53 protein-coding genes, 2 tRNA genes and 1 rRNA gene (1 of these 56 running past the window's edge) are annotated in these 57,671 nt (G+C 31.6%); 30 read left to right on the top strand and 26 right to left on the bottom strand.

Annotated elements, in window-relative coordinates:
- A protein-coding gene (gene ccsA, locus HNP35_RS19345; RefSeq protein ID WP_184166450.1) for a cytochrome c biogenesis protein CcsA crosses the window boundary here: on the bottom strand, positions 1–1,937 show its 5' portion. The gene continues 1,279 nt to the left of window position 1, outside the view; only the first 1,937 of its 3,216 coding nucleotides appear in the window; its start codon is at positions 1,935–1,937; its stop codon lies off the left edge, out of view.
- Between the two features lie 299 nt (positions 1,938–2,236).
- On the opposite strand from ccsA, the gene HNP35_RS19340 reads away from it, so the two are divergent.
- The 5 genes from HNP35_RS19340 (at position 2,237) to HNP35_RS19320 (ending at position 5,637) form a co-directional block, all read left to right on the top strand.
- Complete coding sequence (locus HNP35_RS19340) at positions 2,237–2,998, top strand: Rossmann-like and DUF2520 domain-containing protein (RefSeq protein WP_184166453.1); 762 nt, start codon at positions 2,237–2,239, stop codon at positions 2,996–2,998.
- A complete protein-coding gene (locus HNP35_RS19335) occupies positions 2,982–3,509 on the top strand; it encodes a KdsC family phosphatase (RefSeq protein ID WP_184166456.1) in 528 nt (175 codons plus the stop codon). Before HNP35_RS19340 ends, HNP35_RS19335 begins: the two co-directional genes overlap by 17 nt.
- Positions 3,510–3,591: 82 nt before the next feature.
- Positions 3,592–4,518, top strand: coding sequence for a geranylgeranylglycerol-phosphate geranylgeranyltransferase (locus HNP35_RS19330; protein WP_184166459.1), 927 nt, complete (start codon positions 3,592–3,594; stop codon positions 4,516–4,518).
- Positions 4,511–5,095, top strand: coding sequence for a Maf-like protein (locus tag HNP35_RS19325; RefSeq protein WP_184166462.1), 585 nt, complete (start codon positions 4,511–4,513; stop codon positions 5,093–5,095). Before HNP35_RS19330 ends, HNP35_RS19325 begins: the two co-directional genes overlap by 8 nt.
- Before the next feature lie 11 nt (positions 5,096–5,106).
- Positions 5,107–5,637 carry a mechanosensitive ion channel domain-containing protein gene (locus tag HNP35_RS19320; RefSeq protein WP_184166465.1) on the top strand — a complete coding sequence of 177 codons (531 nt, stop codon included), beginning with the start codon at positions 5,107–5,109 and terminating at the stop codon, positions 5,635–5,637.
- A gap of 130 nt (positions 5,638–5,767) precedes the next feature.
- On the opposite strand, the gene HNP35_RS23975 is transcribed toward HNP35_RS19320, so the two are convergent.
- Positions 5,768–5,890: a hypothetical protein gene (locus HNP35_RS23975; RefSeq protein WP_317618027.1), complete on the bottom strand. Its 123-nt coding sequence runs from the start codon at positions 5,888–5,890 to the stop codon at positions 5,768–5,770.
- Between HNP35_RS23975 and HNP35_RS19315 the strand changes: the two genes are divergently transcribed.
- From HNP35_RS19315 to HNP35_RS19275, 9 genes are all read left to right on the top strand, one after another.
- Positions 5,838–6,842, top strand: coding sequence for an AI-2E family transporter (locus HNP35_RS19315; RefSeq protein ID WP_317618026.1), 1,005 nt, complete (start codon positions 5,838–5,840; stop codon positions 6,840–6,842). The genes HNP35_RS23975 and HNP35_RS19315 overlap by 53 nt on opposite strands.
- A 252-nt stretch (positions 6,843–7,094) precedes the next feature.
- Positions 7,095–8,750 carry a hypothetical protein gene (locus HNP35_RS19310; protein ID WP_317618025.1) on the top strand — a complete coding sequence of 552 codons (1,656 nt, stop codon included), beginning with the start codon at positions 7,095–7,097 and terminating at the stop codon, positions 8,748–8,750.
- A gap of 179 nt (positions 8,751–8,929) precedes the next feature.
- Entirely contained in the window at positions 8,930–9,433 is a 504-nt protein-coding gene (locus HNP35_RS19305; protein ID WP_184166474.1) for a hypothetical protein, read from the top strand.
- 216 nt (positions 9,434–9,649) lie between these two features.
- A complete protein-coding gene (locus HNP35_RS19300; RefSeq protein ID WP_184166476.1) occupies positions 9,650–11,272 on the top strand; it encodes a hypothetical protein in 1,623 nt (540 codons plus the stop codon).
- 179 nt (positions 11,273–11,451) lie between these two features.
- Positions 11,452–13,983 carry a PIG-L family deacetylase gene (locus HNP35_RS19295; RefSeq protein ID WP_184166479.1) on the top strand — a complete coding sequence of 844 codons (2,532 nt, stop codon included), beginning with the start codon at positions 11,452–11,454 and terminating at the stop codon, positions 13,981–13,983.
- Positions 13,984–14,097: 114 nt separating this feature from the next.
- Positions 14,098–15,822, top strand: coding sequence for a sodium:solute symporter (locus HNP35_RS19290; RefSeq protein WP_184166482.1), 1,725 nt, complete (start codon positions 14,098–14,100; stop codon positions 15,820–15,822).
- A 4-nt stretch (positions 15,823–15,826) separates the two neighbouring features.
- Positions 15,827–16,312 carry a hypothetical protein gene (locus HNP35_RS19285; RefSeq protein WP_184166485.1) on the top strand — a complete coding sequence of 162 codons (486 nt, stop codon included), beginning with the start codon at positions 15,827–15,829 and terminating at the stop codon, positions 16,310–16,312.
- 233 nt (positions 16,313–16,545) lie between these two features.
- Positions 16,546–17,148, top strand: a complete 603-nt coding sequence (locus tag HNP35_RS19280; RefSeq protein ID WP_184166488.1) for a hypothetical protein — start codon at positions 16,546–16,548, stop codon at positions 17,146–17,148.
- A gap of 69 nt (positions 17,149–17,217) precedes the next feature.
- Positions 17,218–17,844 carry an MCP four helix bundle domain-containing protein gene (locus tag HNP35_RS19275; protein ID WP_184166491.1) on the top strand — a complete coding sequence of 209 codons (627 nt, stop codon included), beginning with the start codon at positions 17,218–17,220 and terminating at the stop codon, positions 17,842–17,844.
- Positions 17,845–18,021: 177 nt separating this feature from the next.
- Here HNP35_RS19275 and HNP35_RS19270 read toward each other — a convergent pair whose 3' ends face one another.
- From HNP35_RS19270 to HNP35_RS19250, 5 genes are all read right to left on the bottom strand, one after another.
- A complete protein-coding gene (locus tag HNP35_RS19270) occupies positions 18,022–18,864 on the bottom strand; it encodes a DUF2911 domain-containing protein (RefSeq protein WP_184166494.1) in 843 nt (280 codons plus the stop codon).
- Between the two features lie 71 nt (positions 18,865–18,935).
- Positions 18,936–19,598: an HAD family hydrolase gene (locus tag HNP35_RS19265; RefSeq protein WP_184166497.1), complete on the bottom strand. Its 663-nt coding sequence runs from the start codon at positions 19,596–19,598 to the stop codon at positions 18,936–18,938.
- A 76-nt stretch (positions 19,599–19,674) separates the two neighbouring features.
- The gene (locus HNP35_RS19260) at positions 19,675–20,394 is read right to left on the bottom strand and encodes a tRNA threonylcarbamoyladenosine dehydratase (protein ID WP_184166500.1); all 720 of its coding nucleotides are present in this window, start codon (positions 20,392–20,394) and stop codon (positions 19,675–19,677) included.
- 147 nt (positions 20,395–20,541) lie between these two features.
- The gene (locus HNP35_RS19255; RefSeq protein ID WP_184166502.1) at positions 20,542–21,189 is read right to left on the bottom strand and encodes a TatD family hydrolase; all 648 of its coding nucleotides are present in this window, start codon (positions 21,187–21,189) and stop codon (positions 20,542–20,544) included.
- Entirely contained in the window at positions 21,189–21,788 is a 600-nt protein-coding gene (locus tag HNP35_RS19250; protein ID WP_184166505.1) for a DUF1684 domain-containing protein, read from the bottom strand. The genes HNP35_RS19255 and HNP35_RS19250 overlap by 1 nt, the downstream gene beginning before the upstream one ends.
- A gap of 99 nt (positions 21,789–21,887) precedes the next feature.
- Here HNP35_RS19250 and HNP35_RS19245 point away from each other — a divergent pair, with 99 nt between their 5' ends.
- From HNP35_RS19245 to HNP35_RS19210, 8 genes are all read left to right on the top strand, one after another.
- Positions 21,888–23,105 (top strand): MDR family MFS transporter, encoded by a 1,218-nt coding sequence (locus HNP35_RS19245; protein WP_184166508.1) that lies wholly within the window; start codon positions 21,888–21,890, stop codon positions 23,103–23,105.
- Between the two features lie 165 nt (positions 23,106–23,270).
- On the top strand, positions 23,271–23,639 hold the full coding sequence (locus tag HNP35_RS19240) for a BlaI/MecI/CopY family transcriptional regulator (protein WP_057119772.1): 369 nt from the start codon (positions 23,271–23,273) through the stop codon (positions 23,637–23,639).
- An 8-nt stretch (positions 23,640–23,647) separates the two neighbouring features.
- A complete protein-coding gene (locus HNP35_RS19235; protein WP_184166511.1) occupies positions 23,648–25,228 on the top strand; it encodes a M56 family metallopeptidase in 1,581 nt (526 codons plus the stop codon).
- Between the two features lie 193 nt (positions 25,229–25,421).
- Positions 25,422–25,790, top strand: a complete 369-nt coding sequence (locus HNP35_RS19230) for a BlaI/MecI/CopY family transcriptional regulator (RefSeq protein WP_184166514.1) — start codon at positions 25,422–25,424, stop codon at positions 25,788–25,790.
- A 6-nt stretch (positions 25,791–25,796) separates the two neighbouring features.
- The gene (locus tag HNP35_RS19225) at positions 25,797–27,671 is read left to right on the top strand and encodes a M56 family metallopeptidase (protein WP_184166517.1); all 1,875 of its coding nucleotides are present in this window, start codon (positions 25,797–25,799) and stop codon (positions 27,669–27,671) included.
- A gap of 87 nt (positions 27,672–27,758) precedes the next feature.
- A complete protein-coding gene (locus HNP35_RS19220) occupies positions 27,759–29,192 on the top strand; it encodes a serine hydrolase (RefSeq protein WP_184166520.1) in 1,434 nt (477 codons plus the stop codon).
- A gap of 80 nt (positions 29,193–29,272) precedes the next feature.
- Entirely contained in the window at positions 29,273–29,416 is a 144-nt protein-coding gene (locus HNP35_RS19215) for an SsrA-binding protein (protein WP_144212513.1), read from the top strand.
- Positions 29,417–29,461: 45 nt separating this feature from the next.
- Positions 29,462–30,307, top strand: a complete 846-nt coding sequence (locus HNP35_RS19210) for an EamA family transporter (RefSeq protein WP_184166523.1) — start codon at positions 29,462–29,464, stop codon at positions 30,305–30,307.
- A gap of 57 nt (positions 30,308–30,364) precedes the next feature.
- On the opposite strand, the gene HNP35_RS19205 is transcribed toward HNP35_RS19210, so the two are convergent.
- Positions 30,365–30,919, bottom strand: a complete 555-nt coding sequence (locus tag HNP35_RS19205) for a fasciclin domain-containing protein (RefSeq protein ID WP_184166526.1) — start codon at positions 30,917–30,919, stop codon at positions 30,365–30,367.
- A 211-nt stretch (positions 30,920–31,130) separates the two neighbouring features.
- Between HNP35_RS19205 and HNP35_RS19200 the strand changes: the two genes are divergently transcribed.
- The gene (locus HNP35_RS19200) at positions 31,131–31,664 is read left to right on the top strand and encodes an ExbD/TolR family protein (RefSeq protein ID WP_184166528.1); all 534 of its coding nucleotides are present in this window, start codon (positions 31,131–31,133) and stop codon (positions 31,662–31,664) included.
- A gap of 14 nt (positions 31,665–31,678) precedes the next feature.
- On the top strand, positions 31,679–32,203 hold the full coding sequence (locus HNP35_RS19195; RefSeq protein ID WP_184166531.1) for an ExbD/TolR family protein: 525 nt from the start codon (positions 31,679–31,681) through the stop codon (positions 32,201–32,203).
- 116 nt (positions 32,204–32,319) lie between these two features.
- Here the strand turns inward: HNP35_RS19195 and rpsA are convergent, their stop codons facing one another.
- The 7 genes from rpsA to lon all read right to left on the bottom strand — a co-directional run bounded on the left by rpsA (position 32,320) and on the right by lon (position 41,795).
- On the bottom strand, positions 32,320–34,095 hold the full coding sequence (rpsA, locus tag HNP35_RS19190) for a 30S ribosomal protein S1 (protein ID WP_184166535.1): 1,776 nt from the start codon (positions 34,093–34,095) through the stop codon (positions 32,320–32,322).
- A 335-nt stretch (positions 34,096–34,430) separates the two neighbouring features.
- Positions 34,431–35,174 (bottom strand): hypothetical protein, encoded by a 744-nt coding sequence (locus tag HNP35_RS19185; RefSeq protein ID WP_184166538.1) that lies wholly within the window; start codon positions 35,172–35,174, stop codon positions 34,431–34,433.
- A gap of 96 nt (positions 35,175–35,270) precedes the next feature.
- Positions 35,271–36,647 carry a nucleoside permease gene (locus HNP35_RS19180; RefSeq protein WP_184166541.1) on the bottom strand — a complete coding sequence of 459 codons (1,377 nt, stop codon included), beginning with the start codon at positions 36,645–36,647 and terminating at the stop codon, positions 35,271–35,273.
- 69 nt (positions 36,648–36,716) lie between these two features.
- Positions 36,717–37,409 (bottom strand): (d)CMP kinase, encoded by a 693-nt coding sequence (cmk, locus tag HNP35_RS19175; RefSeq protein WP_184166544.1) that lies wholly within the window; start codon positions 37,407–37,409, stop codon positions 36,717–36,719.
- 42 nt (positions 37,410–37,451) lie between these two features.
- Positions 37,452–38,063: a murein L,D-transpeptidase catalytic domain-containing protein gene (locus HNP35_RS19170; RefSeq protein WP_184166547.1), complete on the bottom strand. Its 612-nt coding sequence runs from the start codon at positions 38,061–38,063 to the stop codon at positions 37,452–37,454.
- A gap of 58 nt (positions 38,064–38,121) precedes the next feature.
- A complete protein-coding gene (porQ, locus tag HNP35_RS19165) occupies positions 38,122–39,141 on the bottom strand; it encodes a type IX secretion system protein PorQ (RefSeq protein ID WP_184166550.1) in 1,020 nt (339 codons plus the stop codon).
- 200 nt (positions 39,142–39,341) lie between these two features.
- Positions 39,342–41,795: an endopeptidase La gene (gene lon / locus HNP35_RS19160; protein WP_184166553.1), complete on the bottom strand. Its 2,454-nt coding sequence runs from the start codon at positions 41,793–41,795 to the stop codon at positions 39,342–39,344.
- 274 nt (positions 41,796–42,069) lie between these two features.
- Here lon and HNP35_RS19155 point away from each other — a divergent pair, with 274 nt between their 5' ends.
- From HNP35_RS19155 to HNP35_RS19140, 4 genes are read left to right on the top strand one after another with little or no spacing between them, the layout of a single operon-like run.
- A complete protein-coding gene (locus tag HNP35_RS19155) occupies positions 42,070–42,624 on the top strand; it encodes an RNA polymerase sigma factor (protein WP_184166556.1) in 555 nt (184 codons plus the stop codon).
- A 13-nt stretch (positions 42,625–42,637) separates the two neighbouring features.
- A complete protein-coding gene (locus HNP35_RS19150; RefSeq protein WP_184166559.1) occupies positions 42,638–43,171 on the top strand; it encodes an anti-sigma factor in 534 nt (177 codons plus the stop codon).
- The gene (locus HNP35_RS19145) at positions 43,155–44,213 is read left to right on the top strand and encodes a hypothetical protein (protein ID WP_184166562.1); all 1,059 of its coding nucleotides are present in this window, start codon (positions 43,155–43,157) and stop codon (positions 44,211–44,213) included. Before HNP35_RS19150 ends, HNP35_RS19145 begins: the two co-directional genes overlap by 17 nt.
- A gap of 18 nt (positions 44,214–44,231) precedes the next feature.
- Entirely contained in the window at positions 44,232–44,957 is a 726-nt protein-coding gene (locus tag HNP35_RS19140) for a head GIN domain-containing protein (protein ID WP_184166565.1), read from the top strand.
- Positions 44,958–45,050: 93 nt separating this feature from the next.
- Here HNP35_RS19140 and HNP35_RS19135 read toward each other — a convergent pair whose 3' ends face one another.
- The 6 genes from HNP35_RS19135 to HNP35_RS19110 all read right to left on the bottom strand — a co-directional run bounded on the left by HNP35_RS19135 (position 45,051) and on the right by HNP35_RS19110 (position 54,692).
- On the bottom strand, positions 45,051–46,376 hold the full coding sequence (locus HNP35_RS19135; RefSeq protein ID WP_184166568.1) for an MFS transporter: 1,326 nt from the start codon (positions 46,374–46,376) through the stop codon (positions 45,051–45,053).
- Between the two features lie 160 nt (positions 46,377–46,536).
- Entirely contained in the window at positions 46,537–47,346 is an 810-nt protein-coding gene (locus HNP35_RS19130; protein ID WP_184166571.1) for a M48 family metallopeptidase, read from the bottom strand.
- Positions 47,347–47,430: 84 nt separating this feature from the next.
- Positions 47,431–49,830 (bottom strand): glycoside hydrolase family 31 protein, encoded by a 2,400-nt coding sequence (locus HNP35_RS19125; RefSeq protein ID WP_184166574.1) that lies wholly within the window; start codon positions 49,828–49,830, stop codon positions 47,431–47,433.
- A 200-nt stretch (positions 49,831–50,030) separates the two neighbouring features.
- A complete protein-coding gene (gene glgB, locus HNP35_RS19120; RefSeq protein WP_184166577.1) occupies positions 50,031–51,938 on the bottom strand; it encodes a 1,4-alpha-glucan branching protein GlgB in 1,908 nt (635 codons plus the stop codon).
- A 55-nt stretch (positions 51,939–51,993) separates the two neighbouring features.
- Positions 51,994–53,274: a glucose-1-phosphate adenylyltransferase gene (locus HNP35_RS19115; RefSeq protein ID WP_184166580.1), complete on the bottom strand. Its 1,281-nt coding sequence runs from the start codon at positions 53,272–53,274 to the stop codon at positions 51,994–51,996.
- Positions 53,271–54,692 carry a glycogen synthase gene (locus HNP35_RS19110; RefSeq protein ID WP_184166583.1) on the bottom strand — a complete coding sequence of 474 codons (1,422 nt, stop codon included), beginning with the start codon at positions 54,690–54,692 and terminating at the stop codon, positions 53,271–53,273. The genes HNP35_RS19115 and HNP35_RS19110 overlap by 4 nt, the downstream gene beginning before the upstream one ends.
- 114 nt (positions 54,693–54,806) lie before the next feature.
- Here HNP35_RS19110 and HNP35_RS19105 point away from each other — a divergent pair, with 114 nt between their 5' ends.
- Together HNP35_RS19105 and HNP35_RS19100 are read left to right on the top strand one after the other, a co-directional pair.
- Positions 54,807–55,676, top strand: a complete 870-nt coding sequence (locus tag HNP35_RS19105; RefSeq protein ID WP_184166585.1) for an alpha/beta hydrolase — start codon at positions 54,807–54,809, stop codon at positions 55,674–55,676.
- A gap of 21 nt (positions 55,677–55,697) precedes the next feature.
- The gene (locus HNP35_RS19100; RefSeq protein WP_184166588.1) at positions 55,698–56,342 is read left to right on the top strand and encodes an endonuclease III domain-containing protein; all 645 of its coding nucleotides are present in this window, start codon (positions 55,698–55,700) and stop codon (positions 56,340–56,342) included.
- Between the two features lie 4 nt (positions 56,343–56,346).
- Here HNP35_RS19100 and HNP35_RS19095 read toward each other — a convergent pair whose 3' ends face one another.
- The 5 genes from HNP35_RS19095 to rrf form a co-directional block, all read right to left on the bottom strand.
- Positions 56,347–56,781 (bottom strand): nuclear transport factor 2 family protein, encoded by a 435-nt coding sequence (locus HNP35_RS19095; protein ID WP_184166591.1) that lies wholly within the window; start codon positions 56,779–56,781, stop codon positions 56,347–56,349.
- A gap of 11 nt (positions 56,782–56,792) precedes the next feature.
- The gene (locus HNP35_RS19090) at positions 56,793–57,245 is read right to left on the bottom strand and encodes a DUF1569 domain-containing protein (protein WP_184166594.1); all 453 of its coding nucleotides are present in this window, start codon (positions 57,243–57,245) and stop codon (positions 56,793–56,795) included.
- A gap of 110 nt (positions 57,246–57,355) precedes the next feature.
- Positions 57,356–57,441: transfer RNA gene (locus tag HNP35_RS19085), tRNA-Leu, on the bottom strand.
- Between the two features lie 6 nt (positions 57,442–57,447).
- Positions 57,448–57,520: transfer RNA gene (locus HNP35_RS19080), tRNA-Phe, on the bottom strand.
- 70 nt (positions 57,521–57,590) lie between these two features.
- Positions 57,591–57,671 (bottom strand): 5S ribosomal RNA (rrf, locus tag HNP35_RS19075); the annotation flags it as partial.

Below are 57,671 nucleotides of genomic sequence, written 5' to 3'. Positions count from 1 at the left end.
CTATTTGGATTTGCAGCTTTATAAGCAGCATCTAAATAAGGAGATAATTTATAATTTCCTTGCTCATCAAAGAATTTTACAAACGGTGCAAATTTATCTTTTGAATCGATACCAATGATTTTACGGATACTGTCATTCTTTGTATTGATATAAATAATAGGAACTTGAATCCAAACCTGAGCGTATTGCGTCATAGATAAAAATACCTGATCAGAATTCATCTCATTATATTTATCACTGTGACTTACTTTACGAAGCAATTCAGAAGAAAAAGTGTTAATTGGCTTCATTCTTCCCCCAGCATCTTGAATAATCAAACGACCGAATTTAGCTGCATGCGCTTCTGGAGCTTTATAAATGTTTAATAGTGAATCTAATTGTTTTTTGCTTGGCGGTGCCGTAACATGATTTGCGTGATCGTTTGGATCTGTTGAATGCACATGATCGTGATCGTGCGAATGAACATGTGGTGTTTGTTGAGCAAAACCGTTTAAACTAATTAGTAAAATTAAAATAGTAATTAATTTTTCTTTTTTCTTTTTAACGCTTTCTAGTTTCTTTTTCAAATCTCCAAAACGAGAATTTTTTGTAAACATAATTGCCATTAAACCAATGTAAAGTAGAAAATATCCTAAATAAGTAATATTTGTTCCCCAGAAATCGTGGTTTACAGAAAGAACAGTTCCTTTTTCGTCTGGATCGAATGAAGATTGAAAGAATCGATATCCTTTATAATCCAAAACGTGATTCATAAAAATATCGGCATCAAAAGTTTCTGTAGAATCTTGAACGGTTACTTTACTTTTAAAAGCAGAATAACTTTTTTCTGTTCCAGGATATTTGTCGGCAATAAAATCATTTAATCTAATTTTAAACGGTAAAACATAGGCTTTACTTCCATAGAATAAAGAATATTCTATATTGCCAATTTTTACAGTTTTTGGTTCTCCAACTTGTCCTTTAGAGCCCATAAGCATAACTTCTTTTTCCTGACCTTCAGCTTTAACTTTTACCACTAAAGCATCTGAATGAGATTTTGCTTTAAAATCATTATTAGATTCATAATCAACTTTCCCTTTCATTGGCGGGTCCGGAAAAACAATTCTAATATCACCAATACTATACAAAGAACGCATCATTAAAGGCTGAACATCATCTTTAGTTACTTTTCCTTTTAATTGATCTGCCATTCGCATAAACTCTCCTTCAAATGGAGTTTGAATGGTATATTTTTCACCTTTTGTGTTGATGTTGATTGCACCGTCAGTTTGCTTATTTAAAGCAAATAAAACATTATGAATGTTTTGTACTTCACCTTCTTTCAGGTAATGCTCCTCACGTCCGCCTGCTCCTGCTTCAACTAATTTTAAGTATAAAGTTCCGTTTGTATCTGGCTTAACAACTTCTTTCGCACCCATAATGTATTTCGAGTACGTAACTTCAAAAGGTGTTTCATCAAATTTTCCTGAAACAGTGAAATCATTATTAGTTACAGGAGAAAGCAAAAGGCTTTTTTCGAAAACTCTTCGTTTCATTTCGCCTTTGTACTCGCCATCAACAAAAATTGTTAAAAATGTTTTATCTGAATAGATTTGGTTTTCTGCCGCGCCTTCGCGAATTGGCATCATTCCTTCGTAACTGATATATCTAGTAATGAAAGCTCCTAAAAGGATAAAAACAAAGGCAATATGTAATAAAAGTGTTGCCGATTTTTCTTTTTTATGAAGTTGGTAACGCTTTATATTCCCGAAGAAATTAAGCATAAAGATGGCCATTATCGCTTCAAACCACCAAGTATTGTAAATTAGTATTCTGGCTGTATCGGTGTTGTATTTACTTTCGATAAAAGTTCCAACACCCATTGCAATTGCGAATGTTAAAAAAAGAACGGCCATTAATCGTGTAGAAAACAAAAAAGAGAATATTTTTTTATCCATTTCTTAGGAATTACATTGTATAAAAGTGGCACAAAAGTACTTAAAAATGTTGATTTGCAGACTCGGAGTTTTGTTAATAAAAACTAAAAATAAGGCTTAAATTTCAAACAAATTGACAATATAGAAAGTTAAAACTTACAAAAACAAAAGCTTTTTTCACTCTCTTAATTTTTTATTGAAATCGTAATAAATCAAAAAATGAAAAAGATACAGTTTAAACGGCAATAAAAGTCTCGAAAATCCATTATGAATACTTTGCAGGCTCTTTGCATTAAAAAAATAATACTAATTTTGCTCTTATGATTCAGATAACTATAATTGGTTCTGGCAATGTTGCACAGCATCTAATAAAGGCTTTTAGCGCCAGCAAAATTATTGAGATAAAGCAGGTTTTTTCTAGAAAGAAAGAAGCTCTACATCATTTAATTGAGTTTGAAAAAATTATTGATGATTACAACCATTTACAAACAGCTGATTTGCATATAATTGCAGTTTCTGATAATGCTATTAGCGAAGTTTCAGAACAGCTTCCTTTTAACAATCAACTTGTGGTTCATACATCAGGAACGTCTTCAATTGAACTTTTAAATGAAAAAAATCGTCGTGGTGTTTTTTATCCGCTTCAGACATTTTCTAAAACAAAAGAAGTAGACTTTTCAATAATTCCTTTCTGTTTAGAAGCTGAGAATACGGCCGATTTCAAACTTCTTGAAACGGTTGCCAAAAGTATTTCTACAGCAGTTTATTCGATAAGTTCCGAACAGCGTAAAGCATTGCACGTAGCAGCTGTTTTTGTGAATAATTTCACGAACCATTTATACCATTTAGGACAGGAAATCTGCGAAGAAAACCAGCTTCCTTTTGCTATTTTAAGACCTTTAATTCAAGAAACAGCAGACAAAATAAATACTTTAGATCCTGTTGATGCGCAAACAGGTCCAGCTAAACGCCATGATTCGAATACTACCGAAGCACATTTGGCTTTTTTACAAGACGAAAACAAAAAAAATATCTATAAAATTCTAACACAATCTATACAGCATAATGGCAAAAAGTTATAAAGAAATAATGAATGACATCACAACATTTGTTTTTGATGTAGACGGCGTACTTACAGACGGTTCTGTTTTTGTAACCAACGAAGGCGAAATGTTAAGAACAATGAATATTCGTGATGGTTATGCTATAAAAGCTGCAATCGAAAGTGGCTATAATGTATGTATTATTTCTGGCGGAAGTAATGAAGGAGTTCGTATTCGTTTACGTAATTTAGGTGTAAACGACATTCATTTGGGAACTCCTGATAAAGTAAAAACTTTAAAAGAATATGCTGACGCAAATAGCATTAAGCGCGAAAATGTCCTTTATATGGGAGATGATATTCCCGATTTTCATGTTATGAAATTAGTTGGACTTCCGACTTGTCCGCAAGACGCAAGTCCTGAAATTAAAAATATCTGTCGCTACATTTCACATGTAAAAGGCGGACGAGGCGCAGTAAGAGATGTTATCGAACAAGTCATGAAAGTGCAGGGAAAATGGATGGAGTATTTTAACGGAAAACACGATTAAAGTTTTCAGTCACAGTGACAGTTTTCAGTTAGTAAAAAACCTTTGAACCTTAGTTCCTCAGAACCTTTGTAACTTTAAAAAAATGAAATTCCTAAAGCTTATTCGTTACCAAAATCTTTTGATGCTTGCTTTTATGCAGCTTCTTTTTCTTTATGCCTTTTTAAAACAGCAAGATATTCCATTAGCTTTATCAGACTGGCAATACGGATTATTGGTTTTAAGTACAGTCTTACTTGCAGCAGCTGGTTATACAATTAATAACATTTATGATGTTGCAACCGACAGTATTAATAAGCCAAACGATGTAGTTGTTGGCAAAGGTATAAGTGAAACTGCTGCTTTCAATATTTATATAGCATTAAATGTATCTGGCGTTGGAATCGGTTTTTTGCTTTCTAACATAATTCATAAACCGACTTTTGCTTCACTTTTTATCTTGATTGCTTCTCTGCTCTATTTCTACGCTACAAGTTTAAAGCAAATTATGATTTTAGGTAATGTTGTGGTTGCTGCACTTCTTGCTGTAAGCGTATTAATTATTGGAGTTTTTGATCTTTTTCCAGTTACAACTGCGGAAAATCAAGCGCAAATGGCAAGTCTTTTTTCAATTCTAACCGACTATGCGTTGTTTGCTTTTATGATTAATTTTATACGTGAAATTGTTAAAGATATAGAAGATGTAAATGGAGATTACAATCAAGGAATGAATACTTTACCGATTGCGATTGGAGTTAATAGAGCCGCAAAAATCGCTTTAGGATTTGCTGTAATTGCTTTTATACTTTCGGCACTTTACAGTAATACTTATTTCATGCAAAACAAGCTTTATATTGTAATATTCTATGCTTTTGCTACTGTTTTAGCGCCTTTGTTATATTTTATTGTAAAAATTTTCAGTGCCAAATCTCAGAAAGATTTTCATCATTTGAGCACGATATTGAAGCTTATTTTGTTCTTTGGAATTTTATCAATTTTGGTTATTGCCTTAAATATCAAATACAATGCTTAAAGAAAAACTAAAAAAATATAAAATCATTTTAGCTTCAGGTTCTCCTAGAAGACAGCAGTTTTTTAAGGATTTAGATCTTGATTTTGAAATTCGTCTAAAAGATATTGAAGAAATTTATCCGCCTGAATTAAAGGCTACCGAAATTACAGATTATCTTGCCGAACTTAAAGCAAAAGCATTTGAAGGCGAACTAAAAGAAAATGAAATTTTAGTAACAAGTGATACTATTGTATGGCATCAAAATAAGGCTTTAGGAAAACCAAAAAACGCCGAAGAAGCCTTTACAATGATAAAATCAATGTCGAATGCAACTCATGAGGTAATTACTTCTGTTTGTTTTAAAACAGCTGACTCTTCTACTCTATTGCATGACATTACCAAAGTAACTTTTAATGACTTGTCAGACGAAGCTATTTTATACTACATAGAAAATTATAAACCTTACGATAAAGCTGGAGCTTACGGTATTCAGGAATGGTTTGGTTTTATGGCAGTTGCAAAAGTTGAAGGCTCTTACACCAACGTTATGGGACTTCCGACTGCAAAAGTCTACGAATTTTTGACTACATTAGTGTAAAAATTTTATTTATGTTTTCTTTTAAAGAGTATAGCCGCGAAATATTAGCCACTGTAATTCTTATTGTTGTACTTATAGTACTTCGAGTAGTAATAGCCAATCTAATAAGACGTTTTGCAGCGACAAGTCAATTATTTGAACATCGTACCAACCTAGTCATTAAATACATCAATATTTTGATGAATATTTTGGTGGCAACAAGTCTAATAGTCATTTGGGGTGTACAAACTGAGGATATTTTCTTTACTATTTCTTCTATTGCAACCGTTATTGGAGTTGCTATGTTTGCGCAGTGGTCAATTTTGAGCAATGTTACTTCTGGAATGATTTTATTCTTCTCTTTTCCTTTTAGAATTGGAGATACTATTAAAATACATGATAAAGATTTTCCTATTGAAGCTGAAATTGAGGACATCAATACTTTTCATGTTAGCTTAAAAACGAAAGAAGGAGAAAAAATAATTTTCCCTAACAACTTATTGCTTCAAAAAGGAATTTCTATAATACCAGCTAAATACGAGGAAAGAGAGTTTTTTGACTAAAATATAGAATGGGAATTTTATAAGTGCAGGCAAAAAAGCTAGAACATAAAATGGCAAATAAAGTGTAATATTTGTTTAATAAATCTAGCTAAACCTCATTAAAAATGACTCGACCTATTACTTTACCTTTTTATGCAAAACTTGCATTTATTCTTGTTACCTTAATTTGTTTTGCATTTATATTTTGTACCGGAAAAGATATTTTGACACCAGTCTTGCTGGCATTTTTGTTTGCAGTATTATTGTTGCCCATTTTTACTTTTTTAAACACGAAATTAAAGTTTCCTCGACATCTTGCAGGAATTATATGTCTATTAATTTTTCTATCGATTATAATCGGTATTTTGGTTTTTATATCTTATCAAGTTACGAATATGGCAAATGATTTCGAAACTATAAAGAAGAATGCTAATTCGTTTATAATTGATATACATAAATTTATTAGAGAGAATTTTCAGATTAGCATTGGCGATCAAAAGAAATATTTGGATAATATGACCAAAGATTCAGTAAAAACTGGTCAGGCAAAATTAGGCTCATTCATTATTTCGATAAGCGATGTTCTTTTAGACAGCACTATAATTATTATTTACACTTTTCTATTCTTAATCTATAAAGAACATTTTAAACTATTTTTAGCGAAACTAGTTCGCAAAGAAAATCATCCCGTTTTAGTAGATATTCTTTCTCAAATTAAAGTTTCCATAAACAATTATATCGTTAGTTTAATTATCGAAATGATAGTTGTTTCTGTTTTGACAAGTTTAGGATTATGGATTATAGGAATCAAATACTTTATTTTATTGGGATTGATAACTGGAATTTTAAATTTAATTCCGTACATCGGAATTCTAGTTGCTGGAATTATTACTGTTTTAGCCTCATTAACTGGATCTGCAGAATTTTCTATGATTCTAGGAATTCTTATTGTCAACATAATTGTTCAATTTATTGATAATAATCTTCTTGTGCCGCTAATTATAAATTCTAAAGTTGAGATAAATGCTTTCGTATCTATTATGGGAATTATTGTTGGAGGCGCCGCGGCGGGAATTGCCGGAATGTTTTTAGCTATTCCGCTATTGGCAATCTTAAAAATTATATTTGACAGAATTGAATCTCTCGCACCTTGGGGCTATTTAATGGGCAATCATGTTCCGAGAAAATTTAGATGGAGAACAAAAAATGTGTCAACCGAAAATTAAACAAAAGGAATCTTAAAAGTCACTTTAGAATTTCTTATATTCATAAAAAATAAAACTATCTGCAGAATAACTATCCTAATGTCTTTAAACAAAAAAATATTGTTTCTTATTTTATTGTGCTTGTGTTTACAAGGAGGATACGCTCAGATAAGTAAGACCAGAAAAGATTCTGAAAAAAAAGATACTACCGAAATTTACAATCGTATTCGAAACTATTCTAAAAAAAATAAGTTTACGCAGACGATACATAAAATGTTTTTCAGGTCAAAAAAACCAAAGAAAAAAGAAGAATTGCTTGTACCAATAGATTCAACTCTTTATGACGGAAAAATTATTCGTAAAATAAACATTATTACGCTAGATCCCTTTGGCTATTCAGTTGCTGACACCACACAAATGCCTAAAAACTGGGGAGAAAGAACGGGAAACAGACTTCATTTAAAAACAAAAAAAATAGCGATTTACAATTTATTGCTTTTTAAAAAGAACACACCTTATGATACTTATAAAATTCTGGAATCTGAACGTTTGATTCGTGCGCAACGTTATGTTACGGCTGTACGCATTTCTAACCAGACTGTAGGCGCTGCATCAGATTCTGTAGATGTTACTATCCGTGTTTTAGATTCTTGGAGTACAATTCCGAGGTTTTCTATTTCTAGTAATCAGGTTTCTATTGGTTTTAAAGAAAAAGATTTCTTTGGCTCTGGGCAACAGCTTGAATACCGTTTTACAAATCGTTTTGACGATGGCAGAAATGCAAATGAAGCCACTTATACTGTGCCTAATATAAAAAACACTTATATCGGTACAGTGCTTCATTATAAAATGGATTTAGACAATAATTATATCAAAAGTATAAATGTAGAACGTGATTTCTATTCTCCTTTAACGAAATGGGCAGGCGGTGTTTATGTTGATGAATATTATAGAAGAGATACGCTTCAAGCTCCAGATCTTACTTATGCTTTTCAGCCAGTAAAATATAAATCTCAAGATTTATGGGCTGGACGCGCTTTTAAAATGTTCGAAGACTCTCATGAAGCAATTACCAATCTTGTTGTAACTGGCCGATTTCTGAATAAAAATTTCACCGAATCACCTACAGAAGTTTATGATCCTGATCATTTTTATTCGGATGAAAAACTCATCTTAAGCGGTGTTGGATTGAATACCAGAAAATTTATTCAAGACCGATACATTTTTAGAAATGGTCAGACCGAAGACGTTCCGATAGGAAGAATTTATGGACTTACTTTTGGATATCAATATAAAAACACTTTTTGGCGGCCTTATGTAGGTGCGCAGTTCTCTTTTGGAAATTATTACCGTTTAGGTTTTTTAAGTATGAATTTTGAAGCAGGAACCTACTTTCATCAATCGAAAACCTACCAAACGGCATTTTTATTTGAATCGAATTATTTCACCAAATTATATAGCATCGGAAATTGGAAATTGAGACAATTCGTAAATCCGAAAGTTGTAGTCGGTATAAATCGTGATGATGTCATTGGGGATCAGCTTAATATTAACGAACAAAATGGCTTAGCAGGTTTTAATACTGCGTTATACGGAACTAGCAAAGCAGTTTTATCTCTTCAAACGCAAACGTATTCTCCGCATTCTTTATTAGGATTTCGTTTAAATCCATTTTTTAATTACGCAATTGCTGTTTTAGGAAGCCCAGAAGTTGCTATGACAAAAAGTAAACCCTATTCTAAAATTACTTTAGGTTTATTAGTAAGCAATGACTATTTGGTTTTTAGTTCTTTTCAGCTTTCAATTTCTTATTATCCGAGCATTCCGCAACAAGGAGATAATGTATTTAAGACAAATACTTTTGAGACTACAGATTACAGAATGCAAAGTTTTGAGCTAAATAAACCTCGAGTTGTTGATTATAGATAATTTTTTTTTTAAAATTCTCATCTTTAATAAAAATGCTTAAAATCAACAAATTAAGCGTTAAACAAATCAAAAAAATATTCGACGAAATGCATTTTTTACTCGACAAAATGCATATTTATTTTTTTTGGCACAGTATATGAATATCCCTAAACAAGATTAACATTAAAAATTAAAAAAAGATGAAAACGATAAAATTAGCAATCGCCGGATTATTTCTAATGGTTGCAAATGCCACGCAAGCCCAAGTATCGATTAACGTTAACATAGGAACTCCACCAGCTTGGGGACCTGCAGGATATTCTCAAATGGAATATTATTACTTACCAGATATTGAAGCCTATTATGACGTAAGAGCTTCGCAGTTTATTTATTTTGGAGGAGGAAAATGGGTTAGAACAACTTATTTACCAAGACAATATAGAAACTACGATTTGTATGGTGGTTACAAAGTAGTTTTAACAGACTATCACGGAAGAACCCCTTATGTTTACTTCGATCGTCATAGAGTAAAATATTATAAAGGATATCATGGAGCACCTCAAAGACCATACAAACCAAGACCTGTATATGGTTATAGTGAGCGTAGAGACTACAAACGTTATGACAAACATGATAAACACCACGATAGACATGATGACCACCATCACCACGATGATCATGATCATGGAAGAGGAAGAAGATAATGCTAAAATGTTAAATTTCGGCGCTAGAGAGTATCAGAACACGATACTCTCTTTTTTTTGCTTTTTTGATTTTGAAGTTTTGTCAAAAAATTGTAACTTCAATATAAATCACTGAATAACAATAGCTTCTATTAAACAATTTTAAATATTAACCTTTGTTTAATGTGATTATGATATATATTTGCAGCGAATTTTTAAACCCAAATTGAAATTTTTATGAAAAAGAATGTTTATTTATTTTCATTTTTAGCAATGTCACTATTAGTAGGTTGTGACGATAACAATGATGGAAACGACAACCAATCGGTAAATAACATTACAATTAACTCAGATCAAACTGCCTTAAATCAGAGACTTGACCTTACTAATTCAGGTGTTATTTCAATCGACAATGTTTCAGCAACTGGTAAATCTGCCGAAACGACAAACACTACTTTACCTTTAGTTCAAATTGCAGAAGTAAAACCTCCAGTTGATGCTAATGGAAGAACGCTTCAAGCAAGTCACGTAACCGTAAATGGTAATTATGCTTACGTTTCTTATATTACAAGAGGCGATGTTTATTCTGGAGCAATTGATGTTATCGATGTTTCTGATCCTTACAAGCCAAAATTAGTAACTTCGGCTTTGATTCCTAATACTGATATCACATCGCTTACTTATGCAAACGGAAATTTAATTATCGGCGCGGCAAAAGATGTAGATAAAGATGCTCAGCTTGCAGGAAATCCAGCAATTGTATTTAATATGGCTTTGAGCTCTGGATTACTTACTAATACCTTAACCACAAATTATTTAGAAAGCAGAGTAACTACAGATGTTGCAGCTAATACTTCTAATTATTTTGCCGTTACTGGAGATAATGGAAGTTTATTCAAATTAAGTACTTCAACTAAAGCAGTTACAGGAAAAGTGGCAGTTGCTGATTTACGTTCAATCGCTTTAACAAGTGATAAAGTAGTAACTTTAAGTGGAACAAAAGGCGTTAATATTTACAATCAATCAAATTTGGCTTTACAAAAAAGTTTTGCTACTTCTAATGACATAAGCGGCGCAAAAAGAACAATGGATATTGACGGAACAAAACTTTTTGTTTCTGAAGGTCCAAATGGTCTAGGAGTTTACGATATCAATAGTGGTTCAAAATTACAAACTATTGGAATTCCAACTGCTGGCGAAGACAATGTAACAAATGCTGTTTCTTTTAATGATGGCTATGCTTTTATTGCAAATGGTGCTTTAGGTCTTAATGTTTACCAATCAGCAACACAACTTAGTTTATTAGGTTCTGTAGGAATTGCAGGCTCATCAAACTATGTGAAATCTAGTGGAAATTATATTTATGTTGCCAGCGGAACAGGTGGTTTGAAAATCATTAAACTTGAAAAACCAAGTACTACATTTGCAAGCTGTGCAACTTACGGTTTATACAATCAAGGAAGCAATTTGATTTTAAATTCTAATGAAACTAAATCGTATCAAGGTGCAACAGCCATTAATTCGGCTATTGTAAATTCTGGTGCTGTTTTAACGCATTGTGGTTCTATTGCAGTTCTTGGTGATTTGACTTTAAATAGTAAAGGTACATTCAATATGAGAGGAAGTTTATCTCAAGGAAAATACCAACAGACTAATCCAACACAGCTTATAATTAATACTGATGCTGTTTTAAATGTAGAAGGATCAGTAGTAATTTGGGGAAATTTAACATTGAACAGCGGTGCTAAAATCAATTTCATCGGAAACACGTCTTCAATTACAATCTATGGAAAAGTAACTAAAGGAAGTAACGTAACCATTACAGGAAGTTATGTTGATACCGAAAACAAATTAAAATAGAGATTTATTCTCCATTTTTAGATATAAAAAAGCTGCCAGCGTAAAAAACTGGCAGCTTTTTTGTTGCTTATTTGAAAAAATTGCAATTCAATAACAACCATTAACATTTCATTTAAATAGTCTTCCATAAAATAATTAGTATTTTTGAAGCTCTTAAAAGAAAAACAATTAACCACAGCATGAGAAAAATACAGATTCAAATCTTTCTTCTATTTTTTATCAGTTTTCAAATTTCATTTGCGCAGCAGCCACAAAAACCAAATTCAGTTGAAATTTACAATCAAATCAAGAAATTAAACTTTTTAGGTTCGGTTTTATATGTTGCCGCACACCCTGATGACGAAAACACCCGAATGATTTCGTATTTAGCAAACGATATGAATGCCAGAACTGGTTATTTATCTCTAACGCGTGGTGATGGTGGACAAAACTTAATTGGACCTCAATTGCGTGAATTATTAGGAGTTATAAGAACTCAAGAGTTAATTGAAGCAAGAAAAATTGATGGAGGAGAACAATTTTTTTCAAGAGCAAATGATTTTGGTTTCTCAAAAAATCCAGATGAAACTTTAGATATCTGGGATAAAAATAAAGTCCTTGCCGATGTAGTTTGGACTATTAGAAAATTTCAGCCAGATATTATTATCAATAGATTTGACCATCGTTCGCCAGGAACTACACATGGACATCATACCTCTTCGGCGATGTTAAGTGTCGAAAGTTTTAAACTAACAAACGATCCAAAAGTTTATCCTGAACAATTAAAATATGTTACGCCTTGGCAGGTAAAACGCCAATTTTTCAATCCGTCATGGTGGTTTTACGGAAGCCAAGAAAAATTTGATGCTGCAAATAAATCTAAATTTACAAAGCTAGAAACTGGTGTATATTATAACGGAATCGGAAAATCAAATCAGGAAATTGCAGCTTTAAGCCGAAGCCGTCATCAATCTCAAGGTTTTGGAAGCACTGGTGTACGTGGCGAAGAAACAGAATATTTAGAGTTAATTAATGGCGAAACTCCAAAAGAACGCGATAATTTATTTGACGGAATTGATACTAGCTGGAACCGTGTTAAAAACGGAAAACCAATTGGTGATTTGATTTCTTCAATTATTTCAAAATATGATTTCAATAAACCTTCTGCTAGTATTCCAGATTTAGTAAAAGCTTATGCCATGATTGAAGCTCTTGAAGATGATCATTGGAAAAGCATTAAATCTAATGCAATAAAAAATATTATTGCATCTTGCTCTGGTTTATATCTTGAAGCTGTAGCAAACGAACAAGAAGCAACTCCAGGAAGTACACTTAAACTATATCTTGAAGCTATCAACAGATGTAATATTGATATGCAATTGGTTAGCGTAAAAACTTTACCAGACAATAAAACAATTTCTCAAAACATTGCTTTAAAAAACAATAATGATCAAAAAATAAATCTTCAATTTCAACTTCCTGAAAATATTGAATATACGCAACCTTATTGGCTAAAAGAAAAAGCAACTGTTGGTATGTACACCGTTTCTAATCAAGAAATTATTGGAATTCCTGATATTATTAGAGAAACCAAGGTGATTTTTAATGTAAAAATTAATGATGTTGAGATTCCTTTTGAGCGTACAATCGTGTACAAATACAACGACGGCGTAAAAGGAGAAATGTATAATTTTCTTGATATTGTTCCTGAAGTTACGACTTCAATCTTAGAAAGAGTTTTGATTTTTAGAGACACTAAAAGTAAAATGATTCCAGTAAAAGTTCGTGCAGGAAAAGACAATGTAAAAGGAAATTTACAATTAGAATTGGCAAAAAGCTGGACTGTTTCTCCAAAAGAAATTCCGTTTGACCTTGACAGAAAAGGTAACGAACAAATATTTTATTTTGAAGTAACACCGCCAGTAAATCCTGAGGAAGTGATGGCAAAAAGCATTGCAACTGTTGACGGTAAACGTTTTGATAAAGATCAAACTATTATTGATTTCAATCATATCACAAAACAAATGGTCTTAAAACCTGCCGAATCTAAATGCATTAGAATCGACTTAAAAACTTCTGGAGATGCAATCGCTTATATTATGGGCGCTGGAGATGAAGTTCCAGAAAGTTTAGCACAAATGGGCTACAAAGTTTCCATCTTAAAACCAGAAGAAATTACACCTGAAAAATTAGAGTCATTTAGTACTGTAATTACTGGAATTCGCGCTTACAATACCGTAAATGCTTTAGCAAACAAACAAAATATCCTTTTCAATTTCGTAAAAGGCGGAAAAAATATGATTGTTCAATATAATACGAATGGAAAATTGGTTACAGATAAAATTGCACCTTATCCATTAAAATTATCAAACGATCGTGTTACGGAAGAAAATGCTAAAATCACCTTTTTAGCACCAAATCATCCTGTTTTGAATACACCAAATAAAATTTCTGAAAAAGATTTCCAAGGTTGGACTCAAGAACAAGGTTTGTATTATCCAAATGAATATGATGCTGCCTTTACTCCTATTATTTCTTCACATGACAAAGGAGAATCTGCAAAAGATGGCGCATTATTGGTAGCACCATACGGAAAAGGATATTACATTTACACAGGTTTAAGTTTCTTTAGAGAATTACCAGAAGGAGTTTCTGGCGCATATAGATTATTATCTAATATTATCTCTCTTAAACAGCCAATTGAAGCTCCTAAACAAGATTTAAAGCAATAAAATATGGAAACGAAGAAAACAAAAAAATGGAAAAAAAGCTACACCTACGTTTTGGTCGTTAATGCAATTTACATTGCTATTTTCGTTTTAATCATGCAATTATATTCATAACCTATGCAGCTATTTGACTGGATCGTACTTATTGTAACATTATTATTTATCGTTGGTTATGGCTCGTGGAAAACCCGTGGCAGTAAAAACGTTGAAGATTTTATTTTAGGAAACAACGAAACGCCTTGGTATACTGTTGGGCTTTCTGTTATGGCTACTCAAGCCAGCGCAATTACTTTCCTGTCTACACCTGGACAAGCTTACCATGACGGAATGGGTTTTGTGCAATTCTATTTTGGCTTGCCAATTGCCATGATTGTAATTTGTTTGACCTTTATTCCACTCTATCATAAAAGTAAAGTTTTTACCGCTTACGAATTTCTAGAAAGAAGATTTGATGTTAAAACTCGTTCTCTAGCGGCTATTTTATTCTTGGTACAAAGAGGTTTAGGAACTGGTTTGACAATTTATGCTCCAGCTATTATTTTATCTGCTCTTTTAGGATGGAATTTGACTGTAATGAATATTATAATTGGTGTTATGGTAATCATTTACACCTTTTCTGGGGGAACAAAAGCGGTGAATGTAACTCAAAAACAACAGATGTTTGTAATCATGTCTGGAATGTTTATTACTTTCTTTTTGATTCTGCATTATCTGCCAAATGATATGACTTTTAACAGCGCACTGCATATTGCAGGAGCAAACGACAAAATGGACATTGTTAATTTTTCTTTTGATCCAGAAGAAAAATACACTATTTGGAGCGGTATTACTGGAGGTTTCTTTTTGGCTCTTGCTTATTTTGGAACAGATCAATCTCAAGTTGGGCGTTACTTATCTGGTAAATCAGTTCGTGAAAGTCAAATGGGATTGATAATGAATGGACTTTTGAAAGTTCCTATGCAGTTCTTTATTCTTTTGACTGGAGTTATGGTTTTTGTATTTTTTCAATTCAATCCAGTTCCGTTAAATTTTAATCCGAATAATAAAATTGCTATTGAAAAATCCGTTTATAAAGAAGAATACCATGCTTTAGAACAAAAACTGGTAAAACTTTCAGAAGACAAAAAAGTAATTAATTTATTATATATCGATCAGTTAAATCAAGATTATGACAATCCAATTTTACGTAAGGAATTAGTTGCTTTATCAAACAAGGAAAAAGATTTGCGCGACAAAGCCAAAGAAATCATTGTAAAAGCAGACAGTAATACAGAAACGAATGATAAAGATTATGTATTCTTTCACTTCATTCTTAATTATTTGCCAAAAGGTCTAATCGGATTGTTGTTGGCCGTTATTCTTTCGGCAGCCATGTCATCTACAGCTTCCGGATTAACGGCACTGGCTTCTACAACAGCAATTGATATTTATAAAAGAAATCAGAAAACAGAAAAATCAGAAAAGCATTATTTGAACATAACAAAGTTTTTCACTCTTTTTTGGGGAATTGTAGCTATACTTTTTGCTTGTGTTGGAACATTATTTGAGAATTTAATTCAGCTTGTAAACATCATCGGATCTATTTTCTACGGAACCGTTTTAGGTATTTTCTTAGTTGGTTTCTATTTAAAACGCGTTCAGGCAAAACCAATGTTTATTAGTGCAATCATGAGTCAGCTAACTATTTTTGTGATTTATTATTTCATGATTTATACACAAGAAAAACTGGGTTATTTATGGCTGAATTTCATTGGAGCTATTTTGACAATTGTGTTGGCGTTACTGATTCAGTTTTTATTTTTTAGAGGAAAATCAGATGATAATGAATTGATTTTGGAATAAGCTGATGTTAAAAAATATCTTGGTTACAGTATTCTTTTTTGTATTCTTTCAGGCTCAAAGTCAAAATACTGATGAATCAATAGTTGTAGACAATTCCATTTCTACTCAATTATACACAAAGTGTTTTGATAATTTGAACCAAGGAAATGAATTGTTCGAAAAATATCCGACATTCCAAAAAACAACATTTTGCTCGTTGTTGAGTTGTTCTTATCTTTTGGCTTATAAAGAAACTGATATACAAAGATTCGCAGAAGAAATGTTAATCGGAATTACAACTCAACTATTTAAAGAAGGAAATCCAGTATATTTAATAAGTGGTTTAGAAAGTTCAACTGAGGCTATAAGGAGGAATGAAAATTTGAACGACGATAATAATATTGTTTACATCAGTTATGGAGAATGCACAAACCCAATATACTTAAGTAATGCAGCAAAAATTGTAAACAAACAAACTCTATTTTTAATTAATCAATCTGTAATTAAATAAATCCTGATACCTAGCCCTGATGGAAGCGGCATCCTTTTTGTTTTTTCTTTAAAAACAAAAAGATACAGCGGACAGCAGGAATAAGCTCCTAAACATCATTTTAAAAAATAAATTTCTGAATCTAAATTCTCTCTTAAATTTGTAAGTAAAAAATATTATTTTAGTAAGCTGTAAAACTGACCAACAAGATTTACTTCCAAAAACTAAACTAATTTAAACTAGAGAAATTATACATGAAAATTTCTGAAGATCTAGAAAAACTACTGCCATTTGGTTATTTATTCCTTATTGTAATGGGAATATTAAAAGACAGCATTCAATATTATCAGCTCGGAATAAACATTCTAAAATTCTCAACTATTGTTGATGTTTTAATGAGTCCGTTAGTTTACATTACTTCAAATCCTATCATTTTAATCACGATTATTTTGTTGTTTGCAAGTCATTTTTATCTTCCGAAATTTCTTTTAGAAAACAAAAATAAAATAACAGTCCAAAAAATGTTTGATCTGAAGTCTGATGAAGAATTAACTCTGGAGCAAAAGAAAAGTTACTACAATCAAATTGCAATAAGAACACTGGCTGTTATCCTTTTATCTTTTTTTATGGGAACCGGAGTAGCTAGCGGTTATTTTACTTCTCAGCGAATTGCTAAGGGAAAACTTGATTATAATTATCAATTAAACTTTAACGATGGAGATCCTGAAGAGGTTAATCTCGTTGGTACAAATAGCTTGTATTATTTTTATGTAGCAAAAGGGCAAAAACATATTAAGATTGCTCCAATTGGATCTATTAAAAACGTTGAATTGCTCTATACAACTGCAAGCAAATAGTATTTGAAAAATTGTTGCTTTTTTTATTCGTGACTTTATAAATTTAGAATTTCTAATAATAAAAGTTTTATGAAAGATTTAAAAAAATACAGCAATAAGAGCAAAGCCGCTTTTGTTCTATTGATCGTAATGCTTCTAATTTTATTAGGAAACTTTAATACGCTTCAAAATTCTAAAAATGTAAATGACAACATCAATGCGATTTACAAAGATCGTTTGGTTGTAGCTCATTACATTTTTCAATATTCTAAACAACTTCATTTTATAAAATCTGAAGCAGAGAAACTCGACTTGAGCGATAATATTAAGAAGAACGAAATTATTCACACTCTAGATATTATTCACAACATTGATGATTTGTACGGCAAAACAGTTTTAACTAATAAGGAGAAAGAATATTTTGATGTTTTTTTAAGCTCTTGCAAAGAAATCAACAAACAGGTTGAAAACAAAAACTGGAATAAAATTGCTGTTTCAACTGCTCAAGCATTAAAAACTTTAGAATCATTATCGCAAATTCAAATTGAAGAAGGAAAGGCAAAACTTGCTCTTGCCAATGCAATGTACAATAAAAACAATATGATTGGACAATTGCAAATCGCTTTACTTATTATTTTGGGCGGAATTACATTTTATCTCTTAATCAAAAAAATAAAGAAAACGGTAAAAATTCCTGAACCGCCAAGTATGAACTAAATTTAACCGCAAAGGCACAAGGAGTTACGCAAAGTTCGCAAAGCTATTATAGAAAAAACTTAGCGAACTTTGCGCAAGTCTTAGCGTTCTTTGCGGTAAAAAACAAAAAAATTCCAAAACCCGAAAGCTTTGGAATTTGAAATTTTATAATTGAAATTTATAATTCGAAGAATTATTTTATCTGCTCCACTCAGCGATACTGTCTTTGTTCAATTTTACGTAATCAGCATTGTTTGCAGCTTCCGCAGCAGCTAATGAAGCTTTTGCTGTTTCTACAGCACCTTTTTTATCACCTTGTTTTGCTTGAATCAAAGATTTTAATCTTGTTACATAATAAGGTTTATCAGTACTCATATCTAGCGCTTTATCTACATAAGTTCTTGATAATTCAATATTTCCGTTCGATTGAAATAAGTATTGAGAAGCTGCATAATAATCATTCCAAGACGGACCAGCTAAAGTTTTGTCAATACTTGCAATAGCTGTTTTAGCAGTTGGAACTTCAAATTTCAAAGCGACATGAGAATTCTCCCAAGCCATTTCTAAATAACCAAAATTCGGATCTAAACTATTAATTCCGATTGTAAATGTCTCTACTGGAGTTGGTAAAGCATCTTCTTTTACAGTTGTTTTTAAAGCTACATAAGCTTCACTCCAATTTTCTGGTAATCCCCAGTTATCTGTAGAAAGATAAAAAATCACATCCCAGCTTTCGATTCTTGGCACTGTATAAATTGCATATTTACCTTTTTTCAGTGTTTTACCATCAATAACAACATCATCACTGAAATTGATAATTGTATTTTCGTTTGCTCCAGTTCTCCATAATTTACCAAATGGAACTAAATTTCCGAAAACCGCTCTTCCTCTTGCTCCTGGTCTAGAGTAAGTAACTTCTACATCTGTTAAACCAACAGTTTGTTTTATATATCCTTTTGGACTGGCTTGTGGAGTTTTTACTTGTGCTTCTGATGCTAATGGTGCTAAAATCAAAGCAAATGCAATAAGTAGTTTTTTCATTATTCAGTGTTTTTTTATTTTATTCAAATTTACAAATTCAAATAGGGAACAAATGTTAAATTTTATATAATTCAAGGTTTTAAATGTGCTATTTTTTGAGCATTTAATTCATTAAAATGATCGATAACCAAGTCAGCTTCAGACAAATCTTGAAGGTTCGAATGCTCGCTTTTATAACCTACACAATATATTCCTGCTCCTTTTGCAGCTTTTATTCCGTTTGTACTATCTTCAATAATGATACATTCTTCTTTTGGAGCAATAGACAAAGAAGCTGCATGAATAAAAATAGCAGGATTTGGCTTAGATTGCGGAAAATCTTCTCCACTTACAATATGTGTAAAGTATTGATGAAGATTAAACCTTGTAAAAACTCGATCAATAGTAACTTTAGATGCAGAAGAAGCTAAAATTAATTGTATTCCGTTCTGATACAAATCTTTAATCAAATCTTCAACTCCGTCCAAAAGATATAGATCTTCTTTAGTATCAAAAGCGTCATTAAATATGGTTCTTTTTCTTTGAATCAAATCTTCAACTTCTTGTTCTACAGACGGAAAATAACTTTTTAAAGTCTGAAAAGTATTTCGAGTTGAAAAACCAGTAAATGAAGTATACATTTCTTCTGGCACTTCAATGTTTAACTCTGAAAATTGTAAATAATAAGCATAACGATGAACCGGCTCTGTATCTACAATTACGCCATCCATGTCAAAAATTACTGTTTTAATCATTTTTTTTTTAAGGTTCTGAGGTTCTAAGAAACTAAGGTTCTAAGGTTTATTAACTGAAAACTGAAACTGAGACTGCTTACTCTGATTTCGTAAGCAAATGTCTAATCACGGTTTCTGCTGCATGTAAACCGAATAATCCTGGCATATAGCTGTTTGTTCCGTAGAAAGATTTTTTGAAATTTTTTCCGTCGGTTAATTTCAGACTTTTTTCATTTTGAATTTCAGATGAAAAAACTACTTTCAATTTATTGATTTTTGCCGCTTTTAAACGCTTACGAATTGTTTTAGAAAAATAACAATTGATTGTTTTTGAAATGTCAGCAACTTTTACTTTAGAAGCCAACATTTTTCCGCCAGCTCCCATACTGCTGATAATTTTTACTCTTTTACGTTTTGCTGCAATAATCAAATTTAATTTTGGAGTAATACTATCAATACAATCTAAAACATAATCAAATTCTGGAGATACAATCTCGAAAGCTCTTTCTGGAGAAAGAAATTCTTTAACACGCGTAAGTTTTAATTCAGGATTAATATCCATTAAACGGTCTCCAACAATAGTAATTTTTGGTTCTCCAACTGTTGAATGTAATGCTGGTAATTGACGGTTAATATTCGTAATATCTACAACATCTCCATCAACAATTGTCATATTCCCTACTCCTGCTCTTGCCAAAAATTCGGCTGCAAAAGATCCAACTCCACCTAATCCTACAACTAAAACATTTGCATTTTGTAAATTTTCTAATCCTTCTTTAGTAAACAAAAGCTCAGCTCTTTCTGTCCATTCTGCCATATTCTATATTTTGTTATTTTTTGTTTTTTTAATTTTTTGTTTCAAGTTTCATGTTTCAAGTTTTTTTCTCGTTGTCACCCTGAGCGAAGTCGAAGGGCGCTCCAATAAGAATAGGCTTCGACTTCGCTCAGCCTGACAAATCATGTTTTACAATTCGAACACAATTCTATAATTACTTGATATAATATCTTTTAATTCTTTTAAACTTAAGCCTTTATATTCTGAAGCTATTTCATAAACTTGCTCAATTTTTTCTTCCATTGTATCCGTTTCCAAGAAAAATTGATCATTTGGGATATCTTTAAAAACGGTTTTCAAATCTGGATTTTTTAATAAATATTTTCCAAATGAAAGATAAAATCCATCTTTGATTAACTGTTCAGCTAATTGTTTGTTTTTTGAAAAACCATGAATAATCATCGGAACAGAAATTTTCATTTTTTTCTTAATCGCTGTCACTTCCTGAAAAGCAGCAACACAATGTATTACAACTGGTTTTTTAAATTTTTCTGCTAATTCTAATTGTTTTTCAAAAATAGAAATCTGCAATTCTAACGGAATTTCGATTCGTTTATCCAAACCACATTCGCCAATTGCCAAACAATTTTCAGTTTGTAATTTTTCTTCTATAATTTTTAGATCTTCATTTAGTCTATTTTCATCGATATACCAAGGGTGAATTCCGATAGAATAAAATGCAATAGAAGCATCAAAATCTTTAGGATATTGATTCACCAATTCTAAAACATCTTCTTGATTGGTAAATTGATGTGTATGAAAATTAAAATATTCCATTAATGAAAGTCTTTCACTCCAGCTCTAATTTCAATCTTTAAATCATTTTCCAACGGAACAAGCGGACAAGAATACTCATAATTATAAGCACAATACGGATTGTAAGCTTGATTAAAATCAATCGCGATTGTATTTCCTTTTGGAATCTGTAAATCTATATAACGACCGCCAATGTAACTCTGTTTGCCAGTCGTTAAATCAGAAAATGGTAAAAAGAGATAATTCTTGTATTTTTCTTGAACAATCAGTTCCAAATTTTGGTAAACGGCAAGTTTAAAAGCTTTTCCATTGATTTTGAAATTCAACGTACCGTATTTAGTATATTTTGAAGTATATTTTCCACTCTCCTTCATTTCAATAACTTTTCCGCCTTTCGCTTTTACCAAAGTTGCATTCACAAAAAAAGTTTCAGAAATAGGATAAAACTCTAAGCCTTTAAAAGTTTTTAAATCTTTTGCCATTAACGGACTTGTCTTAGAATCAGCAAATTCAGTATTTAGTTTCTTCTGAAATTTTATAACATCGTTTTTGCTAAATTTTTTTTGGCTAAAGCCAAAATTAAAAACAAACAATAAAACTAGGGCGTAGATAGTTTTCATCTTAGAAATTTTATGCAAAAATAGTTCAAAAGTAACAAAACGACAACCACTTAAGCTGACAAAGTTTGCTAACTTTGTTGCGATAATCTATCACACAAAATGCTTAAAAACGCTTTTACCCACTACATTAACAATTTTCGAGGTTTTTCTAGAGAAATTTGGATTCTGGCTATTGTCACTTTTATCAATCGCGCCGGAACAATGGTGCTTCCCTTTTTATCTAAATATTTAAAAGAAGACTTGCAATTTTCGTACAATCAAGTTGGATGGATTATGGTTGCTTTTGGGTTTGGGTCAATGTTAGGTTCATGGCTTGGCGGTAAACTTTCAGATAAAATTGGATTTTATAAAATAATGGTTTTCAGTTTATTTACAAGTGGTCTTGCTCTTTTCTTTGTACAATATATTACACACTTTTGGTCACTTTGTATCGCGATGTTTCTCTTAATGACCATTGCCGATATGTTTAGACCAGCCATGTTTGTTTCTTTAGGCGCTTATGCAAAACCAGAAAACAGAACTCGTGCTTTAACACTTGTACGATTGGCGGTAAATTTAGGTTTTGCAGCTGGACCTGCCTTAGGTGGTTTAATTATTATGGGGATGGGCTATTCTGGTCTTTTCTGGGTTGATGGCTCTTCTTGTATTATTGCTATTTCTATATTTGCGTTTCTAGTAAAAGAAAAGAAAAAAGTAGTTCACGAAGACAAAGCAGAAAGTGCTGGAGATGTAAAATCGGTTTTTCATGATACGATATTCTGGGTTTTCTTATTTGTGAGTTTTATTACGGCTATGATTTTCTTTCAGCTTTTTACCACTTTACCTTTATATCATAATGAGAGATTTGGCTTGAGCGAATTCCAAACGGGATTATTAATGACTCTCAATGGACTTTTGATTTTTGCTTTAGAAATGCCAACAGTTGGCTTTTTAGAAAGAAAAGGTTTTGCCAAAATCAGAATTATTATAGTCGGATCTTTTGTTATGGCTTTGAGTTTCTTTTTACTTCTCATTAATTTTTGGGCTGGAATATTGGTTGTCAGTATGATTTGCATTTCTGTTGGCGAAGTGCTCACTTTCCCATTTTCTAATGCTTTTGCCTTAAGTCGTGCACCACGAGGACAAGAGGGACGCTATATGGCACTTTATACCATGAGCTTTAGCCTTGCACATATTATTAGTTCAAAAGTTGGTTTTGAAATTATTACTCGCTTGGGTTATCAAATCAATTGGTTATTTATGGCTTGCATTGGTGTCGTGGCTACTTGCTGTTGTCTGTGGATTAGAAATGCTTTAATCACAGAAAAACCTCAGTAAAAAACTTTAACTTTATAAAACACTACAATTCAATTTATTACAATTAAATTTGAACTGCTTTTGTATGCACTAAAACGAAATCAAACTTAATTTTTAGTTAAATAACTATTTTTATAGTTGCGTAACTAAAAAAATAGTTGTAGGTTTGAATTAAAATTAGAGAAGATGCAAAAGTTGACAAACAAAGAAGAAGAAATTATGATGATTTTATGGAAGCTTAAAAAAGCTTTTGTAAAAGAAATTCAAGCAGAAATTACCGAAGACCAACCGCATTACAATACTTTATCTACAATAGTTCGTAATTTGGAAGAGAAAGGATATGTTGGACACAATGCTTTTGGAAACACACATCAATACTTTCCAATTGTAGCAATTGAAGATTATAGAAAGGGATTCATGAAAACTGCAATTGATAATTACTTTAATAGTTCTTATAAAAGTATGGTTTCTTTTTTTGCTAAAGAAGAAAAAATCTCAGCAGACGAGTTGAGAGAAATCTTATCGATGATCGAAAATAAAAACGAAGAAAAATAATTCTAATTATGGATGCCATTTTCATTTACATCGCCAAATCTACTTTCTTAATGCTTTTGTTTTATTTTGCGTATTACTTTTTATTACGCAAAGAAACATTTTTCAACAGTAACAGGTGGTTTTTATTATCTGGCTTGGTTGTGTCGGCTATTTTACCTTTGGTAACATATACGAAAGTTGTATGGATTGAATCAACTCCAATTCTAGAGGGTTTTGAATCTAATCTGCCAGTGATAGAAAAAGAGGCTCCGCAATTCAATTGGAATCAAATTCTTTTAGGCATTTATGCACTAGGTTTTATTATTTTCATCATCAAATTGGCTATAGATTTTTATAGTTTAAGCACTATTATTAAAGGAAAGAAAATACAGCAACAAGCCGATTTCAAATTCATTGATATAAACGAAAATATAGCACCTTTCTCCTATTTTGAATATATCGTTTACAACTCATCACTGTATACGGCTTCAGAATTAGAAAATATTATAGAACACGAAAAAGTACACAGCGATCAAAATCACACTGTAGATGTGTTGATTTCTAGATTATTCAGTATTATTTTCTGGTTCAATCCTGTGGTTTGGTTTTACAAAAAAGCAATTACACAAAATCTTGAATTTATTGCTGACAATGAAGCCGCTAAAAAAATTTTAGACAAAAAAGCGTATCAATACACACTTTTAAAAATAACAACACACGAAAATTGTGTTGCCATTACCAATCATTTTTATCAATCATTAATCAAAAAACGAATCGTTATGTTAAACACAAATCAATCAAAAAAGAGAAATTCTTGGAAGTATTATGTAGTAATTCCAGCGCTAGCAGCTTTTGTTTTATTGTTTCAAGTTGAAGTAATTGCAAAAGAGAAATCAAAAATTGAAATTGACAAAGAGTCAAATATTAAATCTGTTAATGTTTATAAGATTACTAAAAATTCAACAGATGCTGAATTGGCTGAAATCAAAAGCAATTTGCAAAAAAATCATAATATAAAATTTGAAGTTTCTGATGTAAAAAGAAATGGTTCAAATGAGTTAACTTCAATTTCAGTTGATGTTAAAAAAGGAAAACAAACAGCAAAATCTGTGCAGACTTCTGACGGAGATACTATAGATGAATTTGGAGTTTTAGTTATTGACTATAAAAACGGAGATACAAAAATCGGAATTCAAACTATAGACAATTCTCAGAAAAAAGAACCAAAAATCGCAATTAGCAAGAAACTAAAAACTAAAACAGAAACCAATGCTAACACTAATTCTAATACTAGCACAAAAACTAACAGCACTACTAGTACAACTACTAGCACTGTTGTAACGACAGATAACGATGATAAATCGGTTACAAAAGTTATTATTACTTCTAACGATAAAGACTCTAAAGTTGCTGTTTCAAATGGAGCAAAATCTAAATTAGTTGATCAGCTGATAATTGTTGACGGTGAAGAAATGCCATCTAATTTTGATTTTAACAGCATTAAACCAACACACATTGAATCTGTTAACATTATCAAAGGAATTGACGCAATTACTAAATATGGTGACAAAGGCAAAAATGGTGTTATTGAGATTGAAATTAAAAAATAATTTTTTATTCATCAATCATTAATCAAAAAGCGAATCACTATGTTAAATACAAATCAATCAAAAAAGAAAAATTCTTGGGAGTATTTTGTAGTAATTACGGCTATTGCAACTTTCGTATTGTTTTTATTTCATATGGAAGTAATCGCATAAGTGATCTCAAATTCTAAACGAACGATTTAAATAAAAAAACAAAATGCAAAAATTAACCAACAAAGAAGAAGAAATCATGCATATTCTATGGAAGCTCAAAAAGGCTTTTGTAAAAGAAATTCAAGCAGAGATTTTAGAAGATCAGCCACATTACAACACTTTGTCGACCATTGTACGTAATTTGGAAGAAAAGGGTTACGTTTCGCATAATGCTTTTGGAAACACCCATCAATATTATCCAGCTGTGAGTATAGAAGATTACCGCAAAGGTTTTATGAGTATCGCAATTGATAATTATTTTAATAGTTCTTATAAAAGTATGGTTTCATTTTTCGCTAAAGAAGAAAAAATTTCGGCAGACGAATTACGAGAAATCTTAGACATGATCGAAAATCCAAAAGAAAATAAATAATATTGTATGGAAGCACTTTTTATTTTTATTCTAAAATCAAGCGGCCTTTTAGCAACGTTTTATTTTGCTTACATTTTGCTACTTCGAAAAGAAACTTTTTTCAATAGCAGTAGATGGTTTCTGTTAGCGGGTTTAATCACTTCTGTAGTTTTGCCATTTGTGGTTTATACTAAAGTTATTTGGGTTGAAGCACCGCCAACTCTTGCACCAACAGAACTTACTGCAGTTGAAATGGCTGAAATAAGAAAAATTCCAGCAGAAATTCAAGATGTTACAACTTACAAACCAATGCACACGCAAAAGGTGAATTTGGTCAAAGAAGAAAATTTTGAAATAGATTGGAATTTAGTTCTATCGGCAGTTTACGGAATTGGTTTCTTAGCTTTTATGATAAAATTTGCTCTCGATTTTTATAGTTTGAATGCTGTTTTAAAAGGAAAAAAAATTGAACAGCAGGAAGATTTTAAATTTATAGATGTAAGCGAAAACATTGCTCCTTTTTCTTATTTCGATTACATCGTGTATAACTCATCACTTTACACGGCAGCTGAATTAGAAAATATTTTAGAACATGAAAAAGTGCACAGCGATCAGAATCATACTTTAGATGTTCTAATTTCAAGAATCTTTTGTATTCTATTTTGGTTTAATCCAATAGTATGGCTTTACAAAAAGGCTATTTTGCAAAATCTTGAATTTATAGCAGATTACGAAGCTTCCAAAAAAATTAGCGACAAAAAAGCGTATCAGTACACGCTTTTAAAAATTACAACGCATGAAACGTGCGTTGCCATCACCAATCATTTTTATCAATCATTAATCAAAAAACGAATTGTCATGTTAAACAAGAATCAATCAAACAAAAGGAATTATTGGAAATATTATGCTGTAATTCCAGCACTGGGCGCATTTGTTCTTTTATTTCAAATTAAAACTATTGCCCAGGAAAAGAAACAAAATGAAGTTGCAACTGTTTTAAAAGATACGATCAAAGATACTGAAGAAACTATCAAAATCACTAAAAACACAAGCGACAAAGAACTTAATGAGCTTCCTGGAAAACTAAAAGCTAATCACAATCTTGATGTAGAAATTTCAGATGTAAAGAGAAATACAAAAGAAGAATTAACAGGAATTCAAATCAAAGTAAAATCTGATTCTGGAAAAAAACAAACAATCAAAATTGACGGTAGCGAAGCTATTAAAGATTGTGAACTTGCCATCGGAAAAGATGAAAATGGAACAAAAGCAATTGTAATTAGTACGGACAAAAATTTTAAATCACCAATGGTAATTAGAAATGAAAGAGTAATTGTGCGCAACGATGGCGGTTCTGATGTTACTCCTCCTACTCCTCCAACTCCACCGACTTTCCCTTCTGGACCGTTACCAGTTGCTCCAGCAGTTGATATGTCTAAAATGCCAAAACCTCCAGTAGCTCCAAAAAATCCTATGGATAAAGTGGCTATGAAGAAGTTTGAGAAAGAAATGGAAGAATTCGAAAAGAAGATGGAAAAATTCCAACCAAACATTGATGCCATGTCTGCTTATGGAGATGCTGTTAGCGAAATTATGTCTAAACGTGAAGCAATTTTCGAAAAAGAAATGGAAAAGTATGAGCTTGCTATGGAAAAGTTCAATGAAAAAATGGAAAAATTCAACTATAATTATAACTACAAATTTAACTTTGGTGATGATTCTGGCGAATATGAAAACAACATGAAGCAATATGAGCAAGACATGAAACAATATGAACTTGACATGAAGCAACATGAAAAAAACATGAAACAACATGCTAAAGATATGAAGCAACATGAAAAAGATATGAAACAGCATGAAAAGGATATGAAAGAAATGGAAAAGCAAAACAAAAAAGCTTAATTATACTTTATTCATAATTTTAAAAACCAGTGTTAAAACGCTGGTTTTTTCAGTTTCAAACTTTAGTTAATTTTAAAATTGCTCAAGATGAAAAGAAATTTTTCAATACTATTTCTCTGTTTAACTTTTTCAATTTTGGCACAGCAAAACAAGGCCGAAAAGAACATTTACATATCTATGGATAAAACCGCTTCGATTTTAATGGAGAAATCGAAAGCAAATTCAATTTCTATTGGTGTTGTCAAAAATGGAAAGACCTACACTAGACATTACGGAGAAATTGATAAAGGAAAAGAGAACATTGCCAATAACAATACGGTTTTTGAAGTAGCATCTATAACCAAATTATTTACTGGTTTGCTTACTGCTCAAGCAGTTTTAGAGGGAAAATTAAACCCTAACGAAGACATAAGAAAATATCTTATTGGTGATTATCCAAATTTGCAATATAATGGTACTCCAATTACGATTAAAGATTTAGTTTCCTTTAGAACTGGTTTTAACCATGATCTTCCTGATACCGACGAATTAAGAAAAAATCGTAACGATAGCAGTTATCTAGCATTCAAAAAACTAGATGAATCATACAATCGCGATAAATTCTTCGAAGATCTTAAAATGATAAAATTAGACACCTTGCCAGGAACTAAATTTAAATATAGCAATGGAAGTCTTAATCTTACCGCCCACATTTTAGAAAACGTTTATAAAAAAAGCTACGAAACGCTATTAAAAGAAAATATTCTTTCTAAACTCAACATGACATCTACAGGAATAAATTTAAGCTCGAATGTTGTAGTTGCAAATGGTTATAATTTAAAAGGAACTTTAATGCCTACTATTTCAGATAATCTTTGGGGTGCAGCGGGGCGCTTAAAATCTACTTTAGGTGACTTGACTAAATTTATTGTTTATGAATTAGATACAAAAAATAAAATTGTACAAGAGTCACAACGAAATCTTCTAAATAGCCCTACCACTTGGAACGGATATTTTTGGGATTATATTCAAGTTGATGAAAACGGAAAAAATTGCTGGAAACACGGCGGAGCATTTGGAACGCAAAACATGCTGATAATTTATCCTGAGCGCCAATTGGGACTTTCCATAATTGTAAATATCAGTGACGAAAATACTGCAAATGCTTTGGGAGAAGCAATTGTAAAGCTTTCAAATGATTTGCTAAGTGAAAACAAAAAACAATCTGGAATTTATGGCTATAAAATAATCAATAACGATGTTATTTTCACTTATGAACACGACAAAACATTAAATCCAGATCTAGTAAAAAGTGTTTCTATTGCAGGCTCATTCGATAATTGGAATCCGAATGACGAGAATTTTCAAATGATTAGAAAAAACAAGAATACTTTCGAATTGACAATTCCAAAATCACAGTTTGAAAAGAATAAAACGCATCTTTTTAAATTTGTCATTAATAAAACAGGCTGGATAGAAGCGCCAAAAAACGCCATAAATAGACAAACTGACGGAGATGAAAACCTGATTCTTAAAATATAATTTTCACTCATTTTATACCTCAAAAGACTTTGCATCAAACACAAAGTCTTTTTTTATATCTTTGAAAAAACAAATCTACTATGTATAAATTGCTTGCTAAACTAAATAAAATTTTACTCCCAAGTTTCACCAAACAAGGTTTAGATATTTCGAAAGCTAAAAAATGGCAAATGGCTATTATAGGTTATAGAGCATATGTAACCAAAAGAGCATTAGGAAACTAAATGATTTTATTTGTCAAAGAATCATTTTTTTTGACAGCCTAATTTATGAAAAACAAAGAATTTAATCTCCCTCCTGTTCCAGCAGTTTTATTAGCAATTATTAGCGTACAATGTGGTGCTGCAATTGCCAAAACATTATTTCCGACAATTGGAGCAGCAGGAACGGCATCAATACGAATTGGTGTTTCAGCATTGATTTTACTTTTAGCTTATAGGCCAAATTTTAAAGCCGTTACAAATCAGCAATGGAAAATTGTAATTCCTTACGGTTTATCTTTAGGCGCAATGAATTTAATTTTTTATTTTGCTATAGAAAGAATTCCAATTGGTTTAGCCGTTACTTTGGAATTTGTTGGACCATTATTATTAGCTATTGCCGGTTCAAAACGTTTAATAGATTATTGTTGGGTTTTACTAGCTGCAATCGGAATTTTATTGATTGCACCTTGGACAAACGATCGTCTAGATCCAATAGGTATTATTTGCGCACTTTTAGCAGGAGCTTTTTGGAGTGCGTATATAGTTTTGGGCGGAAAAATATCTAAAATAATGAATGATGGACAGGCAGTTACAATCGGAATGTTGTTTGCAGCTATTTTAGTTTTGCCTTTTGGTTTTATAGAAAATGGATTGGCGAACTTAACTCCAAAACTTTTCGGAATGGGTGTCGCTCTAGCCCTTCTTTCTAGTGCAATTCCATTTACTTTAGAAATGAAAGCATTGGGACAGCTTCCGCCACGAACTTTTAGTATTTTAATGAGTTTAGAACCAGCGGCAGCTTCAATTTGCGCGTTTATATTTCTACAAGAAAATTTAAGCATTTATGAAATTTTAGCAGTTGTATGTGTTGTAATAGCTTCAGCTGGAAGTACTTTAACGGCTAAAAAATAAAAAGTCCTGCAATATTCTGCAGGACTTCTTGAGTTGTAGGTCTTGTTTTGGAGATAATTATTTCTTAGGCAACAATACAGCATCCACAACATGAATAACTCCATTTGACTGATTCACATCAGCAATTGTTACTTTTGCTTTATTGCCGTTTTCATCGCTTATATATAAATCTTTCCCTTTCATCCAAGCCGTTAAAGTTCCGCCTGCAACAGTTTTGATACTTGCTTTGCCTTTACCTTCCTTTATCGCAGCCGCAATATCTGCAGAACTCCACTTTCCAGAAACTACATGATAAGTCAAAATCCCCTGAAGTTTCTTTTTGTTTTCAGGTTTTAATAAAGTTTCAACAGTTCCCTTTGGCAATTTATTAAAAGCTTCATTTGTTGGAGCAAAAACAGTGAAAGGCCCTTTTCCTTTTAACGTTTCTACTAAATCTGCTGCTTTTACCGCCGCTACTAAAGTGGTATGATCTTTAGAATTAACGGCATTTTCTATAATATTTTTATTCGGATACATTGCTGCTCCACCAACCATTACTGTTTTTTGAGCAAAAGATGTAAATCCGAAAGTCAAGACTAAAATTACTGTGGCAAAAAATTTATTAGTTTTCATAATTATATTTTTAAAGTTATAAAGTCATTTACGCTCATATGACTATTTTGGTTTTTGAAAAAACCAAATTACTCCACGAAATCTCTTCAAATTTTTGAAATCCTCAACAAATTCAAGGTTTAATGTATTGCAATATTTTTTCTAAAAATTTTAAAAATACCTTAAAAACGTTTTAATTTTATTGTTAACTTTAAAATCAAAACTCATTATTATGAAAAACCTACCTCAAAAAGTAAGAAGCAAAAAGCTAAGTTCTAGAGTTGATTTAACTGCAATGGTCAGCGTTTCTTTTTTGCTGATTGTATTTTTTATGGTTGTGGGAGAATTATCTAAGTCAAAAGTTATGGATTTAAGTTTGCCTGATTATCATAGTTATTCATGTGGAGAAAGGGTAATCAGTTGTGGCGGTGAGAATCTTTCTTATACAATATTACTTGGTGGAGACAATAAATTAGTCTGTTACAAAGGATTGTTAGCTGTTCCGACAGTTCCACCTAAAGACATAACATATGGTAAAGACGGAATTAGAAAAGAACTTTTCAAAGAAAATAAAATCACGCTTGATTATTCTGCTCGATTAGGAAAACAAGGAAGAGGAATTGCAGTAATTATCAAACCTAGCAAAGATTGTAATTTCAAAAATTTGGTTGACATTTTAGACGAAATGGCAATTGCTAAAATCGATACTTATGCTATTGTAAATGATTTTACTCCAGAAGAATCAAAATTATTGGCTTCTAACTAACAACTTATTTTGTTATGAAAAACTTGCCTCAAAAAGTCAGAAGTAAAAAACTACACACAAGAGTTGATTTAACCGCAATGGTAAGCATTTCATTTTTGCTTATTATATTTTTTATGGTTGTAGGAGAATTATCGAAATCAAAAGTGATGGATTTAGACTTACCTGATAAATATTGTAACGATTGCAACCCTGGCTGTATTGACGAAAACAGACTTTACACAATTTTACTAGATAAAGATGATAGGATAATTACATACTCAGGTTTATTGGAATATCCTGTACATTTACCAAAAAAAACTGGATTTGGAAAAAATAGAATCCGAAAAGAATTATTTGAAAATAACAATAGAGTAATAGAATATTCGACAGCTATAGGTAAGCCCAAAAATGGCGCTATAGTAATCATAAAACCTAGCAAAAATAGCAACTTTAAAAATTTGGTTGATATTTTAGACGAAATGAAAATTGCAAAAATAGATACTTATTCAATTGTTCCTGAATTTACTGCAGAAGAATCAAAATTATTAGCAGCGAAATAAACAATTTTCAGAATTCATTTAGCTCACAAACGTGAAACAAAGAAAAACCTGAAACAAAAAAACATAAAAAAGTCCCACATTTCTGTGGGACTTTCTATTTATAAAAAAGCTAAGAATTATTTTTTCTCAGTTTTTTCCATTTTAGCTTTAAGAGCAGCTAATACATCATTGTTGTCACCTAAAGTCGCAGCTGGTGCGTTAGTAGATGCAGCAGTTGTAGTTTCAGCAGCAGCTTTTACGTTCTTCTCTTCTTCTTCTCTGAAGATAGCAGTGTGAGAAGCAACTACTCTTTTGAATTCTTTGTTGAACTCGATTACTTTGAAATCAGCTGTATCACCTTTTTTCAATTTCTTTCCGTCTTCTTTTTCAAGGTGACGAGTAGGAATGAAAGCAACGATATCATCTCCAAATTCTACAGTAGCTCCTTTGTCAACGATTTCAGAAATCTCACCGTTGTGGATAGTTCCTACAGCGAAAGAATCTTCGTATTGATCCCAAGGATTAGCAGTAGTTTGTTTGTGACCTAAAGATAATTTACGTCCTTCAACATCTAATTCTAATACTACAACATCAAGTTTTTCACCAACGTTTACAAACTCAGATGGGTGTTTAATTTTCTTAGTCCAAGATAAGTCAGAGATGTAAATTAATCCATCAATTCCTTCTTCTAATTCTACGAAAATACCAAAGTTTGTAAAGTTTCTAACGATACCTGTATGTTTAGAACCTACTGGGTATTTAGAAGTAATGTCAGTCCATGGATCTTGAGTTAATTGTTTGATACCTAATGACATCTTACGATCATCTCTGTCAAGAGTTAAGATAACTGCTTCAACAACATCTCCAACTTTCACGAAGTCCTGAGCAGAACGTAAGTGAGTTGACCATGACATTTCAGAAACGTGGATTAAACCTTCAACACCTTCAGCAACTTCGATAAATGCACCGTAATCAGCGATTACAACTACTTTACCTTTAACTTTATCACCAACAGTTAAGTTAGCATCTAAAGCATCCCATGGGTGAGCGTTTAATTGTTTCAATCCTAATTGAATTCTTGTTTTCTCATCATCGAAATCAAGGATTACAACGTTTAATTTTTGGTCTAATTCAAGAACTTCACTTGGGTGGTTGATTCTGCTCCAAGAAAGGTCAGTAATGTGAATTAATCCGTCAACACCACCTAAGTCAATGAACACACCATAAGAAGTAATGTTTTTAACAACACCTTCTAATACTTGTCCTTTTTGTAATTGACCGATGATCTCTTTTTTCTGTACTTCAATATCAGCCTCGATAAGAGCTTTATGAGATACAACTACGTTTTTGAATTCGTGGTTGATTTTTACCACTTTGAATTCCATCATTTTGTTTACATATACATCGTAGTCTCTAATTGGCTTAACGTCAATTTGAGATCCAGGTAAGAACGCTTCGATTCCGAATACGTCAACAATCATACCTCCTTTAGTTCTGCATTTAACAAAACCGTTAACGATTTCTCCAGTTTCATTTGCTGCAATAACTCTATCCCAAGATTTGATAGTACGTGCTTTTCTGTGAGATAATACTAATTGACCTGTTTTATCCTCACGGATGTCGATTAATACTTCTACTTTGTCACCTACTTTTAAATTTGGGTTGTAACGAAATTCGTTTAAAGAAATAACACCTTCAGATTTAGCATTGATATCAACGATAACGTCTCTATCTGTAATTCTAACAACAACTCCTTCAACTACTTCTTCTTGATCTGTAGCGATGAAAGTTTTTGATACTAGTTCCTCAAACTCTTGCAAGTTTTTCTCATCTACTGCATCGATTCCTTCTTGGAAATTGTGCCAGTTAAAATTTGCTAAAAACTCTTCTTGTGATTTTGTTTGTTCAGACATGCTGATAAAAAAATTTGTATTCTGTTTTTCTCGAGTTTCTCTATGCGATAGAAAATACAGAAGTTGTTTTACATAAATGGTTGATACCTAAAGGAAACTCTTCTCTGCCAAAAGGTCTGCAAAATTACTACAAATATTTGGATTTACAAAATATTTTAAGATTGATTATCAGTTGATTATTAAGAAGCAGGAGATTTTAGGTTTTTCAAGACGTTTAGTCCCGCTATTCGTTGCAATCTTTTATGCCGAACCCCGGCATAAAAGGATTTCCACTTCTATCGGGGCTAGTTTAGAAGTTTAGTTTTCATAAGAAATCCTGAAGCGAAAAAAATCTTCTAGAAGAAAACAAATAGCATCACAAAAACGACAACAATAACAACAAGTATCATTATGAAAGTAGCAGAGTTTAAATCTTCTCTTCGTTTTTCATAATCCACCTCAAAATTATCAGGATTAATATAATACAAACTAAAAGCTTTAGAATGAATTTTTAAATCAGGTCTAAAATGCGCCAAACCCAATAATAATCCTCTAACTAATTCTAACTTATTAGAATAAATCATACTGAAAATATGATTTCCTGAAAATGTCTCTTTATGAGCTTCCACTTTATTATTGTCTAGAATAAACCAGAAAAATGCTTGATGACTATACTTTCCCCTTCCAATCATTTTAGAGAAAACATCACATTTTAAAAGATCTGCGTCAGAAGAAGAACTTACTCCGACTATTTCTCCTTTAAAATCTTCAACTTTTTGAAAATTATCCCAAAGTATAACTTGTATTACTTTATTATTAAACCTATTTATATAATGAATGCCTAAATTATCAATTATCGTAGTAGTATGCTTCATTGTTTTTTTAAGATATAATACAATTAATACAATTGTGAGAAACAAAAGAAAACTAATGATCAAAACATTCTTGTCAAAACCAACTAAAAAAGGAAGTGCAAATAAAATAAGAACTATAAAAATGAATGTAAATCCAATCAAAATTCCATAACCATAATTATAGATTTTTGAAGACTTTGATTCAACTGATTCGAATGGAGGCAGATTACTTTTTTCGTTTATCATATTTAAATTAAAATACTAAAATATTCAAAAATTCACAGATAAAAAAAATCCTATTTCCAAACTGAAAATAGGATTCAAATATTTTAAAAGAATTATTTAATGACTCAAATTCTCAATTTCCTTCGGATCATGTTTGTGTTTAAATAAAACAGCAAAAGCAATCGCAATAACCAAAGCATAAGCTGCAAACGATAACCATATTGTATGCCAATCTTTCATTAAAACTGGATTTGCAAAAATTCCATCCACAGAAATCGAATTCCCCTGTCCTTTTACAAATTCTACCATTTTTTCATTAGTAGCATCTGTTTGTAAAAATCCAGCTAATTCTGTTGTATTAGCAAACGATTTTGTAAAGAAACGATCAATTGCCCAACCAGAAGTTAAACTTCCTAAAACCGCTCCTACTCCATTCGTCATCATCATAAACAAACCTTGCGCCGATGAACGAATTTTAGAATCTGTATTACTTTCTACGAATAATGATCCTGAAATATTAAAGAAATCAAATGCCATTCCGTACACGATACAAGAAAGGATAATCATCCATAAACCACCAACAGGATCTCCGAATGCAAATAATCCGAAACGTAAAACCCAAGCCAACATACTAATTAGCATAACTTGTTTAATACCAAAACGTCTTAAGAAAAATGGAATCGCAAGAATAAATAATGTCTCCGAAACTTGAGAAATCGACATTATAATAGTAGAATATTTAATTACAAACGAATCTGCATATTTTGGAAAGTGTTTAAATTCATCTAAAAACACATCGCCATAAGCGTTTGTCAATTGAAGCGCTCCTCCTAAAAACATAGAGAAAACAAAAAACAAAGCCATTTTATAATTTGCAAACAATTTAAAAGACTCTAAACCAAAAGTTTCAATCCAAGTTGCATTCTCTTTTATTAACCGCTGCGGTTCACATTTTGGCAATGTAAAAGCATAAATACCTAAAATTAAGGCTCCAATTCCTGCAATATAAAATTGATATTCTGTTGCTTTACTTCCACTTAAATTTGTAATCCACATCGCTACAATAAAACCAATTGTTCCCCAAACACGAATTGGCGGAAAATCTTTTACTATATTTTTATTGTTCAATTTTAATGAAGTGTATGATATAGAATTACTTAAGGCAATTGTAGGCATGTAACAGCACATTGCCAAAAGCATTACAATAATGAAAGTATCAGGAGTGGTAACTTGCGCAATTCCGAACAAAACTGCCGCATATAAGATATGAAGAATTCCATAAAGTTTTTCAGCATTCACCCACCTGTCAGCGATTATACCAGTAAGTGTAGGCATAAAAAGAGAAGCAATCCCCATGGTTCCAAAAACAAGTCCGAATTGAGTACCTTCCCAATTCTTGGTGCCAAACCAATAATTTCCAATTGTTATAAGCCAAGCCCCCCAAACAAAAAATTGAAGAAAGCTCATTAAGATCAATCTGTTTTTAATCCCCATAAAATGATTTTGTCTTTTTAATAAAAATGAAGTCGTAAAACTAGCATTAAAAATAATATCTACAAAGAATTAATCCAATTTAACAACATCATTCACCAATTCCAAAACAGCAGCAAATTGTTCCTCTTTATTTAAGTAAGAATTGTCTATCTCAATGGCATCATCTGCAATTACTAAAGGCGAATCTGCACGATGAGTATCCATGTAATCACGATCAACTACATTTTTCAAAACTTCTTCATAAGTGACATTATCACCTTTTTGTTGTAACTCATCAAAACGTCTTTGTGCACGGGTTTCAGCACTTGCCGTCATAAAAATCTTTAGCTCTGCATTAGGAAAAACTACGGTTCCAATATCTCTTCCGTCCATTACAATTGCTTTATTGGTTCCCATTTCTTGCTGTTGCTCTACCAATTTAGCGCGAACCTCTGAAACAGCTGCAACTTTGCTAACAAAATTAGAAACTTCAATCGTTCTAATTTCTTTCTCAACATTTTCACCATTCAAAAACATTTCAGCAAAACCTAAATCTGTATTAAATCTAAATTCAAGCTTAATATCAGATAATGCCTCAATCAGAGCTTCTTTTTTAAAAAATTCAGCACTTATTAAATTGTGCTTCATAGCAAAATAAGCTACTGCACGATACATCGCTCCTGTGTCCACATAAACATATTCAAGTTCTTTTGCTAATTGCTTAGCTAAAGTGCTTTTTCCTGTAGATGAAAATCCGTCGATTGCAATGGTAATTTTTCTCAATTTTATTCTTTTAAATTTAATTTTATTTAAAGCTGTAGAATTCTAATAATAGATATTTAACAAAATATCCGATTCAGAGCTATCAATTATTTCAGCCATTCTTTGGAAATATTTTTTATTTACCATCGGACAGCCATAACTGTTGCAAATGTAACCATCTTTCTCTTTATATGGAACATCATAATAGTAATGAAAAACGATATCTCTTTTAAAAGCATTGCTGTTTGTAGCATCTAAACCATACAACTTATAAGCTTTTCCAAACTTTCCGTTATAATGATTTCCAATATAATATTTACCTAATGAAGTACTTAATGAATTTGGAACATTACTAAATTTCAGTTTTCCTTTTATCCCCGTTTCAGAACCAGAACCATGAGCAACTAGACCTTTGTCAATAATTTTATTTTCTTTTAAATCGTAAACAAAAAATCTATTTTTTCCTGAAGGCACTTTCATATCGATAAGAAAAGCCACTTTTTTATTATATTTTGAATTGTTTCTCAGAAATTCTTTGATTTGAGCTACTTGATATTCCATTCGTTTGTCTATCTCAGATTCTGAAGAAGAAATAATATTCTTTTTATCAGATACAAAAAAATAAACAGTAAAAACTGCCGCAAGTAAAAGACCTATTAGAAGTATTTTCTTCATTATTATTGAATTGAGAAATAGCTAACAAATTCGAATCGAAAAAAGACCTTTTCTGCTTCTATTGAAAGTTTAAAATTAAACCAAAAAGACTTGTATTTGCCGCCAACGTATATCTAGAATAAGAATAATTGAATTTTAATTTATTTATTTTCAAACCAAAACCTAAAGAAACTCCTGAAAAATTACGTTGTTCTTCAACTCTCAATTCTTCTCCTCTTCTAAAATTATAGCCTACTCGAAAATTAAAAGCTCTCTGAGGAAAAATCTCTACACCAAAAGCTACGTGTCGCAAAGCATTATTGAAAAATGAAACTTTTTCAGGATTTGTCGATCCATCGATATTGGTTTCACCACGATTTGGATTTGAAAAAGAAATATTCCACTGTTGAAGATTTTCTAGCGAAAGATGCCAACGAATCGGAACGTGCTCTAATTCTTGCGAAATACCTGCCACAATCTCAAATGGCAAATTCTCTTTAATACCTGAATAGGTTGTAAACTGTGTTCCAATATTTCGAAATACAAGACCAAAATTCAACTTATTTTCTTCAACTAAATACAGAAGACCTAAATCTACAGCACCTCCTATTGAATTGTAATTTTCTAAAGAAGAAGTTATTAATTTAGCATTTGCACCGACATATAAATTTGTATAAGGAACGTTGTACGCATATCCTAAGGTTAATGCACCTTCGCTTCCTGTAAAATTAGAAGTTGATTGCCCATTTTCATCATAACCTTCAAACGAACCGTAATTTACGTAACTGATACCAGCATAAAAGGTTTGAATGTGTCTATCGTATGTATAAGCGTATGAAGCCGTTCCGTACGAAGCTTCTCCGTAATAACTGCCATAATTTAATGCCAGATGATTATCCATATCTGGATTAATAAGTGCCGGATTAGACATGGCTTGATTAACATCTTCATCATATATCGTAACAATATCTCCTCCTAACGCCGCTTGTCTGGGTGAAGTAGTCAAGTTTAAAAACTGATAGGTGTAGCGCCCTCCAACTTGTCCGAAAGAAACCGAACAAATTAAAACCATAAAAAATAATACAACTTGTTTTGGCATTTTGGTTTTGGCGTTCCTATATGGGAATAACGCAACTACAAATATAAAATTATATAACTTAAAAATTAAATTTTATAAGTAAATGAAATCAAATGAACAAAGAAATTATTAAATAAAAAATCTTTACTAAACAACAAAAAAAATCCAAATTCCAATTTTATTTGGAATTTGGATTTCAAATATTTTATAAATCACAGAACTTATTTAAGTTCTTTAGCGTTCTTTACATTTTGATCTGTTAAGGCTAAAGCGAGAACTTCACTCATTTCTTTCACATAGTGAAAAGTTAAACCTTCTAGATATTCTGCTTTTATTTCATCAATATCGCTTTTGTTTTCATGACATAAGATGATTTCTTTAATATTCGCTCTTTTTGCAGCTAAGATTTTTTCTTTAATTCCTCCAACTGGCAATACTTTTCCACGAAGCGTAATCTCTCCAGTCATAGCTATACTTTTCTTCACTTTCTTTTGAGTTAAAAGCGAAACCAAAGATGTTAACATTGCAATACCAGCACTTGGCCCATCTTTTGGAGTTGCACCTTCTGGAACGTGTAAATGAATATTATATTTTTGAAAAATCTCCGTTTTTAAACCTAATTTCTTAGCATTTGCTTTAATGTATTCTAAAGCAATTGTAGCCGATTCTTTCATTACGGTTCCTAGATTACCTGTAATAGTTAAGGCTCCTTTTCCTTCAGAAATTAAAGATTCGATAAACAAAATATCACCACCAACGCTAGTCCAAGCTAAACCTGTAACTACTCCGGCAACATCATTGTTTTCATATTTATCTCGCTCTAATCTCGGAACTCCTAAAATCGCAACAATGTCTTCGTCAGTAACTTTTTTATTGTATTCCTCTTCCATCGCAACAGATTTTGCAGCATTTCTGATTACCTGAGCAATTTTAGTTTCTAAATTACGAACTCCTGATTCTCTTGTATAACCTTCAACAATTTTTTCTAATTGTTTTTTACCAATAGTCAAATCTTTTGAAGTTAAACCATGCGCTTCTAATTGCTTTGGAAACAAGTGTCTTTTAGCAATTTCTACTTTTTCTTCAATTGTGTAACCAGACATTTTGATAACTTCCATTCTATCGCGCAAAGCAGGCTGAATAGCAGCCATATTGTTTGAAGTCGCAATAAACATTACTTTAGATAAATCATATCCCATTTCAAGGAAATTATCATAGAAAGCATTGTTTTGCTCTGGATCTAAAACCTCCAATAAAGCTGAAGATGGATCACCGCTGTTTCCGCTTGACAATTTATCAATCTCGTCTAAAATAAATACTGGATTTGATGTTCCCGCTTTTTTCAAACTTTGAATAATTCTTCCTGGCATTGCCCCAATATAAGTTTTTCTATGTCCGCGGATTTCTGCTTCATCACGTAAACCACCAAGTGAAATACGTACATATTCGCGTCCTAAAGCTTCTGCGACAGAACGACCAATAGAAGTTTTACCAACTCCCGGAGGCCCTGTTAAACATATAATTGGCGATTTCATATCATTTCGCAATTTTAAAACTGCTAAATGTTCAATCATTCTTTTCTTAACTTCTTCTAGTCCAAAGTGATCTTTATCTAAAACTTTCTGTGCGTGTTTCAAATCAAATTTATCTTTAGAATATTCGCCCCAAGGCAATTCTAAAAACAACTCTAAATAGTTTCTTTGGATTCCAAAATCAGGAGATTGCGGATTCATTCTACGCATTTTAGACAATTCCTTTTCGAAATGTTTCTGCGTTTTTTCGTCCCACTTTTTGGTTTTGGCTTTAATGCCCATTTCGTCCATTTCTTCTTCTTGCGAAACGCCTCCCAATTCTTCTTGAATGGTTTTCATTTGCTGGTGAAGGAAATATTCTCGCTGCTGCTGATCTAAATCAAAACGCACTTTTGACTGAATGTCATTCTTCAATTCTAATTTTTGAAGTTCTACATTCATATAACGCAATGTTTCCAAAGCACGTTCTTTTAAACCATTTATCGATAAAAGACCTTGTTTTTCTTTTACTGATAAATTCATATTAGAAGAAACAAAATTGATTAAAAATGATTGACTTTCGATATTTTTAATAGCAAATGTAGCTTCAGAAGGGATATTTGGACTTTCTTTAATAATCTGGATAGCCAATTCTTTTACAGAATCTAAAATAGCTGTAAATTCAGAATCATTTTCATCTGGACGCTCTTCTGCAACTTCTTTGATAGTTGCTGTCATGTAAGGTTCTTCGGCAACAACTTCGTCAATCTCAAAACGTTTTTTTCCTTGAAGAATAACCGTAACGTTTCCGTCTGGCATTTTCAAAACACGTAAAATACGTGCAACCGTTCCAATTTTGTGTATGTCATCTTTTGACGGATCTTCGTCTTCTTCATTAATTTGAGAAACTACACCAATGATTTTTCCACCAGCATTTGCATCATTTATTAACTTAATTGATTTATCTCTTCCAGCAGAAATTGGAATAACAACGCCTGGAAATAAAACAGTATTTCTTAAAGGTAAAATAGGAAGTGAGACAGGAAGCTCCTCATTATTCATTTCCTCCTCGTCTTCTGGGGTTAATAATGGAATTAATTCTGCTTCTGAATCAAATTCTTGAAGTGACAGATTGTCAATAGTAAGTATTTTATGGTTTGACATAATAATATATAAGTCGTTTTGTCATTAAAAAATTGATGCTATCTGCAAAAAGGATGTCTGTACATTGAGTTTTACTTGAAAACTCTCAATGCTATTCAATTACAAGATAGGCCATAAAAATAGTCAATCATTATGCCAAATGCAAAAGAAGTCAGTTCTAATATTAGATTTTACGTGATTCCATTCTTCATTTAAAAAAAAATAAAATTAATTTTATAAAAAGTGTAACAAACTAAAAAAAGCAAAGTCCTTTATAAAAACCAAAAGCCACTACTTGAGTATAAATGACCAAAATATCGAAGAATTAATTGCGCTTTGCAAGAACAAAAATCAAAAGGCGCAATTTGAAATTTACAACCGTTATTGTAAAGCAATGTACAATGTGGCTTATCGAATTGTAAAAGACGAACATTTTGCACAAGACGTCATGCAAGAAGGTTTCTTAAAGGCTTTTACAAAAATCAATGACTATAAGCAAGAAGTGGCTTTTGGAGCATGGTTAAAAAAAATAATCATCAATTATAGCATCGATTTTTATAAGAAAAACAATTCTTTTCAAGTAGAAGATTTAAGTAGACAGCTTTATAAAATTGAGGAAAATGATGGTATTATCTCTGATAATATTGACTTAAATAATCTAAAAGTGAAACAAGTTTTGGACACTATTCTACAACTTAAAGATAATTACAGAATGGTGCTAACACTTTTTTACATTGAAGGCTACGATCAGGAAGAAATTTGCGAGATTTTGAATATTAGTTATGCAAATTGCAGAACTACACTAAGCAGAGCCAAAGATAGTTTACGCAAGAAATTAGAGGAATTATAAAATGAACAGGATTATGAAAAATGAAAAAGACAATTTAGACGAATTATTCAGCAAGTTTGAAAATCAATGGGATATTCAGGAATTAGATACTGATCATCAAATGGATTTTCTGCAAAAATTAAACAAAAAAGAACCAAAGAAAAAATATTGGTATGTAACTGCTATTGCCGCATCTATTGTATTAATGCTCGGAATATCAGTTTTCTATAAAAATGAAAAACCAAAAGAATTCAAATTTGCCTCTAAAGAAACTAAACGTACTGATTCTATTTTCAATATTCTAATTGATAATGAACTGGTTAAACTTAAAGAAAAAAGTTCTCCAGAAAATGAGCAGATTATAAATGATGCATTAAAGCAAATGAAAACATTTGATGCTGATTATCAGAAAATCATTAACGAACTGCAAAAAAATGGAGAGAACAAACAGATTATTTATGCCATGATAAGCAATCTGCAGACAAGAATTTCTTTTTTACAAACCGTTTTACAAAGAATTGAAGAAAACGAAAAATTTAAAAAAACAACTGATGAAAAAACATTATAACTTACTAATCTTATTTCTTTTGATTCCTTTTTTAGGATTTTCAAATGATGACGCTTTTATAACCAAACAAAAAACAATTAAGAAAACTTACATCGTAAATTCTAACGCAGGAATTGATGTAAACAATAAATACGGAAATATTATAGTAACTACTTGGGATGAAGACAAAATTGATCTTGACATTACGATTAAAGTTAATGGTCCAAACGAAAATTGGGTAAATGAACGCCTTAATAGTATTGATGTTGATATAACAGCTTTAAAAGGCATGGTTTCGGCCGTAACTAATTTAGGAAGCTCAACTCTTAAAAGTAAAGGAAGCAATAATAGTTTCGAGATTAATTATGTCATCAAAATACCAAAAAACGGTTCTATAAAACTAATTAATAAATATGGTAATATCTCGGTTCCAAATGCAGCGTCATCTACAGATATAAACTGTAAATATGGAAAAGTAAATTTAGGAAGATTAAACGGTACGAATAACCAAATCGAAATTGCCTATTGTCAAAGTTCAAGCATCGATTACATTAAAAATGGAAATATTAACGCTAGATATTCTGGTTTGAAAATAGCTGATTCTGGAAACCTAAACCTTGATGCCAATTATACTGATGTAAATTTAGGTGAAGGACAAAACATCAAATCCAGTTGTAATTATGGAACTTTCAAGTTTCAAAAAATCAATTCTTTAAATGGTGATGGAAATTATTTAACGGTGATTGTTGGAGAAGTTTCAAGCAATTTTACATTTGACACCAATTACAGTAAAATCAATATTGGAACTATGAATGATAAAGCTGGCAATGTTTCTATTTCTTCTGGATACACTGATATTTCACTAGGTTATGCAGTAAATTATGCCTTTGATTTTGATATTTCAGCTAGATATTCAAATATCAAACATGATAACACTTTAGATATTTCTGTTTCTGAAGTTAAAAGCAATAGCAAAAGAATAAGTGGTTTCTACAAGAAAAAAGGACAAAATAAGGTTAACATAAACTCTAATTACGGAAACATCTCATTAATAAGAAATTAATCATCAAAAATCAAAACAATGAAAAAGTCAATTTTACTTATAGCATTAGCTGTAATTTTTACAAATAGTATTAATGCACAAGACAAAAACAAACTTCAAGGAAACGGAAAAGTAGTTACAGAAACTAGAACCACTGGAGATTACGACGGCATAAAAATAGCAGGCTTCTTTGATGTGGATCTAGTATCTGGAAAAGAGGGAAAAATCACAATCAAAGGAGAAGAAAACTTATTATCTGCAATCAAAGTTGAAGTTGAAGATAATTCGCTAAAAATTTATGTAGAGAGAGGAACTCAAATACGTACAAGTTCTGGCAATAAAATTCAAGTTACAGTTCCATTTGAAAAAATATCTGAACTAAGTTTAGCGGGCTCAGGAAATATTCAGTCAAAAGATGCAATCAAAAATGAAAAAATTACAGTTAAATTATCCGGTTCTGGAAATTTTACTTTGCCAGTTGATACTAATAATCTAGATTTAAATGTAAGCGGTTCTGGAAATATTCGTTTAAAAGGAACTGCCAATACTTTTACAACTAAACTTTCTGGTTCAGGCGATATCAACGCATCTGATTTGAAATCTAAAATCGTTGAAGCAAATGTTTCTGGTTCTGGAAATAGTAAAGTTACTTGCAACGAAAGTTTAACAGCCAGAGTTTCTGGTTCTGGAAATATTAAATATGTTGGAAATCCAGAAAAAAGAGATGTAAAAGTTTCTGGTTCAGGATCTATTTCTAAAGGTTAGTTATTTTAAATAAAAAATATCACGAATTACAAAACTATCATCAATCAAATAATTACTGCAATTCGTGATATTGTTTTTAGAAAAGGCGTTTCATTAATTTGAAACGTCTTTTTTATGAACTCTTCTTAAAAGAAAAATCGCCGTAACAAAGAAAATCCCCAAGATTACAATTGCTGCACGAGGACTTCCAGTAATTTGATCGATAATACCGTAAACACACATTCCGATTACGATTCCGATTTTTTCGGCAACATCATAAAAACTAAAAAATGATGCTGTATCTTCTGTTTCAGGCAATAATTTTGAATAAGTTGATCTTGACAAAGCTTGAATTCCTCCCATTACAAATCCTGCAACCGTTGCCATTACATAAAAATGCATTGGTAAAGTGATAAAAAATGCCAATGCACAAAATACAGCCCAAATTGCATTGATAAAAATTAAAGTTGGAACGTTTCCGAATTTTTCAGAAGCTCTTGACGTCAAAACCGCACCAACAACAGCAACTAATTGAATAATTAAAATACAGATAATCAAACCAATTGTACTTTGCTCTTTTGATTCCCATTGAATTTCTTGCGCACCGAAATAAGTTGCTACCAACATTACAGTTTGCACAGCCATACTTGAAACAAAGAAACCTCCTAAATAGCGCTTTAATGGAATATTTTCATTTAGCAAAGCCCAAACTTTTCTTAATTCTTTAAAACCATTAAATACAACAGATTTTGTCAGTTTCTGACCAGTTTCTTTGCTTCCTTTTGGTAAATAATAATAGGTATATTGGCTAAATAATATCCACCAAACTCCTACCATCACAAACGAATACTTCATAGCTTTCATTGCAGCTTCACCATCTGTTCCTGAAATTCCGAACATTTTTGGCTTCATAATCATCGCTAAATTGATGATTAATAAAATAACACTTCCAATGTAACCCAAAGAATATCCTTTTGCGCTAATTCTATCTTGTTGCTCTTCAAAAGCAATATCTGGAAGATAAGAGTTATAAAAAACTAAGCTTCCCCAATAGCCAAGTAAGCCAAAAAAATAAAAAGCTAAACCAATATAAATATTTTCTAAATTAAACCAATACAATCCCATACAAGACAAGGCTCCCAAATAACAGAAAAACTTCATAAAAGACTTTTTATTTCCTACATAATCAGCAATTCCTGACAGCAAAGGAGAAATAAAAGAAACCACCATAAAAGCAAAAGCAGTTATAAAACTGATTAAAGCAGAATTTTTAAGATGCATTCCGAAAACGTCAATATAGTGATCTCGATCGCTAAATAAAGCTTCATAAAAAATTGGAAATACTGCCGAAGCAATAGTAAGTGTATAAACTGAATTGGCCCAATCATAAAACGCCCAGGCATTTAATAATTTCTTATCTCCTTTTGGTAGGTTTTTCATCTAAAATGATTTTGTTAATGCGCTACGAATTTATCTATTTTTTATCATAATCAAATACAAATTGTGCAATTCGTGTATTATTAAATTATCAATTGAAATAAAAAGAAAAAAGCTATTCTGAGTCGAATAGCTTTTTAATTTTTTTATAAACAAATTTTACTTATTTAATTGTTCCAACTTTCAATGCAATTGCTTTTGCTTCAGGAATTAAAGCTTTAATATTAGCAATTCTTGTTGCATCAGAAGGGTGCGTACTCATAAATTCTGGAGTTCCTGATCCGCCAGATTTAGCAGACATTCTACTCCAAAATGCCACAGCATCTTCTGGATTATAACCCGCAATTGCCATTAGAGTTAAACCAATTTTATCTGCTTCACTTTCGTTGCTTCTGCTAAATGGCAGCATTACTCCTACTTCAGTACCCATTCCGTAAGCCTGCGAAAATATTTCTCTGGTTTGTGCAGATTTATTTGTTGTTGCAGCATCTAAAACCGCACCTCCAATTTGTTGTAACTGTGCAGCACTCATTCTCTGAGCTCCATGATTAGCCAAAGCGTGCGAAACTTCGTGTCCCATTACTGTTGCTAAACCAGATTCGTTTTGCGTTACAGGCAGAATTCCAGAATAAACTACAATTTTACCTCCTGGCAAACACCATGCATTCACTTCTTTATTATCCACTAATTTATATTCCCAACGGTAATCTTTTAGATATTGAGATTGTCCTAAATATGCTAAATATTTTTCGGCAGCCATCTTAATTTTATACCCAACATTTTCAACAAGTTTTGCATCTGATGTTCCTGAAATAACTTTATTTTCAGACAAAAACGTACTGTACTGTTGGAAAGAAGTCGGAAACAGTTCGCTATTTGAAACAAAATTTAAATTTTGTTTTCCAGTAATTGGATTAGTAGCACAAGCAACAGCAAGTGCTCCAAAAATTCCTAAAAAGAAATATTTTTTCATAATTTAAAGCTATTTTCTAACAAAAATACAATTATTACAAAATACTATTTTACACAATAAGACAAAAAAATATCACAATTATAACTACTCTCCAACAATGTGAAGCTCATTAAACTCTTTATCAACAATTAAGAATTTATTTTGCTCAAAATTTATTTTATCGAATTCTATTTTTTCATTGTCAATTTCAATTTCTGAAACTTTAAAAGGCAATCCGATTAAATTGATTTTATATTTTGTATAAGGCGTAACGTACTTCCCTTCTTTATGAAGCTGAATTATCAATTCTTTCTCTTTCCCTATACTTCTTAACGACAAGAAACTATATCGTCCTTTTTTATAATCATAACCATCTTGTGCATCTTCATACACAGCCGAGTTTTCTTTACCGTTTTTATAATAAACATCTAATGTTAATTCGTCGAATTCTAATTCGCCAACATATTGCTGTACTGGATATTTCGGAATAATCGCACCCGCTTTTACAAAGACCGGAATTTCATCAAATTTGGTGTCTACCCAAATTTCTCTACCACCTATAAAAAGCTCATTTGTCCAGTAGTTATACCATTCTCCTCTAGGGATATACATACGTCTACCTACAGCATTAGGTTCAAGTATAGGACAAACTAATATTTGATTTCCGAAAATGAATTCATCGTTACGATAATGCGTTTGCGTGTCATCTTGATCGTAATAAACCAATGGCTTCAGCATTGGAACTCCTTCTTCTATATACTGCCAAAACATGGTGTACAAATAAGGCAATAATTGATAACGAAGACTAACAAATTTTCTAGTAATATTTATCACTTCTTCGTCAAAAGCCCAAGGTTCTTGATTTCCATGATCTCCAGAAGAATGCGTTCTGCAAAATGGATGAAAAACACCCAACTGAATCCAACGTGCGTACAACTCTCCTGTTGGTTGTTCAGCAAAACCACCAATATCAGAACCTGTAAAGCCCATTCCTGAAATTGACATTCTTTGCACTTGAATATTGGCTATCCATAAATGTTCCCAAGTTGCAACATTATCACCTGTCCAAGAAGATGTGTATCGTTGTGCACCAGAATATGCTGATCTAGTAATTACAAAAGGGCGTTTTGGATAAGCAAAACGTTTTACACCATGATAGGTCGCTCTTGCCATTTGGGTTCCGTAAATATTATGTGCTTTTCTGTGACTACATGGGTTTCCGTCATAAACGTGACGCACGTCCATTGGAAATGTTTTATTTGGCACTTCCATTACTGCTGGCTCGTTCATATCATTCCAAACACCTTTTACTCCAATATCTGAAATCAATTCTTTAAATAAACCTGCCCACCATTCTCTAACAACTGGATTTGTGTAATCTGGAAAATTACATTCTCCTGGCCAAACTTTTCCTTTCATGTAAGGTCCATCTGCTCTTTTGCAGAAATAATCTTTTTCTAAACCTTCTTTATAAACCCAATAATCTTTATCAATTTTAATTCCTGGATCAATAATAACTACCGTTTTAAAACCGTCTTCGGCTAAATCAGAAACCATTTTTTTAGGATCTGGAAAGTAGTTCTTATTCCAAGTAAAACAGCGAAATCCATCCATATAATCGATATCCAAATAAATCGCATCACAAGGAATTTGAAGTTCTCTAAATTTTGAGGTAATTTCTTTTACTTTACTTTCAGGATAATAACTCCATTTACATTGATGATATCCTAGAACCCAAAGTGGTGGTAATTCTGGCTTACCTGTTAAATCGGTATAAGTGGTAACAACATCTTGCATTTGTGGACCGTAAACGAAATAATAGTTCATTTCGCCTCCTTCTGCCCAAAAGCTTGTTATATTTCTTCTTTCTTGACAAAAATCAAAAAAAGTTCTAAAAGTATTATCAAAGAAAATACCGTATGCTTGTTTGTTATGTAAACCAATATAGAAAGGAACAACCTTATATAAAGGTTCTTGATCTTTTTGATAGGCATATTGATCAGTAGCAAAATTTTCTACCCTTTTACCTTTAAGATTCATTTGAGTAGCTTTATCTCCAAGACCGTAATAACATTCACCGTCTTTAGAAAATTTGCTCATTTTGACAATATTTCCTCCGTATTCATAACTTTCTTCCCAATGAAAACCTAATTCATCTTCAAGAATTAAAAAGTTATTTAAATCGTATACTGAAAGTCGAAGATCTGCTTTTTGAATTTTACAGATTACTTTGCTTGTTCTAATTTGAAAATACGATTCTTCTTGAGTAACTTCCAAAAAATTATAACCGTGAAGTTGTGTTTTATCTATTGCATAAGAAAAATCATTACTGAAATAGCCTTTTGTAGTAAAACGAAATCGGATTAAACTATCGCGAAGAATGGTAACTTTTAAGATTACTTTATTGTCTGTGTTGAAAAAAACAGAATCTCCTTCATGTTCATAGGAAACAATTTTTGAAGGATATAAATCGCCTTTGTATTCTAATGATGTATTTGTAATCATATCTTCACTGAATTAATTTATAACTTTTGTCTTTCTTTCAAACATACAAAAAAAGATGATAAACCCCTATGAATAAAAGGTTTATTCACGAAAACGTTTTTTCTGAATGCCTTTCATTTTACCAAACAAAAAATCAACAATTTGATAATTTTAAAAGGAAAAAATAACAAATTGTTAGCTCAAAAATGAATGTAAGATTTTTATGAAATGAAAGAATAAACGGTAACACTTAATGGAGGCAAAATTAATTCGACTGAAAAATCTCTTCCATCATAAGATACAGATTCGATTTTTAAAGATTTTGAATTTGCGACACCACTTCCACCGTAAGTTTCAGAATCACTATTAAAAATCTCTTTTAATTTTCCTTTTTTGGGAACGCCAACTCTATAGTTTTCTCTCACAACTTGAGTAAAATTGCAGACAATAATGATATTTTCATCAGGATTATTTCCTTTACGGATATAAGACAAAACTGCATTTTGATGATCAGAATAGTTAATCCATTCGAAACCTTCTCCTGAAAATTGTTTTTCGTACAACGCTGGCTGCGACTTATACAATTGATTCAAATCGGTAATTAATCTTTTTATTCCAGCATGAAAATCGTACTGTAAAAGATGCCAGTCTAAACTTTGCTCAAAATTCCATTCGCCAGTTTGACCGAATTCTGCTCCTTGAAACAATAATTTCGTTCCTGGATGTGTAAACATATAACCATATAATAATCTCAAATTTGCAAAACGTTGCCATTCGTCGCCTGGCATTTTGTAGATAAGAGATTGCTTTCCATAGACAACTTCATCATGAGAAAACGGAAGCATAAAGTTTTCAGTAAAAGCATAAGTCATTGAAAAAGTCAAATCATTTTGATGGTATTTTCTATAAACCGTTTCTTTTTGAAAGTATTTTAAAGTGTCGTGCATCCATCCCATCATCCATTTCATTCCGAATCCTAAACCACCTGTAAAAGTTGGCCTAGAAACCATAGGAAAAGAAGTGCTTTCTTCAGCAATGGTTTGAACGCCATCAAAATTAGCATAGATTACTTCATTAAATTCTTTAAGAAAACTTATAGAATCTAAATTTTCTCTTCCACCATAAATATTGGCTTCCCACTCACCATCTTTTCTAGAATAATCCAGATACAACATTGAAGCAACAGCATCTACTCTCAATCCGTCAACGTGATAATTCTGAAGCCAAAAAACTGCATTACTAATTAAAAAAGCACGAACTTCATTTCTACCGTAGTTAAAAACTAGGCTTTTCCAATCAGGATGATATCCTTTTCTACGATCAGGATGTTCATACAAATGTGAACCGTCAAAGTAGCCTAAACCATGTGCGTCATCAGGAAAATGTGAAGGAACCCAATCTAAAATAACACCTATTCCTTCCTGATGCAATTTATCTACAAGAAGCATAAAATCCTGTGGTTTTCCAAAACGAGAAGTTGGCGCAAAATAACCTGTTAATTGATAACCCCACGAAGGATCGTAAGGATATTCCATGATTGGCATAAATTCAACATGCGTAAAACCAGTTTCTTTAACGTATTTCACTAAATCGTCTGCTAATTCTAAATAAGTCAAAAACCGATTGTGATCTGCTCGTTTCCAAGATCCTAAATGTACTTCGTAGACAGAATAAGGTTTGTCTAAACCGTTTTTTTCTTTACGGTTTTGCATCCAATGTTCGTCTTTCCATTTATAATCTAAGTCCCAAACCACAGAAGCTGTATGTGGTGGTTTTTCACAAAATAAAGCAAAGGGATCTGCTTTTTCAGTCGTCACACCATATACGTTAGATTCAATTTTATATTTATAAAGAGCACCCTTTGAAATTTCTGGAATAAATCCTTCCCAAATTCCAGACGAATCCCAACGAACGTTCAAAACATGCTCTCCTTTTGTCCAATAATTAAAATCGCCTACAACCGAAACAGAATGTGCTGTAGGAGCCCAAACTGCAAAATAAACACCTTTTACTCCATTAACTTCAATTAAATGTGCTCCTAATTTTTCATATAATTTGAAGTGTTTTCCGGCTTTAAATAAATCGATATCAAAATCGGTAAAAAGAGAATGTGCTATTACTTTAGTCATAAAAATTATTTAGAAGAAATGTTTTTTGGAATTTAATTATTGGAATTTCTTTTTTTTATTCAATTCTAAAATTATCAGAAAGAGTTACTCCTTTTTTAATAACAACAATTCCGTCTTTAATGCTATACAATTCGTTGGTAAAATTGTCTAAATGTTTTCCACCAGATATGTGTACATTATTTCCAATACGCACATTTTTATCAATCAACGCATTTTTAATGTAGCAATTTTCTCCAATCCCAACATGAATTTTACTGATACTGCTTTCTTGATTTAATTCTTCTAAATCTTGATAGAAATCGTTACCCATAACATAACAATTTTCTAAAACGGTTCCTTCACCAATTCTGGAACGAATTCCGATTACAGAACTTTTAATTTCTTTTGCATTAATAATACAACCTTCAGAAATTAAAGACTGATTGATAACAGAATTTCTAAACTTAGAAGGTGGTAATAATCTCGGTCTTGTGAAAATTTTATTTTCATTATCAAATAAATTGAATTCTGGAATATCGGCTGTTAAACCAATATTAGCTTCGAAGAATGATTCAATATTTCCAATATCTGTCCAATATCCTTCATACTGATAACTTAAAATCTTGTGTTTTCCAACTGCCTGCGGAATGATCTCTTTACCAAAATCTTTAGTTTCCTGATTCCCCATCAATTCTTCTAAAAGTGATTTATTGAAAATATAAATCCCCATTGATGCAAGGTATTTTTTGCCTTTTTCTTGCATTTGTTCGCTCACTTCAGATTCCCATTCTGGCAATAATGAAGCATGTGGTTTTTCGATAAAGGCATGAATATTATTTTCATGATCTGTTTTAAGAATACCAAACTCTGGTGCATCTTTTGCATTTACAGGTAAAGTCGCTATAGAGATTTCAGCATCGGCTGCAATGTGTGCCTCTAACATTTCATTAAAATCCATCTGATATAGTTGATCTCCAGAGAGGATTAATGCATGATCAAAATCGTGTTTCAAAAAATGCGACATACATTGTCTTACAGCATCTGCCGTTCCTTGAAACCAAGTTGGATTATCTGGTGTCTGTTCAGCAGCTAATATATCTACAAAAGATTGGCTAAAAATGCTGAAATTAAAAGTATTTTTAATATGTGCATTTAAAGAAGCTGAATTAAACTGTGTCAAAACAAATATTTTAAAAATATCAGAATTAATACAGTTTGAAATTGGAATATCTACCAAACGATATTTCCCTCCGATTGGTACAGCAGGTTTAGATCTAGTTTCTGTTAATGGGAACAAGCGTGATCCTTGTCCTCCTCCTAAAATAATGGCAACTACATTTTTCTTTTTAAATTTCATTTTTGCTGAATTATTAAGTTGTATATTTCGATATATTCTTGGCACACTCTTTCCCAGGAATGGTCTGCTGACATTCCTCTTTTTAAAACTTTATTAAATTTTTCTTTGTCGTCGTACAATTTAACTGCACGATTTATAGAATAAGTTATATCTGCAACAGAAGCTTGATCATGACAAATTCCGTTTCCTTCATCTCCAAAATCAATTACAGTATCTCTAAGACCTCCAGTTCTTCTCACAATCGGTACAGTTCCGTAACGCATTGCATACATCTGATTTAAACCGCAAGGCTCGACTCTCGAAGGCATTAAAATATAATCTGAACCAGCATAGATCAAATGAGCTAAATCTTCATTATAACCTATGAAAACATTATAATTCCCTTTGTAATCATTTCGCAATTGCGTCAACTGAGATTCAATTTCTGAATTTCCAGAACCTAAAATAAGAATATTTATTTCTTCAAAATGTTCAGATAATGCTAAAGCAGCAACATGCGGCAGCAAATCTCCTCCCTTTTCATCAAACAATCTTCCAATAAAACTGAATAAAGGTTTAGACGAATCTAACTCAAATTGTTCACAAAGCTTTTCTTTATTCTTTTTCTTTCCTATTTCAAAATTTTCAATAGAATAATGTTCAGAAATCATTGGGTCTTTAAAAGGGTTCCAAACTTCAATATCAATTCCATTTAGTATACCTTTCGATTTATTTCGAACAGAATTAAATAAAGACTCTAAGCCATTAGCATACTGATTAATTTCGTTTAAATAACTTGGTGAAACCGTTGTTACAGCATTTGCACATTTTACAGCAACAGCAAGCGAATTAATTGAATTATTCCATTCTAATAACCCAACATGTTTTAAATCAAATTCTGGCAAATAATACAATTTATCGAAACCAAACCAACCTTGATATAAACCATTATGGATTGTAATAACTGTTTTTACATCTTTCAAGCTTTCATATTTGTAGGCAACTTGTAATAAAAACGGAATTAAACCTGTATGGTGATCATGGCAATTTATAATATCTGGAACTTTATTTCTTGCTATAATCCAATCTAGAACAGCAATTTGAAAAGATAAAAATCGTTCAATATCGTCTTCATATCCATAAACATTTGATCGATTAAATAATTCATTAATTTCAATCAGATATAATTCATAACCTAACTTATCTGTGGTTTCTTTTAAAACACTGAATGGAAAATTAAAGTTCCCAAGTTTAACTGTTCCCCAATGAACACATTCAAAATCATTCTCTTTTCTAAATTTTGTATCATAACATGGAACAACAACTCTAACATCGTGACCCGCATTTTTCTGATATTTAGGCAAAGCCCCAACAACATCCGCTAGTCCGCCAACCTTTGCCATTGGATAGCATTCTGCACTAATATGAAAAATCTCCATTCGAAATTAATTTATGATACTTTTTAAGAAGCAATTATTTATATACTACATTTATGTTTTTTAAATTTAGCAAAAAAACAAGCAGAGTTTCGCTTCAAAATAAGTTTTATTGAAATGGCAAAAAAGACAACCAATCCTACTAAATCATTAAAAATTCCAGCAATAATTATTATATCTGCGAAAATATGCGCATTTATTTCTACAAAACTAGTCACAAGATTTGCTGCTAAAATCTTTACAACTCCAATAAAACATAAGGTTCCAAAGCGTGAATTTGAAATGGATTCTAAAAGCATAAAAAAGAATATTTATGTTCCAAGCATAGATAAAAGTATTGTTACTTATTTTTATGGACAAAGTGATCGAAAAATATTATTAGTTCACGGATGGTCAGGAAGAGGAACTCAACTTTTTAAAATAGCTGACGAATTACTTCGAAATGGCTATTCAACTGTAAGTTTCGATGCGCCAGCTCATGGAAAATCGGAAGGAAAAACAACAATTATGTCCGAATTCATAGCTTCAATATTAGAAATAGAAAAACAATTTGGACCATTTGAGATCGCAATCGGACATTCATTAGGAGGCATGTCTGTTTTAAACTCCATCAAAGACGGACTTTCTGTAGAAAAAGCAATAATTATTGGTAGCGGAGATATAGTACAGGACATATTAGATGAATTTGTTTTTAAATTGGGGCTTAAGAAAGAAATCAGTAAAAATTTACGAGATTTCTTTGAAAAAAAATATGAAGTAAAAATGGATGATTTTTCAGCATATCGTGCAGCAAAAAAAATAGAAATTCCAGTTTTAGTCATACACGATAACGATGATCCCGAAGTTTCAGTTAAGGCAGGAATACATATTACCGAAAATCTTAAAAAAGGAACTCAATTTTTGACTGATGGACTTGGCCATCGAAAAATTTTAGGAAATCAAAATGTAATTAAGAAAATTCTAGAATTTATTAAAGGTGCGAATTAACAAATACTTAATTCTATCAAAATGGATTTATTTGGAGAAACACTAAATTGGGAAGATAAACTAAAACCCATTTTAAAAAAATATAAAGGAAAGAAACATCCATTAAACTATCATAATACATACCAATTATTAGTGATGGTAATTCTTTCTGCTCAAGATTCTGATGCTAATATCAATAATATAGCATCTATTCTATTTGAAAAATATCCTACCTTAAATAGTCTTTCAAAAACTAATTTCGAAGAATTGATTCCATATATTAGCAAAGTTCGAAATTACACTACCAAAGCGAAATGGATACTAGAAATTGCAGAAACAATACAGTTTGATAAAAATATTCCTTCAACAATGTCTGGATTGACAGCTCTAAAAGGAGTAGGAAGAAAATCTGCGAATGTAATTCTTAGAGAAACTCATAAACCTACAGAAGGAATTATTGCTGATTTACATGTAATCCGAGTAGCTCCTAGAATAGGAATAATCAAAGATAGCAAAGATGGAAATAAAATTGAGAAAGATTTAATGCAGGTCATTCCCAAAAATATTTGGTCGGAAATTGGAATGGCAATTTCATTTTTGGGAAGAGAAACTTGTAGACCAAAACCAAAATGCAATGAATGCCTTTTAACAAATATTTGTTTGTATTACGCTAAAGAAATAAAATAATTATCTATTTTCTCCTTGTATCAATCAGGTAAATTATTTTCCATTTATCATTTTCTTTAAATAACGTAAAAGCATTAACTCCGGAATGACTTAGCTTATCATTAACATAAAATTCATATGGAGTCCAAACATGGGCCATCGAGCCATCTATCTGTATTGAATAACTTAATATTTTCTCTTGAAATTTTAGATTAGTAGGTATTGTTGCAATTGATTTATAAAAATCTTTTACTGATTCATCTGATAATTTATTTCCTTTTATACTATTCTCGCTGATAGATTGTAAAATCATCTTATCAGAACACACTAATTTCATTTTTATTGAATCTTTCTGATGAAATCCTTCAAAAAATTGCTCAATAGTTCTTTGAAGCTCTTGTTTTTGAGCAATACAATTACAACTAAAAAGTAGAGATAAAAGAATTAAATAAAATTTCATAGCAAAAAATATTATACATTAAACTGAGAAAGATGATGATCCAGATGTTTAGCAAACATATTATTCCATTCTTTGGAAGTTAATTTTCCAAATGAAAGAGATTCCTTTCCTTCGAATTCCTTTTCGCCTAATTCCTGTGTTTTATTTATATAATTTATAAGCTTAGTCTTTTCAAGATCAAAATCTCGATTATTACTAATTATAAATTGAGGAGCTGTTCTAATATTTCTTGAATATGGCGTTTCATTTACTACTTTAGCTTTTATAAATGATTTTAAAATAAAGCGCAAAAAAGCATTCGGTTTTTGATGAACATTATCGTAAACCATCTCGTACATAACACTACAATGAGCTAACATTTGATCAACCGACATTTTACCCCAAGATGGCTGAGAATCATATTTCAATTGATTAATACGATCAACAAACTCTTTGGATCCATTTTGAGAAAAAATATTTTGCATAATTAAAGAAATAATTCATTTTGAAGAACTAAAATTATAAAATTAAAGTTTTGATATAAGTTTTATGCAAAAAAAAAACTTCAATTAGCTTTTGCTAATTGAAGTTTTAGTACTCAGAGCGGGACTTGAACCCGCACGAACATTGCTGTTCACTGGATTTTAAGTCCAGCGTGTCTACCAATTTCACCATCCGAGCATTATGTGGTACCTCCAGGGATCGAACCAGGGACACATGGATTTTCAGTCCATTGCTCTACCATCTGAGCTAAGGTACCTTATTACCTAATAATAAATTAGGTAAATTATGAATAAAAAACCCCGTTAAATAAACAGGGTTTTTCAAAAGAAAGGCGACGACATACTCTCCCACATAACTGCAGTACCATCTGCGCAGGCGGGCTTAACTTCTCTGTTCGGGATGGGAAG

The organism is Flavobacterium notoginsengisoli (assembly GCF_014207905.1).
Taxonomy (GTDB): domain Bacteria; phylum Bacteroidota; class Bacteroidia; order Flavobacteriales; family Flavobacteriaceae; genus Flavobacterium; species Flavobacterium notoginsengisoli_A.
This window is presented reverse-complemented; position numbering and strand designations above follow the sequence as displayed.

Excerpts from the sequence above, each read along its gene's own strand:
- HNP35_RS19340 (WP_184166453.1), top strand. The coding sequence starts at position 2,237 with ATGATTCAGATAACTATAATTGGTTCTGGCAATGTTGCACAGCATCTA.
- HNP35_RS19335 (WP_184166456.1), top strand. The coding sequence starts at position 2,982 with ATGGCAAAAAGTTATAAAGAAATAATGAATGACATCACAACATTTGTT.
- HNP35_RS19330 (WP_184166459.1), top strand. The coding sequence starts at position 3,592 with ATGAAATTCCTAAAGCTTATTCGTTACCAAAATCTTTTGATGCTTGCT.
- HNP35_RS19325 (WP_184166462.1), top strand. The coding sequence starts at position 4,511 with ATGCTTAAAGAAAAACTAAAAAAATATAAAATCATTTTAGCTTCAGGT.
- HNP35_RS19320 (WP_184166465.1), top strand. The coding sequence starts at position 5,107 with ATGTTTTCTTTTAAAGAGTATAGCCGCGAAATATTAGCCACTGTAATT.
- HNP35_RS23975 (WP_317618027.1), bottom strand. The coding sequence starts at position 5,890 with ATGGGCAACAATAATACTGCAAACAAAAATGCCAGCAAGACTGGTGTC.
- HNP35_RS19310 (WP_317618025.1), top strand. The coding sequence starts at position 7,095 with ATGTTTTTCAGGTCAAAAAAACCAAAGAAAAAAGAAGAATTGCTTGTA.
- HNP35_RS19305 (WP_184166474.1), top strand. The coding sequence starts at position 8,930 with ATGAAAACGATAAAATTAGCAATCGCCGGATTATTTCTAATGGTTGCA.
- HNP35_RS19300 (WP_184166476.1), top strand. The coding sequence starts at position 9,650 with ATGAAAAAGAATGTTTATTTATTTTCATTTTTAGCAATGTCACTATTA.
- HNP35_RS19295 (WP_184166479.1), top strand. The coding sequence starts at position 11,452 with ATGAGAAAAATACAGATTCAAATCTTTCTTCTATTTTTTATCAGTTTT.
- HNP35_RS19290 (WP_184166482.1), top strand. The coding sequence starts at position 14,098 with ATGCAGCTATTTGACTGGATCGTACTTATTGTAACATTATTATTTATC.
- HNP35_RS19285 (WP_184166485.1), top strand. The coding sequence starts at position 15,827 with ATGTTAAAAAATATCTTGGTTACAGTATTCTTTTTTGTATTCTTTCAG.
- HNP35_RS19280 (WP_184166488.1), top strand. The coding sequence starts at position 16,546 with ATGAAAATTTCTGAAGATCTAGAAAAACTACTGCCATTTGGTTATTTA.
- HNP35_RS19275 (WP_184166491.1), top strand. The coding sequence starts at position 17,218 with ATGAAAGATTTAAAAAAATACAGCAATAAGAGCAAAGCCGCTTTTGTT.
- HNP35_RS19270 (WP_184166494.1), bottom strand. The coding sequence starts at position 18,864 with ATGAAAAAACTACTTATTGCATTTGCTTTGATTTTAGCACCATTAGCA.
- HNP35_RS19265 (WP_184166497.1), bottom strand. The coding sequence starts at position 19,598 with ATGATTAAAACAGTAATTTTTGACATGGATGGCGTAATTGTAGATACA.
- HNP35_RS19260 (WP_184166500.1), bottom strand. The coding sequence starts at position 20,394 with ATGGCAGAATGGACAGAAAGAGCTGAGCTTTTGTTTACTAAAGAAGGA.
- HNP35_RS19255 (WP_184166502.1), bottom strand. The coding sequence starts at position 21,189 with ATGGAATATTTTAATTTTCATACACATCAATTTACCAATCAAGAAGAT.
- HNP35_RS19250 (WP_184166505.1), bottom strand. The coding sequence starts at position 21,788 with ATGAAAACTATCTACGCCCTAGTTTTATTGTTTGTTTTTAATTTTGGC.
- HNP35_RS19245 (WP_184166508.1), top strand. The coding sequence starts at position 21,888 with ATGCTTAAAAACGCTTTTACCCACTACATTAACAATTTTCGAGGTTTT.
- HNP35_RS19240 (WP_057119772.1), top strand. The coding sequence starts at position 23,271 with ATGCAAAAGTTGACAAACAAAGAAGAAGAAATTATGATGATTTTATGG.
- HNP35_RS19235 (WP_184166511.1), top strand. The coding sequence starts at position 23,648 with ATGGATGCCATTTTCATTTACATCGCCAAATCTACTTTCTTAATGCTT.
- HNP35_RS19230 (WP_184166514.1), top strand. The coding sequence starts at position 25,422 with ATGCAAAAATTAACCAACAAAGAAGAAGAAATCATGCATATTCTATGG.
- HNP35_RS19225 (WP_184166517.1), top strand. The coding sequence starts at position 25,797 with ATGGAAGCACTTTTTATTTTTATTCTAAAATCAAGCGGCCTTTTAGCA.
- HNP35_RS19220 (WP_184166520.1), top strand. The coding sequence starts at position 27,759 with ATGAAAAGAAATTTTTCAATACTATTTCTCTGTTTAACTTTTTCAATT.
- HNP35_RS19215 (WP_144212513.1), top strand. The coding sequence starts at position 29,273 with ATGTATAAATTGCTTGCTAAACTAAATAAAATTTTACTCCCAAGTTTC.
- HNP35_RS19210 (WP_184166523.1), top strand. The coding sequence starts at position 29,462 with ATGAAAAACAAAGAATTTAATCTCCCTCCTGTTCCAGCAGTTTTATTA.
- HNP35_RS19205 (WP_184166526.1), bottom strand. The coding sequence starts at position 30,919 with ATGAAAACTAATAAATTTTTTGCCACAGTAATTTTAGTCTTGACTTTC.
- HNP35_RS19200 (WP_184166528.1), top strand. The coding sequence starts at position 31,131 with ATGAAAAACCTACCTCAAAAAGTAAGAAGCAAAAAGCTAAGTTCTAGA.
- HNP35_RS19195 (WP_184166531.1), top strand. The coding sequence starts at position 31,679 with ATGAAAAACTTGCCTCAAAAAGTCAGAAGTAAAAAACTACACACAAGA.
- rpsA (WP_184166535.1), bottom strand. The coding sequence starts at position 34,095 with ATGTCTGAACAAACAAAATCACAAGAAGAGTTTTTAGCAAATTTTAAC.
- HNP35_RS19185 (WP_184166538.1), bottom strand. The coding sequence starts at position 35,174 with ATGATAAACGAAAAAAGTAATCTGCCTCCATTCGAATCAGTTGAATCA.
- HNP35_RS19180 (WP_184166541.1), bottom strand. The coding sequence starts at position 36,647 with ATGGGGATTAAAAACAGATTGATCTTAATGAGCTTTCTTCAATTTTTT.
- HNP35_RS19170 (WP_184166547.1), bottom strand. The coding sequence starts at position 38,063 with ATGAAGAAAATACTTCTAATAGGTCTTTTACTTGCGGCAGTTTTTACT.
- porQ (WP_184166550.1), bottom strand. The coding sequence starts at position 39,141 with ATGCCAAAACAAGTTGTATTATTTTTTATGGTTTTAATTTGTTCGGTT.
- lon (WP_184166553.1), bottom strand. The coding sequence starts at position 41,795 with ATGTCAAACCATAAAATACTTACTATTGACAATCTGTCACTTCAAGAA.
- HNP35_RS19150 (WP_184166559.1), top strand. The coding sequence starts at position 42,638 with ATGAAAAATGAAAAAGACAATTTAGACGAATTATTCAGCAAGTTTGAA.
- HNP35_RS19145 (WP_184166562.1), top strand. The coding sequence starts at position 43,155 with ATGAAAAAACATTATAACTTACTAATCTTATTTCTTTTGATTCCTTTT.
- HNP35_RS19140 (WP_184166565.1), top strand. The coding sequence starts at position 44,232 with ATGAAAAAGTCAATTTTACTTATAGCATTAGCTGTAATTTTTACAAAT.
- HNP35_RS19135 (WP_184166568.1), bottom strand. The coding sequence starts at position 46,376 with ATGAAAAACCTACCAAAAGGAGATAAGAAATTATTAAATGCCTGGGCG.
- HNP35_RS19130 (WP_184166571.1), bottom strand. The coding sequence starts at position 47,346 with ATGAAAAAATATTTCTTTTTAGGAATTTTTGGAGCACTTGCTGTTGCT.
- HNP35_RS19125 (WP_184166574.1), bottom strand. The coding sequence starts at position 49,830 with ATGATTACAAATACATCATTAGAATACAAAGGCGATTTATATCCTTCA.
- glgB (WP_184166577.1), bottom strand. The coding sequence starts at position 51,938 with ATGACTAAAGTAATAGCACATTCTCTTTTTACCGATTTTGATATCGAT.
- HNP35_RS19115 (WP_184166580.1), bottom strand. The coding sequence starts at position 53,274 with ATGAAATTTAAAAAGAAAAATGTAGTTGCCATTATTTTAGGAGGAGGA.
- HNP35_RS19110 (WP_184166583.1), bottom strand. The coding sequence starts at position 54,692 with ATGGAGATTTTTCATATTAGTGCAGAATGCTATCCAATGGCAAAGGTT.
- HNP35_RS19105 (WP_184166585.1), top strand. The coding sequence starts at position 54,807 with ATGGCAAAAAAGACAACCAATCCTACTAAATCATTAAAAATTCCAGCA.
- HNP35_RS19100 (WP_184166588.1), top strand. The coding sequence starts at position 55,698 with ATGGATTTATTTGGAGAAACACTAAATTGGGAAGATAAACTAAAACCC.
- HNP35_RS19095 (WP_184166591.1), bottom strand. The coding sequence starts at position 56,781 with ATGAAATTTTATTTAATTCTTTTATCTCTACTTTTTAGTTGTAATTGT.
- HNP35_RS19090 (WP_184166594.1), bottom strand. The coding sequence starts at position 57,245 with ATGCAAAATATTTTTTCTCAAAATGGATCCAAAGAGTTTGTTGATCGT.